Source organism: Jeongeupia naejangsanensis (assembly GCF_016865585.1).
In the GTDB taxonomy this organism is placed as follows: domain Bacteria; phylum Pseudomonadota; class Gammaproteobacteria; order Burkholderiales; family Chitinibacteraceae; genus Jeongeupia; species Jeongeupia naejangsanensis.
The window spans coordinates 1-57671 of sequence record NZ_JAESND010000002.1 but is presented as its reverse complement, the minus strand read 5'-3'; the positions used below and the strand labels follow the sequence as shown (position 1 = coordinate 57671).

The following is a 57671-nucleotide window of genomic DNA, read 5'->3' as shown; positions in this document are numbered from 1 at the left end:
CGCTGGCGATGTCCGGCACAACGTGCTCGGCAACGGCCGCAGCCGTTCTCGCCTTGGCGTCGAGCGTCTGGCTGCGCAGTGCCGAACCCTGCACGCGCTGGCGCTTGACCAGCAGCAGGCCGACGTTGAGCTCGGCCTTGGTACCGCGCAGCAGGCCGATGACGATGATGCTGCCGTCGCGGTTCAGACACTGCTGGTCGCGGCCGAGGTAATCGCCGCCGACGGTTTCGAGGATCAGGTCGGCGCCGCCGGCAGCCTTCACCACGTCGACGAAGTCCTCGTCGTGATAGTGGATCACCCGGTCGGCGCCCAGCGTCGTGCACCACGCCCCCTTCTCGACGCTGCCGACCGTGGTCAGCACCTCGGCACCAAGGCGCTTGCCGAGCTGGATCGCTGCGGCACCGATGCCGCTGGCTCCTGCGTGCACCAGCAGACGCTGCCCCGCACGCAGCCCGCCCAGCTCGACCAGATTGAGCCAGACGGTCATCCAGACTTCGGGCAGGCTGGCCGCTTCGGCCCAACCCAGCGCGGCAGGCTTTGCGATGGCCAGTGCGGCATCGAGCACGCAGTACTCGGCATACGCGCCCCCCGGTACCAGACCGAAGACGGCGTCGCCAAGGGCAAACCCGCTGACGCCCTCGCCCGTTGCCACCACCTCGCCGGCGATTTCCAGCCCGAGCACGGCCGATTCACCGGGTGGTGGCGGATAGTGGCCGGCGGCCTGAATCAGATCGGCGCGGTTGATTCCGGCTGCACGGACACGGACCAGCAACTGGCCGGGGCCGGCCACCGGTCGTGGCAGCTCGCCCCAGACGAGGCGCGGATAGGCATCGGGCAATACGGCTTGCATCGTGTCGGTCATGATCCCGCTCTGCTCAGGTTTCGGAAATCCCCGCCAGCTGCTCCTGCACACTCTGGTGCGGCAGCGCGAGGTATTCCTTCGATTGCATTTCGGTCAGTCGGCTGGCGGTGCGGAAGAACTCGCTCGCCTGCGTGCCTTCGGTATACAGGTCGTCGACGCCGACCGCGGCCGACAGGATCAGCTTGACGCGATGGTCGTAAAGCACGTCGACCAGCCACGTCAGCCGCCGCGCCTGATTCGATGTCGCCGGACCGAGCTTCGGGATGTTGGCGACGATCACCGTGTGGAAACGCCGCGCCAGTTCGAGGTAGTCGGCCTGCGCGCGACCATCGCCGCACAGCACCGCAAAATCGAACCAGACCACGCCGTTGGCATGGCGCAGCGCGGCAATCTTGCGGCCTTCGATCGTCAGCGTTTTCGACAGCGGTGCGCCGACTGCAACGGCATCGAAGATCGCCGCCAGTTCGGCGTCGGCATCGGTACCCGCCGGGCTCAGGTAGGTGCGCGCTTTCGACAGCGTGCGCATCCGGTAGTCGTTGCCCGAGTCGATATTGAGCACGTCGAGTTTTTCTTTGAGCAACGCGATCGTCGGCAGGAAGTTGGCGCGCTGCAGGCCGTTTGGATACAGGCCGTCCGGCGCGTAGTTGCTGGTCGCGATCAGCACCACGCCGCGCGCGAACAGTCCTTCCATCAGCCGGCCGAGGATCATCGCGTCGGCAATGTCCGAGACGTGGAATTCGTCGAAGCACAACACCCGCACCGCTTTGGCCCATTTGGCGGCCACGCCGGCCATCGGATCATCGGTACCGGCCTGCTTTTTCAGTTCGGCATGGACTTCCTGCATGAACTGGTGAAAGTGCAGCCGCTTCTTTCGCTTGTACGGCAGGCTGGCAAAGAACGCATCCATCAGGAAGCTCTTGCCACGGCCGACGCCGCCCCAGAACCACAATCCGCGCGGCAGCGCCGGTTGCGGCAGCAGCGATTTGCCCAGAAAGCGCCCGCGCTTCCGTTTGAACTCGACCAGCTCGTGCCACAGCGTATCGAGCCGGGCAATGGCCGCGGCCTGCGCGCCGTCGGCGATGAAGCCTTCCTGCCCCTTGAGGCTGTCGTACCAGGCTTGCGGGCTCTGTCCTTCCTGCGGCGGGGCGATCACGTGTTGCGACATGCGAAAAACCAGATGACGGCAAAGCGGCAATTATGACCGATCGGAAAGCAAAAAGCGCCGCCCGGAGGCGGCGCTCTTCGCGCAAGCGGATGCTGGACGCATCTCGATCTCGATTACAGGGCTGCTGCTTCTTCAGCCAGGTACTTGGCGACGCCGGCAGCGTCAGCCTTCATGCCCTTCTTGCCCTTGTTCCAGCCAGCCGGGCAGACTTCGCCGTGCTCTTCGGTGAACTGCAGGGCGTCGATCACGCGCAGCATTTCGTCGATGTCGCGACCCAGCGGCAGGTTGTTGACGACCTGGTGCTGAACCACGCCGGCCTTGTCGATCAGGAAGGAACCGCGCAGTGCAACGCCGGCACCAGCCAGTTCGACGTCGTATGCCTGGCAGATTTCGTGCTTGATGTCGGCGACGAGGGTGTAGCCGACCTGGCCGATACCGCCCTTTTCAACCGGGGTGTTGCGCCATGCGCTGTGGGTGAAGGCGCTGTCGATCGACACGCCGATCACTTCAACGTTGCGCTTCTTGAACTCTTCCAGACGGTTGTCGAAGGCGATCAGTTCGGACGGGCAGACGAAGGTGAAGTCCAGCGGGTAGAAGAACACGACGGCGTACTTGCCTTCGGTGGCCTTCTTGAAGTTGAAGTTGTCGTCGATCTGGCCATTGCCGAGCACGGCAGAGGCGTTGAAGTCCGGAGCGTTTTTGCCAACGAGTACGGCCATGGAAGTTCTCCTGAATCGGTTTGAAAAAATCGCGTAAAAGATAGTCGCTGCGGCGAGTTGCTGTCCAATCGGCATTGTTGATGCAACCGATAGGCAGTCTCTATCAACCAGCGAATCACGCCCCAGTATACCTAACGCAGCATGTCACGCGCGTGAAGCACCAGTGCGCTCGGCTCGGCCTGCGTGCTGGCGGCTTGCTGCTGCCCTGTCGCAGCCGCGGTGGCGGTTCCCTGCCGCCAGTCGCGCCCGGCGTCGACGACCAGCCAGCCCAGATTCAATGCCGCGGCCTGCGCCTGCTCGGCACCGTCGCCCCGATCCAGCAGCGCGACAAAACGGGTCCGGCCGGCCGACACCCATTGCAGCAGCGGCAGGTCGGTATCACTGTCACCGAACGCCAGTACCGGCCGGCGGCCGATCGCACGCTCGACGGCCACCGGCTTGGCCGCGCCGGTCAGGACGGTCTCGAATGCAGGGCTGCGTACGATGGTGGCACTGCCCCCCTGCAAGGCCAGCCTGGCCTTCAGCGTGCTGGCAACCACCTGCTCCGGCGGGACGCCGTAGACTCGCTCGGCCCACGGGCGCACGAAGCCGCTGTCGCCACTCGACACGATCCAGACCCTGAAACCGCTGGTGCGCAGATAGGCCATCAACTCGCGCACCTGCGCATAGCCCTGCGCGGCGCTGCGATTGGCCGGCTCGGCCAGCCAGCGCTGCACCCGCGCGGTCAGCGCATCGACGTTGCCGTCGTGCGTTGCTGCGATCAGCGCCTGCGCGTCGGCAGCACTTTTCACCGGCTGGCCGGCCAGAACGGTGCTGAACGGCGCCGTTTTGGCCCACTCCGGCCGCTGCGGTGCCAGCCGTTTGACCTCGTCAACGGCAAACGCCAGTTCGGCGCTGCTGGCATACAGTAGCGGCTCGTCGACATCGAACACCGCAACGCGCGCCTCGGGCGGCAGGTAGTCGGGCGTTTTTTCCTTGCTGATGCGCGCAACGAAACCGGTGATCGCCGTCTTGCTGGCGCCCTCCTGCCACGATGGCAACGGATCGGCATGGGCGGTTGCGGCGACGAACATCAGGATGGCAAGCAGGCGGGACATGGCGGACTCCATGGCGGGGACTCCGTCCAGCTTAGAGCGGCGCATCGCAGGCTGCCGGCTCCATGCGCCGGAACCGGTCAACGCGCACGCCGTTTGAAAACGCGACTTGCGGACAAACCCCGACTACCGCTTGCCGTGCCCCGGCGCTAGGCTCAAAATTCAAACAGTCTTTTGAAACAGTCTTCGCCGCACTACCGGAGCCGACATGACCGCCTACCCCCACCTGCTCGCCCCGCTCGATCTGGGCTTCACCACGCTGAAAAACCGCGTGCTGATGGGCTCGATGCACACCGGGCTCGAAGAAGCACCGGACGGCCCCGAGCGGCTGGCCGCGTTCTATGCCGAACGCGCCCGTGGTGGCGTCGCGCTGATCGTCACCGGCGGTATTGCGCCGAATCCGGCTGGGCGCATCTATCCGGACGCGGCCATGCTCGCCAGCGACGCCGACATCGCCCGTCACCTGCCGGTGACCCAAGCGGTGCACGCGGCCGGCGGCAAGATCGCGCTGCAGATCCTCCACGCGGGCCGCTACGGCTATCACCCGGACGCGGTCAGTGCCTCGGCCATTGCCTCTCCGATCTCGCCGTACACGCCACGCGAACTGAGCCACGACGACATCCTGCAGACCATCGCCGACTTCGCCAACACCGCGAGGCTGGCGCGCGAGGCCGGCTACGACGGCGTCGAGATCATGGGCAGCGAGGGTTATCTGATCAATCAGTTCCTCGTCGAACGCGTCAACCACCGCGGTGATGACTGGGGCGGCACGTTCGAAAACAGGATGCGCCTCGCGGTTGAAGTCACCCGCGCCGTGCGCGCCGCTGTCGGCGCCGACTTCATCGTCATCTTCCGGCTGTCCCTGCTCGATCTGGTGCCGCAGGGCGGCACCTTCGACGAAGCCGTCCGGCTTGCCAAGGCGCTCGAAGCCGCCGGCGTGACGCTGATCAACACCGGCATCGGCTGGCACGAAGCGCGCGTCCCGACCATCGCCCAGGCGGTGCCACGCGGTGGTTTCGGCTGGGTGACCGCCGCGCTGAAGCCGCACGTGAACGTACCGCTGGTCGCAGTCAACCGCATCAACACGCCCGACGTCGCCGAAGCGGTGCTGAATAGCGGCGCCGACATGGTCTCGCTGGCGCGGCCGATGCTTGCCGACGCCGACTTCGTCGCCAAGGCCGCGCGCAACGCCGCCGACGAAATCAATACCTGTATCGCCTGTAACCAGGCTTGCCTCGACCACGCGTTCGAAGGCAAGCCGGCCAGCTGCCTCGTCAACCCGCGCGCCGGGCGCGAGACGGTGTTCGTGATCAAGCCCACAGTTGCGAAGCAGCGCGTCGCCGTTGTCGGTGCCGGCCCGGCCGGCCTGTCTGCCGCGCTGACCGCCGCGCAGTGCGGCCATGCGGTAACGTTGTTCGAAGCGTCCGATGCGATCGGCGGCCAGTTCCGCCTCGCCAGCCACGTGCCGGGCAAGGAAGAATTCCGCGAAACGCTGCGCTACTTCAGCCGCCAGCTCGAACTCGCCAAGGTTGCGATCCGGCTGAATTCGCCGGTCACCGCTGCCGATCTGGCCGGACATTTCGACCACGTGATCGTCGCCACCGGCGTCAAACCGCGCATCCCCGAGATCGCCGGCGTCGATCACCCGAAGGCCGTCGCGTATCCGGACCTGCTGTCGGGCAAGGTCGCACCGCAAGGCCGTGTTGCCATCGTCGGTGCCGGCGGCATCGGCGTCGACACGGCGGTCTTCCTGTCCGAAACCGATCATCGCGGTGACGAGATCGGCGACTACCGCAAGGACTGGGGTATCGACGGAACGCTGACGCAGGCCGGCGGACTGACCCCCGCACACGCCACGCCATCACCACGCGAAATCTGGCTATTGCAACGCCGAAAGGGCCGTCCGGGCAGTGGCCCCGGCAAGACCACCGGCTGGGTGCACCGGCTGGAACTGCAGCACCGTGGTGTCCACCTGCTCGGGGAAGTCGAATACGTACGGATCAACGACGAAGGCCTGACGATCCGCCACGGCGGCAAGGAGGAAACGCTGCCGGCCGATCAGGTCGTGATTTGCGCCGGACAGGAGTCGGTGAACGCGCTGTATGACGAACTGCTCGCCCGTGGTGTCAGCACCTTCCGGATTGGTGGTGCCGAGAAGGCCGGCGAACTCGACGCCAAGCGGGCGATCGAGGACGGCATGAGGGTCGCACTGGCGCTATAGACGACAAAACGGGCCGCAACGCGGCCCGTTCTGGACAATGCAAGGCAAAGGCCGGACCGGTCCCTCAACCGGTCCAACCTGCTACCTTTTTACCCCAGATCCAGCGGGACGAAAATCTGTGCGTCGTCGCGCTGTACCAGCAGTGCAACATGCTTGCCCGCCTTGGCGGCCAGGCTGCGCAGCTGCTCGACCGAATTCACCGGCGTGCCGTTCAGCGCCAGCACCACATCACCGGCCTGGATACCGGCCTTGGCGGCCGGGCCGCTGGCCTGACCGACGACTAGGCCGCTGCCGATGCCGCTTTCGGTTTTTTCCTGCGCCGTCAGCGGTCGGACCGACAGACCGAGCTTGGCCTGTCCCTGATCCTGCGGCGCCTGTGCCACCTTGGCATCCTTGACCGCGTCGATCTTCACCGGCAGGACCTTCTCCTTGCCGTCACGCCAGATCGTCATCGGCACCGTCTCGCCCGGCTTCACGTTCGCCACCAACGGCGGCAGATCGCCCGACGAGGCAATTTGCGTGTCGCCGAATTTGAGCACGATGTCGCCCGGCTTCAGCCCGGCCTTGGCACCCGAGCCGCCCGGATTGACGCCGCTGATCAGCGCACCGTTCGGCGACTTGAGCCCGAACGAATCGGCCAACGACTGATCGACGTTCTGCACCATCACGCCGAGCTGGCCGCGAACGACCTTGCCGTGGGTCAGGATCTGCTGCTCGACCTGCTTGACCACGTCGATCGGAATCGAGAACGACAAGCCCTGGAAACCGCCCGAACGGCTGTAGATCTGCGAATTGATCGCGATCACCTCGCCAGCCGCATTGAACAGCGGCCCGCCCGAGTTGCCCGGATTGATCGCCACGTCGGTCTGGATGAACGGCACGTAGCTTTCGTCCGGCAGGCTGCGCGATTTGGCCGAGACAATGCCGGCGGTCACCGAGTTTTCGAAGCCGTAGGGCGACCCGATCGCCAGCACCCAGTCACCGACACGCGACGCTGCCGGATCACCGAGCTTCACCGTCGGCAGATCCTTGGCATCGATGCGCAGTACGGCGACGTCGGTCGGCTTGTCGACGCCGATCACCTTGGCCTTGAACTCGCGCTTGTCGGTCAGCTTGACCGTGACCTCGCTGGCGCCGTCGACGACGTGTGCATTGGTCAGGATCAGGCCGTCCGAGCCGACAATGAAGCCCGAACCAAGGCCGCGGGTCACTTGCGGCCGCTGCGGCTGCATCGGCACGCCGAAGCGGCGGAAGAACTCATAGAACGGATCGTTCGGATCCAGCGCCGGCGCGCCTTGTTGCACGTCGGCGGTCTTGGTCATGCCGGTGGTACTGATGTTGACCACCGCCGGCCCGTAACGGGTAACGATGTCGTTGAAACTGGGCAAACCTGCCGCTGCAGGTGCAGGCAAAGTTGGGGAAGCCTGTGCGGCCACAAGCGGTGCCGAGGGCGCGGCTGCCGCCACGGGCAAGGCACGGCTGCTGATCGCCCCGACCGCGCCACCAAGCGCCGCCGCGACGACGAGCGCACTCAACTTGGGCCACCAGGTTTTTGCTTGGGTCTGCTGCATTGTGCGTGCTCCGCTGGGTTGGGACAGGCTTACCTTAGCGCAGCACAACTTAAAGAAAACTTAAGGCCGGCAGCGCCCCCGTCCCGACAGGCCGATCGCGATCCGCAATCCCGCCGGATCATGTGCACCGGCATCAAGACCTCCTCCTTCTGCACGATTGCAGCCCCTGCGGGGCAACCGGCCGAGACGGCCGGAATCGGCCCACCTCATCACCCGGTCGGGCGTATGAAACCGGCTGTCGGCTTTGCACCGTGCGCAGCGACGGCACAACGCGTTTTTGCGGTAGAAACGCACGAAATCAAAATCAAGACAGATATGAGACATATTTGGAAAAACAGATAAAATAACCAGCAACAATCAAGAAAGAATTAACAAGCAAAAAAGTAAGCATGATTCTCAATCTCTCGATCCTGATCGGTCTGGCCGTGCTTTGGCTGGGCCTGCTTGGTTTTGCCATTCCGTTCAACGCCGGTGCGATGTCCGCCCCATCGCTGTTCGGACTCCTCGTCTTGCCGCCGCTGGTGTTCGCGCTGGGCATCGTGCTCTGGCGTGCCTGGCGAACCAAGCGTGAAGCAGCCCGGCAAGAAGCCGAGATCGACGCCCAGGCCAAGGCACAGACCGACCGGGTCGCGCAGGCCCGTCAGGCGCATGATGCCGAGCTACTCGAACGGCAGCACTTTGCCGAATGCCGGGCCATCTGGGCGAATGTCGTTGCAGGCGAAATGCCGCCATGGTGCGATACCGCCCCGCCGCAAGCCCTGTGGATGCAGGGTGCGCCGATGACCGACGTCACCGACCGGACCGCTGCCATTGCCGATGCGCTGAGCGAAACGCTGGCCACCGCCATCACGGAGACCCCCGCGCTGGCCTGGTTGCCACTGTACGTCCAGCCAGGCCAGGGGCAGGATGGCCGGGCCTTGCTGGAACAGATCAAGCTCTCGTTCAACGATGCGCTGAAAGAAGCCGGCCACGATGCAGCGACCGGCACGACCTGCAAGTTCCTGCCGGGCAACGGCAGCATCAACGACCGGGTGATCGCACTGTTGCGCAATGACCCGACGCAGCCGGGGCTGCTGCTGCTGGCGTGCGATTCGCCGCTGGCCGAGCAGCCAGACGACGACGAGTTCGAGCCGCTCGACCCGCAGCAGGCCGAAATGCAGCGCTGGCAAGGCAAACCGGGGCAGGCCGTGGTCCTGCAACTGTTCACGCGCGCCGGCCTGACCGCACCAGCCGACGTGGACAACCTGCAATCGGACGGGGCAGATCCGTACCAGCCTTACTGGGAACGCGATCACGGCAAAAAGGATGATGCCTCCGGCTGGGGACGCGTTCCGGCGCAATGGCGCCCCGGCCTGATCGAGCTGGCGCCGATCGCCCGCATCCACCTGAGTCGCGAACTCTACAGCGATGAAGCCCTGCCCAAGGGCAACAAGCTCAGCCAGCAATTGCGTGGCACCGTCGAAGGCGCACTGATCAACGCCGGCTTGCGGCCACTGCCGTTCGACCCCGCCGAGGCCGGTGACGACCAGAGTCATACGCTTGCGTGGCTGGCGCACAACTGCGGCGGTGTCGACGTCGGTGGCCAGCGGCTGGCGGCGGTCGCCACGGTACTCAGCTATTTCGAGTCCGAACTCAATCCGATCAACGATGCCAGCAACGTCGTCACCGAGTTCGGCGATGTAGGCGGCGCCCGCGGTGCCCTGCTCAACGCCATTGCCATCACCCAGGCAGCGCAGCTGCAGCAACCGGTCCTGATCGCCGAATTCGACGGTGACACACAGATCGTCAGCAGCATCGTCAGCCACGCCCTTCCCGAGGAACACACCGCATGAAGAAAGTCATCCGGCTCGGCGATCCGACCAGCCATGGCGGCTCGGTCGTCAGCGCCTCGCCCAACGCCAAGGCCATGGGCAAGGCAATTGCCCGGCTCGGCGATTCGGTCTCCTGCCCCGAAAAGGGGCACGGCAGCGTCACCATTGTCGAAGGCGATCCAAACTGGCTGATCGACGGCAAACCGGTCGCGCTTGAAGGCCACAAGACCAGCTGCGGCGCAGCGCTGATCTCGACCGTCCCCAATGTCGCCAAGGGCTGACCCCCTTCACGGAACCGAACCATCATGGACAACAATCACCACGCCCGGCTCGAACTGCTGCTCGCGCCGATTTCCGCCGACCATCCTGCCGGCGAAGACCTCGGCTACTCGTCGCTGTTCGACACCATCCGCGAAGCGCGGCGCGCCGACGACCCCAGCCTTGATCTGGGCGAATGGGAGTCGAGCCGCAAGAGTGCCGAGTGGGGCAAGGTCCGCCAGCTGTGCGATGACGCACTCGCGACCAAGAGCAAGGACCTGCAACTGGCGGTCTGGCTGGCCGAGGCGCTGACCAAAACCGAGGGCTTCGGCGGCACCGCCTTCAGCCTCGATCTGATTGGCGGACTGCTGTCCAGATTCTGGGACACGCTCTACCCGGAGCTGGATCCGGATGATCTGGACGAACGCGTCGGCAAGCTCGAATGGCTGAACAATCAGCTGGGGCTGGCGCTGCGCCAGGTCGCACTGGTTTCGCCCCAGCACGGCGCTTACGACTGGTACCGCTGGCAGGAGTCACGCGAGGTCGAAAACATCGGCCTGCGCGATCAGGACGCACGGGCCCGGGCGATTGCCGAAGGCAAACTGGCCGGCGACGTGTTCGACAAGGCCGTCAATGCCAGCGGTGCGCCATGGTTTGCGCGCCTGGTCGGTGACATCGAAACCGCGCAAACCGCCTACAGCACCCTCGACAAGCAGCTGGACGAACGTTTCGGCTACAACGCCCCGAGTCTGGCCGGCGTGCGTGACGCATTGGCGGCCATCAGTGACGTTGCCAAACGCCTGCTCGAACAGTGTGGCGGCACCGTCGTCGCGCCGGCAGCGACAGCCGCTGCGGCACCGCCATCCACCGCCGAAATCGCCCCCTTCGTCCCTCCGACCGCGAGTACGCCGATGAACGCGCAACAAGCCGCAGTAAACCACGGCCCGGTTACGACCCGCGCCGACGCCGTGCGCCAGCTGCGCGAAGTCGCCCGCTACTTCCGCACCAACGAACCGCACAGCCCGGTCGCCCTGCTGGCCGAACGTGCCGCCAAGTGGGCGGAAATGCCGCTGGAGGAATGGCTGAAGACGGTGATCAAGGACGATTCGACGCTGGGTCAGTTGAAGGAATTGCTGGATATCCGCCGCGACGACTAAACAGTAACTCCCCACCATGACGGCATTCAAGTACGGATTCTTAATTACCGGCCTTCTGCTGCTGCTTGGGTGCGGCATGCTGCTCGCCCGGCAGCAATATTTTCACGAAACGGCCAGCCGGGCAGAGGGCGTCGTCGTTGATTTGTACGAAACATATTCCGATCGTCGTGATGCGCCTTCGTACAAACCGGTCGTGCGTTACCTCGACAGCGACGGCAACGAATTTGAATTCACAACGACTGTTGCCACTCGCCCCTCTGCCTATGACGTTGGAGAGCGGGTCTCCGTACTGTATCGGCCCGGCCAACCCGACAGCGCAACGTTAGACAATGGCCTTGAACAAGGGACCGGCCTTGCCATTTTGGCTTTTTTCGGTATCGCGTGTTCAGGAATAGGCGGCGTGCTCATCTGGGCAACCGCACGTGAAAAGCAGCGTCAAACCGTTCTTGAACAAAACGGGAAGCGAATTCAGGCAAGTTACCTCCGGACCGATGTACTTAAAGCGAGTGATGCCGATGACGAAGATGCGTTCCGGATCGTGGTCCAATGGCGAGACCCAGCCAGCAAGGAACGCATTCTTTTTTTAAGCCCGCGCCTCCGGAACGATCCAAGTCATCATCTAAAAAACGGGCAATCCATCACCGTTCTGGTTGACCTAAACAAGCTAGACAACTACCAGATTGATCTTCTCTTTCTGACCCAATCCCCATAACCCTCAAAATCACGACCGTCATTCAACACTGAGCCGTTCAGGCTTCGATCAATTGAATAATGCTTCCACCTTGATGTCGATACGAATTTTGACTCGCAGCAAGCACATTCACCTGAATAGTGGCGAAAGAGAATTCTTCGGATTCTTAATGAAAAAATCATCATATCGTATTTTATTTTTCGCGTTACTTTTCATCCTTTCCACCACGTCATTTGGTGACCGTCTCCAAAGCTCCCGGCTCAATAAGGCAGAATATAACGGTAATGATCCCGCGGTACCTTTCACTCTGGAGATTGCGGATTTCAGCTATCCGTTCATGTCCGACGCCGAGCAGGCGACATTGCTGTCAGGCTTGCTGAAAGAAGTCACGATTCGGGCAGACTACGTACCCAATACGATAATCGAAGGGAAGACTCAGAAAACAAGACGCAAATTCAGGCTATTTAGTGGGCTCGGCGGTATCGGTCCGATTCCGGACCCACATATCGAAACCAAAATCGAAAAATTCGAAAAACACCTGGAAACAAAAGCACACTGGAGACGTGATTCGGCCACTGGCCACTATCTGCTGAGTTTTTCCCTGCCCGCGCGACAGGGTGATTTGTTTCCACTTTCATTGCTTACCCTAAGCATTCCCAACCAATCCTTCTGGAGTCAAAAGAGCATTGCGGCGCTGCCTTTGAAGCGTGACTACGGCGATGTGCGGCTAGCGCTGACTCCTTCACTTGAGCAGAAGGTAGGTATTTTTCAGCTCTCCGAACTGCCGTTACCGATGCCGGCCAACGACGTTTCCCGAACCGGCGTAGTCAGCATCAAGGGAAGTTGGCAGCAAAACGGCCTAACTCATTGGCTTCGGCCACAGATGCTGTTTGATCAGGATTCGATATCAAGAATCCTCCATGAGGACGGCATCATGCTCGGAGACCCCGAGCAGACCCTGATCAAGGCCGGAAAAATACCCGGCCTGATTGCAGCCTTGCAATTTCCGACCTGGTTCAGCATGAACCCCAACACGCAAAACAGTCGCATCTTGGCCATGCCGACCACGACCCCACGCTGGCATGGCTTGCACTACATGGGCCGGGGTACCCAGCTGCAATTTGCCGAAGCGGGCGGATTCCAGTTTTTACAACTCGATGCCGAAGGTCCGATCGAACCGGGCACTCGACGTGGCCCAAGCAAAACGGAGCACTGGATTGGCTTCCAGGGAAAGCTGGTGAGCTACCGTGGCGAGTACAATTATTTTGACGATAAAAGCACCCTACCCGACCTGAACTGGGCCATTCTTTTTCTGGATGGTCGGCGCGTCGGTAGCGGTAGGATATTAACGTCACAAAGGAACAAAGCCGGCGAGTATGCAAAGCTGAATGATTGCCCGCAGCCGGAGTGCCAGCGCAATGTTGCCGAAGCCGAGTCACAAATTGCCAAGCGCGACACGGAGCTGCAGAAGGAATTTGAGCACTACCTGTATCTTTACAAGCAGGCCAGCCCGGTGAACTGAGCACATCATGCCGAATCAGTAGTGATCGTCATCCGGTAGCGCAAACCTCCGCTGGCCTTGTTCGTTTGACCGCAGGATCAAAGGCAGCACGACACGGCTATATACAACAGTGACGGGGCCGCAACCCACAGCCCCGCACCGTCCCATGGTCAGCTCAGCTTCACCTTGATCTCGTCAGCCTTCACACTCACGGCAATCTTCTTCACCGGCTTGGCCGCAGCCAGACGGCCCAGCAGTTCGTTGGAGATTTTCGCCAGTACGGTCCGGGTCAGGATCGCGTCGGCATCGCGCGCGCCGCTGTCGACGTCGAAGCAGCGCGAGGTGATCAGTTCGACCAGCTCGGCCGGGAACTCGACCTTGGCGTTATGGTTGGCTTCGATGCGGCGGCGGATCTTGTCGAGCTTGAGCGCGACGATTTTCTGCAACACTTCGTCGCTGACCGGGAAGTACGGCACGATGGTCAGCCGGCCGAGGAAGGCCGGCTTGAACACCTTCTGCAGCGTCGGGCGCAGCACTTCGACCAGATCGTCGGCGCTCGGATCACGGTTTTCGTCGCCGATCGTCACCCCGCCCTCGACTGCGCGCATCACCAGATCGGTACCGGCATTCGACGTCAGCAGGATGATGGTGTTCTTGAAATCGACCTCGCGGCCTTCCGAATCCTCGAGCACACCCTTGTCGAACACCTGGAAGAACAGCTCGAGCACGTCCGGATGGGCCTTTTCGACCTCGTCGAGCAGCACCACCGAGTACGGCTTGCGCCGCACGGCTTCGGTCAGCACGCCACCCTCGCCGTAGCCGACGTAGCCCGGTGGCGAGCCCTTGAGGCCGGAAACGCTGTGTGCTTCCTGGTACTCGGACATATTGATCGTGATCAGGTTGCGCTCGCCGCCGTACAGTGCCTCGGCCAGCGCCAGCGCGGTTTCGGTCTTGCCGACGCCGGACGGGCCGACCAGCATGAACACGCCCTTGGGCTTGCTCGGATCGTCGAGGTTGGCCTTGGCGATCTGCACCCGTTCGGCGATCTGCTCGAGTGCGTGATCCTGACCGATGACGCGCTCGGCCAGCAGGCCGGCGAGTTTCTGCACCTGCTCAAGTTCGTTGCTGACCATGCGCCCCAGCGGAATACCGGTCCAGCCACTGATCACGTCGGCGATGACGTTCTCGTCGACGCATTCGAATGCCAGCGGCAGCGTCTTGTGCAGCTCGCGCAACTCGTTGCGCTTGGCCTGCAGCGGGCTGACCTTCTTGCCCTTGGCCGGCTTGGCCCCGCCGCTGGTTGCGGCAGCCCTGAGTTCATCGATTTCGGCCACCAGCACCTGCTGCGCTTGCCACTTCTGCTGCAGCGTTTCCAGGTCGGCACTCAGCCCTTCGCGCTGCACCTTCAGTTCGGCGATCCTTTCGGCGTGGCCTTCTTCGGTTTCGAGCGCCGCCAGTTCACGGTCGACATTGGCAACCAGCGCTTCGACATCCTCGATCGGGCCGGGCCGACCGGCACGCGAGAGCGCAACGCGGGCGCAGGCGGTATCGAGTACGCTGATGGCCTTGTCCGGCAACTGACGGCCGGCAATGTAGCGGCTCGACAGGATGACCGCCGCGGCCACCGCTTCGTTGAGGATCTGCACCTTGTGGTGTCCCGCCATGGCTTCGGCAATACCCCGCACCATCTGCACGGCGATTTCCGGCGCCGGCTCGTCGACCTTGACGACCTGGAAGCGCCGCGCCAGCGCCGCATCCTTCTCGAAGTACTTCTTGTACTCGGCCCACGTCGTTGCAGCGATGGTGCGCAGCTCGCCGCGCGCCAACGCCGGCTTGAGCAGATTGGCCGCGTCGTTCTGTCCGGCCGCGCCGCCGGCGCCGATCATCGTGTGCGCTTCGTCGATGAACAGGATGATCGGCACCGGGCTGGCCTTCACTTCATCGATCACCTGCCGCAGCCGGTTCTCGAACTCGCCCTTGATGCTGGCACCGGCCTGCAGCAGGCCGAGGTCGAGCGTGCGCAGCGTCACGCCGGCCAGCGCCGGCGGCACTTCGCCGCGGACGATTTTCAGCGCCAGCCCTTCGACAACGGCGGTCTTGCCGACGCCAGGCTCACCGGTCAGGATCGGGTTGTTCTGGCGTCGGCGCATCAGGATATCGGTCATCAGGCGAATTTCGGCATCACGACCGAGCACCGGATCGATTTTGCCTGCGCGTGCCTGCGCGGTCAGGTCGATCGTGTACTTGTCGAGTCCCGGCGAACCACGCTTGCCGGCGGCCGGTACGACGATCGGATCGCTGGCCTCGGGCACCGAATCACTCACCGTGTTGCCGCCCTCCTCGCCGTGGCGGCGCAGCGCCGCGTAGCCTTGGCGCAGCGCCTGACGATCCAGCTTCGCCAGCGGGGTCGCTGCACCGTTGATCGATGCACGCAGCCCTTCATCGTCGAGCAGTGCCAGCAGCAGGTCGAGGCTGGAGATCTCCTGTTCACCATGCTCGGCGCCGGCGATCAGCCACGCCTTTTCCAGCCAGCGCGGCATCCAGCTCGACAGCACCGGATTGCGGGTATTGCCGCGCTTGAACTGTTCAAGCGTGCCGTCGAGTTCGCGTTCGAACTGCGTCAGCGGCACACCACCGGCGCGCAGCGCCGCGGTGAAGGCATTGTCGGTCTGGTCGATCAGCGACAGCAGCACGTGCTCGATCTCGATCTCGAAATGCGTACGGGTCACCGCGCGGTTGGCGGCATCTTCGACCGCCGCGCGCGCCGTCGGCGTCAGCTTGGCAACCAGGGCTTTCAGGGGCGTGGACATGGTGGTTTCTCGTGTAGATATCGTTATGGGTCGGTACGTCTCAGTGCAACAGGGTATAACTCATCTCGTCCGGGTCCGATTTCGGCATGCTGGCAACCAGCCAGGCATTGCCGCCAAGCCGCAACGGCGAAGCCTCGTTCAGGACCGGCTTGGGGGTGTCGCGCTTGTCGAGCACCAGCCGCACGTCGCACGCCAAGCCGTGACCGAGCGCGAACTGCAGCAGTTGCTGCAAGGCGTCGGCGCCGGCGCCGCCCGGTAACAGCGCATCGAAGCGGGCACGACGCAACGGGCCAAGCTTGAGCTCGACCTTGGTCTGCCGGTCCCAGATCCGGCTGCCGGCAAACGCCGACAGACCGAGTTCGCAACCGGATTGCCCGAGTTGCGTCTGCTCGTCTCGCGGCACGTCGATCCACTGGCCGGCAAACTGGCCCAGCTCGGCCCGCACGTCGAAGAAGCCTTCGATCAGGGTCACCAGTGCCTGACTCGACAGTGGCTTCTGGCTCAGCAGGCCGGCGTAGTAAATGAACAGCGTTTCATCGAGGCCGTTCTCGCCGCCGAGCCGATCGCGCAGCCGTGACAACCCCAATCCGGCCAGATCGAGCAGGTTGCGCGAAAAGCCTTCGGTTTCACCGGCCTCGGCCGCCAGCCAGAAGCGGTACTTGCGCCACGCGCCGTAAAACAGCGAAACCGCCCGATGACTGAACAGGTCGAAGAAGCCGTGCAGCGCGGTATCGCGGAAATGCTGGCGCCGTTCGATCAGCAGCTCGGTATAGCTGGTCGGCAGTACGCCGGACGGCCCTGTCAGCCCCATGAAGGCGACGCCGAGTTCGTCCGGTGTGCCGGCTTCGGCATCGTCGTTCGCCGGCTGATAGCGCGTCAGCTCGCTCGGCGGAAACGACAGCGTCGCCAGCGTGCGGAAACGCAGCTTGTCCGGCAGCGGCCCGCGCCGTTTGCCCTGTTTGTGCGCGGCCAGCGACAACAGCCGCACCGCCTGAAAAAAGCCGTATTGCGTCGCGTCGGCGGCGATTTCGCCGCTCAGATCACGATGGCTTCGCCCGCGCGTGCCGGCCATGCCGCCACCTCCTCGTTCTGTTGCACCGTGCGCACGCGCAAGCGGCTGAAACTGTTCGGCGCGCAATACAGCGCAAAAAAGCGCTCGAGCACGCTGGCAAACAGGTAGATGCCGCCGCCGACGTAATAGTCCTCGTCCAGCGTCAGCGTCACCTCGGTGCCACGGACGAAGCCGGAGAAGTCACGCCCGGCGACGCGCGTCACTGCGGCCTGGCTGCTGATCGCGTGCAAGCCCTGAATCTGCCGGTTGGTCACCGGCGAATCGGTCAGGTTGTACAGCGCCAGCATTTCCTGCAGCGTGCTTTTGCCACCGTCGATGATCGACAGGTAGTTGAGCGACAGATGCGAAATCAGCCGCCACTGCAGGCCACGCTTCAGCGGTGCGCGCAGGCTTTGCGTCGGCTTGCGCAACAGCTTGACGCGCTTGACCACCGAATGGCCCGGCAGCGAAAAATCGGTATGCGTGCCGGACTGGCTGCCGCCGAACGGAATCTGCTCGGGCAGGTCACGGTTGCTGCACAGCAGCTCCAGACTCAGCACCTCGGCCGCCGGCCGTACCGGATTGAAATCCAGATCGACCAGATGCAACTCCAGATCGCTGCCCTTGTCGCCGGCCCTTGGCGACGCCTCGCGGCTGGCGTGCCAATAGAAGCGAGGCCCGCCCTTCTCGCCGCCATGGCGGATCGCGTAGAACGGCAGCACCTCTTCGCTGCTTTCGCTGGCACCGGTCTTCTCGACCCGCACCACGCGCGAAATCTGGATCACCTCGTACGCCGTCTGCTTGCGGCTGTCGGCGAGCACCGGGTACGACGCCTTCTGGTGCGTCACACGGATCGGCTCGCCCGGCTGGGTGAACAGGTTGACGATCGGTGTGCAGCCGAGCTTGAAATGGTTCGCTGCCAGATGGTTCAGCAGCCGTGCATGGCGTTCGGTATCCGGGTACTGGCCGATCAGGCACTGGATCACCAGCTTTCCGCCGACCAGCCGCGGCGCCACCTCGCCGAGACGAGTGAAATCGACGAACAGGAACTTGTCCGGGAAGCTGAAGTATTCGGTGAGCAGGCGGTAGCCGACAAAGGAACGCGCGTCGTACTCGAGCACGCCTTCTTCGCGGCCGAAACCGACCGGCTGGATGCAGCCACCCGGCAACTCGCGCGTGCGGGCCGGATCATCGCTGCCGTCACCGACGCGCACGCGCTGGGTTTTCGACAGCAGCAGCTCGTACAGCAGGTGCATCAGCGCCGGTTCGCCGTCGAGGAAGAAGCGCAACGATTGCAGATCGATCGCCGCGATATCCAGATCGCCGTGCGTCTCCAGCTCCAGCGTCAGCACCGCCGCCGCATCGGGCGCCATCCGCCGCAGATGCCCCGAACCGCTGGTCAGCTCGAGCCGCGCACTGGTGAGCGACAGCGGATACAGCTCGACCGGGTAGCAGGAGCGGAACTTGCACACGACGCCGCCCATCGCCGGCGCATGCACCGGCTGCTGCCGCGCCACCGTGTAGCGCTTGGCAATTTCGGGCCGTTGCGGATCGCACTCGAACTGCACGATCGTCGTCGCCGGAATCGGCCGCAGGTAGTGCGGATACAGCACGTCAAGAAAGCTAGCCGCGATCTCCGGGTACTCGTCATCAAGCTTGCGATGGATGCGCGCGGCCAGAAACGCGAACGACTCGACCAGCCGCTCGGTATGCGGGTCCTCGCACTGATCGCCCTCCATTTGCAGCCGGCCGGCGATTTTCGGATAGCGCTGGGCGAACTCGCCCGACAGCTCGCGCAGATAGCCGAGTTCGCGTTCGTAATAGGGAAGCAGGGATTCGAGCATTATTGATTCAACATGATCATGGATACTTAGAAGCCATTCAGCTCAACAAGAAGCCGGTCGTCATGCGGCTCCCATTTACAACCCGTCCTGCTCAAACAACGCTTGGAAAGTGAGCTGATAAAGGCCTCTTTAGTGCCGGCACCTCAAAATCCGGCACGCTTCCCACATCATCCGCGATCTAAAACAATGCCTGAGAGGAGCTAAGTACCTCTCGCGACTGGAATAGATTTTTGTTGTTTAAATAATCTGCCAATCGAAAACATCGCCCCGCTCCAGCCCAAAAAGTCGGGCTCCGGGGTAGAGCAGATGCAGCACGTTGATCCTCGTAATGAACAGATTTGCCGTACCGCTGCAGCGGCTTTCAAACCCGGAGTCCGAAACCGCGGGCCCCGCGTGTAGCGATATATTGCGACAGCGTTTCGTAGGCCAACAGCAGCTCGTGCCACAGCATCCGCCCTCACCCGGCGAAGGCGCGGCTGCCCACACATCGCTTAAGCCGGGAAATCGATTTTTGCAGCGTGGCGTGGCTCGTCGGTCACGAACTTCACCTTGATCTTGCTGGCCGAAACGCCCAGATTGACGAGTTCCTTTTTGGCATTGTTCGCGCGGGCCAATGCTGCGGCCTTGGCGTTGCCGATTTCCTTGCGATTGCAATAGCCGGTGATCACGATGTTCTTGGCGGTCACCGCCTGCGCCAGCAGCAGCTTGACCTGCGCCTGCGCCTGATCGTCGAGTTTGACACTCTGGGTGCTGAATACCAGCAACGATGGATCGACCGCGTTGGCGGCGGCATCCTTCGCGGCAGTGGTCGCCTTGCTCTTGGCGGCATCGGTGGCGTTGGCTGCAGCCGCGTTCGCAGCCGATTTACCCCACGGCCCCACGGCTTCTTTGGCAGGTGGATTTTGCGTGCAAGCGGACAACAGGATGGCGGCGCTCAATACAGCCAGGCGATACATAAAACCTCCGAGAGAAACGGGAAAAACAGGCCCGCCATTGCGGCGGGCCCTTGCAACCGCGATTAAGCGATCGTCTTGTTTGCGGTCAGATCCCAACCCGAGCTGACGTTACCGCCGCCCGATCCGTCCTCACGCTTCTGCTGGGTGTAGGTCCACTTGATCTTGCCGTAGCTGAAGCTGACCTTTTCCTGCGGGAAGCCGCTGTCGTTGGCCGAGCCGGTCGGCTCGACCTTGGAAATCAGCACCTGCTCGAGCTTGACTTCCATGTACTTGACCTTGTCGCCGCCAGCACGGCACAGCTCGATGGTCACTTCCTTGATGTGCTTGCCGGTGCAGCATGCTTCGTAGATCTTCGGGCTGGCCTTGTCGAGGAAGTGCTCGATTTCGTACACGCCGTGATTGACGCGTTCGGCGGTTGCACCACCGGCCGAGCTGGCAGTGGCTTGCGCTGGCTGCTCGATCTTGTGCGCAAACGACTGGATCTCGATCCACTCTTTGTGCTTGTCGTCGGTGCTTTCGCCGGGGATGCCGTCGATTTTCAGGAAGGCGTCGAATGCCATTGAAGATTTCTCCTAGTAGATGGATGTGTATTACTCGGCGATCCGCTCAGCGTGCAGCCTTGGGCAGCTCGGCCACGAGCCGGAGCGAAATCGTGAGTTCGTCGAGCTGGAAGTGCGGGCGCAGGAAAGCGGCGGCGCGATACACGCCCGGCTTGCCCGGTACCTCGACCACGTCCACGCGGGCCTCGCGCAGCGGATACTTCGACTTGGCTTCCTGCGAAGCGGAATCGTCGAGCAACACGTACTGCGCCAGCCAGGTATTGAGGAAGTCCTGCACGTTCTGGCGGGTGGCAAAACTGCCGATCTTGTCGCGCATGATCGACTTCATGTAATGCGCGATCCGCGACACGGCGAAGATGTACGGCAGCTGCGTCGACAGCCGCGCATTGGCGTTGGCCGAATCGGTGTTGTAGGTCTTGGCCTTCTGTACCGATTGGCCGCTGAAGAACGCCGCGTAGTCGGTGTTCTTGCAGTGCACCAGCGAAATGAAGCCCAGATCGGACAGCACTTTTTCGGTCCGGTCGGTAATCGCGACTTCGGTCGGGCACTTGAGCGCCACTTCACCGTCGTCGGTATTGAACGTGTGCGCCGGCAGGCCTTCGACCAGGCCACCGCCTTCGACACCGCGGATCGCAGCCAGCCAGCCGAACTGCGCGAACGCGTCGGTCAGGCGGGCGGCATAGCCGTATACCGCATTGGTCCACAGGTACTTGCTGTGATCGGTGCCGTCGACGTTTTCCTCGAAGTCGAAGTCCTCGACCGGCACTGTGTCGCGGCCGTAGGGCATGCGGCCGAGTACGTGCGGCAGCACCATGCCGACGTAGCGCGAATCTTCCGATTCACGGAACGACTTCCACTTGGCGTATTCGACGGTGTCGAAAATCTTGGCCAGATCGCGCGGCTTGCCGATGTCGGCAAAGCTTTCCAGACCGAACAGGCCCGGGCTGGCTGCGGTGATCAGCGGCGCGTGTGCCGATGCCGACACGTGCGACAGCTCGTCGAGCAGGTAGAAGTCTTCCGGGTGACGGCCGAACTCGTAATCGCCGACAAGACCGGCATACGGTGCGCCACCGAAAGTGCCGTATTCCTCTTCGTAAATCTTCTTGAACAGCGCGCTCTGGTCGAACTCCGGCGATGCCTTGAAATCCTTGACGAGGTCCTTCTTCGAAACGTTCAGCACCTTGATCTTCAGCTGCGTGCTGGTTTCGGATTCGGACGTCAGGTACTTCAGGCCACGCCACGATGCCTCGAGCTTCTGGAAGCTTTCGTGGTGCATGATTTCGTTCAGCTGCTCGGACAGCAGACCGTCGATCTCGGCGATGCGCGCGTCGATGCTGGCGGCAAGGTCCTTCGACAACGTCACGGTGCCAGCCAGCACCTGCTCGACCAGCTCGCCGATCAAGTCGCGCGTATAGCCCTTCTCGTGTTCGTTGGTGGCGATCCGGCTCTGGTCGATGATCGTGTCGAGCAGGTTCGACGATTCGGTGACGGCTGCGCCGCCCTGCGATTGTTGTTCTGTTTGCATGAATGGCTCCGGGATCAAGCGTTCGGGTCTTGCGGGCGGCTCTGGCTGATCTCGCGCAGCTTGTCGGTGTCGCGGACGATGTCGTCGAGCAGGGCTTCGAGCTTGTCGTTGCTGACGAGCTTGTTCTTCAGGTCGGCAAGGCGCTTGCGGGCATCCAGCAGCTTGGCCAGCGGTTCGACCTGCTCGACCACCTTCTGCGGCTCGAAGTCGGCCAGCTCGTTGAAATTGAGTTCGACGCCAAGCTGGCTGCCGTCTTCCGCCAGCTTGTTGTCGACGCGATAGGCCAGGCGCGGCGCCATGCCCTTGAGCACGTCGTCGAAATTGTCGCGATCGATCTGCACGAACTTGCGCTCTTTCAGTTTCGGAAGCGGCACTTTGCTCTGACCCGAATAGTCGCCGAGCACGCCGAGCACGAAGGGCAGCTCCTTGGTTTCGATCGCATCGCCGACTTCGACGTCATAGGTGATCTGCACCCGCGGCGGGCGGACACGTGACAACTTCTTCTGTGTGCTTTCCTTTCCCATACTCTCCACCAGTCCCGGTTAGATTTCACAAAAAATTAATTCAAACATACGTAAATCAAAATTTACAAGTAAGATTTAAAACGATATCTCGTAATTCATCGAGCTTGAGTGCCGGATCGGCCAGCTGACGGCCAAGGATGTAGGCCGCCTCGGCGTAAGCCTGATGCCTGGACCACGGCGCCTCTGCGTCTCCGGCATCCAGCACCGCCAGTGGCGCAGGCGGCAGCCCCCACAGCAGCGCCAGCTGCTTGTCGGTGAAGCGCGACGGCGAAATCGCCAGATAGCGCCGGCCTTGCAGCGTGATCGTCAGATAGTGCGGATCGAGGCCGACATGGCCACGCGTCGCGGCCTGATACAGCGTCAGCCACGTCGCCAGTCCCAGCGTTTCCTCTCCCGGACCATCCGGTAGCGGCAACAGCAGTGCCTGCCGCGGCGCGCTGCTGTCATAGCGGCGTACGAAGTCGCCATGAAAGGCGAACGCCAGTAGCGTGGCCTCCAGTGAAGCGCCGCCAGCTGCGGATAGCCGTCCGGCCAGTTCGCTGGCGGCCGTTTGCCGTAGGTGCCGTTCGAGCACCTGCCCCGCCAGATCCAGATCGGCGCCCGAGCGGCCGTTCAGTGCAAGCTGGGCCTCGAGGAATTGCCGGCAGGCCAGCATTTCCACCGAGTTGTCGACGGCGCTGGACAACTGGTCGCGCAGCCCGGCAAAGAACAGCTCGTTCGCCAGGACCAGCAGCGACAGGTTCTGCGCCCCCTGATCGAACGGCACGATCGCGCCGGCAACCAGTGGATAATGGCGCCCCGCCTCGTCACGGCTGGGTTGCAGCACGCCGAAAAACACCCAGCGCCGATCAGCCGAGACGTAAAAGAATTCGCTGGCCTCGGCAGCCAGATAGCGGTCTTGCCAGTCGGGCTGCTCGCTGGCCCAGCGCAGGCTGGTCGCCAGCAACTGATCGAACTCGATCGCGACCGGGTGCGTCGCATTGACCCGGACGAAATCGGCGCGGCGCGGCAGCTTGCCGAAAATCGCGTATTGGGGCGCAACCACCGGGTTGCGCATGAAAGTAATAGCCATCGTCGTCCTTACTGGGTAATCCGTTCCGGCAGGCTCAGCTTGCGCAGGCTGGAGAGCTGCAGCGGATTCGGGCCGCTGACCATGCGGTAATTGACGCGCACGACTTCGGCATCACCGGCAGCGCCCTTGCGGATGGACCAGCTCAGCGTGCCGCTGTTGTTGTCGCTGCGCTCGACATGCGCCTGCGCCAGCAGCTTGGTCCAGCCCATCCGGCCCTGCTGGTTGGCCACCACGGCGCTGGCGCCATTGAATGCCACGACCTGGATGCGTGCGCCCTGACTGGCGCCCGGATTCGGCCAGCTGAAGCTCTGCCACGGTTGCGGGCCGTTGCGGTAACGCAGCGTCTGGCCATCGATCTCGACGACGATTTCCGACAGTCCCGACGTCGGGACCGGTTGAAGTTCGAACTTCGCATCCGAGCCGTCCTGCGTCAGCGTCGCGCCGGCATCACCGAGCCGCGCCGCACCGGACAGGAAGGCGGGCTGGAAGCGGATGCCGAGATTGGCCCAGGTGCGCGGCACCAGCGTGTCCCCCTTCTTCAGCACCAGACCGTTCAGGTACTTGTCGACGAACTTGTCGAGCGTGCCGTCATTGGGTTTGACGAACTTGGCAATGTCGCCCAGCGGCGCTTCGGCCTGGCTATCGGTGAACGGGTACTTGGACGAGAGCGCCTTCCACTGGCTGTACACCTCCTTGTCCCACGCCTGATTCAGGTCGCGTTCGACCGGCGGCAGCAGCACCGCGTAGGTCTGGATCAGCGGACGCACCAGCAGCGGGCGGACGACTTCGCGCGTTTCGGCATCGGCGGTCCCGAGCATGGTGTTGTCGACGTACTGTAGCGTGTCGGCCAGTTCCGAGCCGCTACCGTTCAGCGTCGCCTGCACCAGTTGCCGTGCACCGCCCCCTTGGTCGTCGGTCGAAGCAATCTGCAGCAGCTTGCCCTTAAGCTTGCCGAGCTGGTCGAGGTAGCCGTTGATCGGCGCCGGCGAGCCTTCGTTCAATCTCGCCACCGCGACGAACTGGCCGCCAACCTCGCCCTTCTGCCCCGGCTGAACCGCCTTAGGTTGATTGCCGCCGTTGATCAGCGACGTAGTTTTTTCCAGCACCGACTGCTTGGCAGTCTCTAGCTTGCTGCTCAGTTCGGACGGGTTGTCCCACGCCGTTTCGAATGCGGCCCGGGCGATGATCAGCTTGACCGGCGACGTTTGCGGATCGGCCAGACGCGTCATGCCTGCTGCGGCCTGATTCAGATCGGCAAAGTCCTTGACCGCGACGCCCTGGAGGAATTTCTTCCACTCGCGGGCGTAATCGGCGCGGTACAGCGCTTCGAGTTCGGCCCGGTTCTTCTCCAGATCGCCATCACGACCAAGGTTGTCCTGCAGCGATGCCGCCAGCACCCAGTCGTCGCTCTTGATCTCGCCGCGGCTGGCCTCGTCGATGGCACCGCGCATGTACTTGTCCCACGCCTCGCGGGTGAACGCACCCGGCACCATATAGCTGCCGGCGACGATCTCGCCATCCTTGCCGTTGAGGATGCGGGCCACCGTCAGCGGCTGGAAGCGGGTGTTGCCGCGTGCCTTCAGCTCGTTGTAGACACGCTCCTTGGCCGACAGGCGGCGGAGCGAGCCGCGCAGCACTTCGCGCGAGCTGCTCACCGTCACGGCGTTGTTGTCGATCGTCGGCAGATCGGGTTCCTTGAGCTGCGAGACATAGAACGCGACGATGCGCTCGGCCAGCGGATTGATGTCCTCGAGCGGGCGATTGCTGCGTTGCTGTTCCAGCCACGGCCGCCAGTAGCGGGGCAACTGGTCGGTCAGGTGCGCTTCATCCATCCGCGCCTTGTCGTGCAGCATCAGATAGGTCTTCAGCGCGTTGTAACCCTGCTCGAGTTTCACCTCACCCTGTACCGGCGCCGCAGCCACACCGGAGGCTGCGGCCGCAGTGGCCTTTTGCAATGGCGTGACGGCACTGAGGTTGATCACCGGCAGACCCGGCTTCTTGATCACCGGCTTCTTGACCGGCGCGCGTGGCGCAGGAACGGGGGTCGGTGCGGGTGCCGCCTTGGGCGCGGCTTCCACCGGCTTCGGTGCTTCGGGCGCCGGGGCAGCGACCTTGATGTTGGTCAGCGCCAGCTCGAGGTTGGACTTTACCGGTGCCAGCATCAGCTTGCTTACACCGTCGAAATACTCTTTCCGCAGCGCCGTTTCGACCTCCGCACCACGGTACAAACCCATGCCGATCTGCCATGGGTGGCCGTCCTTGCGGTACTGCTGCAGCGTTTCGAGCCGCTTCTGCAAAAGGTCGAGCGCCTTGAGCCGGTCATAGATTTGGCCGGTTGCGGCCAGCTTGGCCGCCTGCGCACGCTCTTCGGTCGCAGTGGCAATCAGCTTCTGGTTGCCGATGTACGACCACGTCAGGCCGCCGACAATCACGGCGAGCACCGACAGGCCGGCAACCAGCCCGGCAAGGCGCCAGCGGCTGCCGCTCGGCCGGGTCTGGCGGGTGATCAGGTGCTGGTCGGGAAACACGACATCCCGGAACAGGTCGCGCAGGAAGTAGCTGTACGACGCGGGCGACTGGCGGGTTTCGAAACCGGGTTGCGACAGGTCGAACTGGCCGGCAACGCGGGTGGCTGCGCCGATGCGCGGCACACCTTCCTGCAGGGCGCTCGAGAAGTAGAAACCGCGCAGCAGCGGCTTGGCGTGATACGGGTCGTCCTCATGCAGCAACGTGACGAAGCGGCAGACCGACTCCTTCAGCGCGTGGAATTCGACCGGGAAGGCAAAGTACGCCGGCTTGGCATTCGGACCGCGATGCTGCAGCAGCTTCTCGTCGCCCATCTGCGACAGGCCGCGGTACATCTGTTCGAACTGCTGCCCGACGACGTGGCCGATGTTGAAACCGGCGCCCTGATCGTGGCTGAGCGTCGCGCCCCAGACGCGATTGCGATCCTCTTCGCTCGCGTCCTCGAAGAACGCACCGAAGCCGCCTAGCAGGTCGACCTTGGTGAACACCAGATAGATCGGGACCTGCAGGCCGAAGGTGTCCTCGATCTCGTGGATGCGCTCACGGATCTGGCGCGCATAGATCGCAAAGCCTTCGGACTTGTGCTGCGCCAGCTCGGGCAGACTGATCGCGACGAGGATGCCGTTGACCGGCGCCTTGGAACGGTGCTTTTTCAGCAGCTTGAGAAATTCGAGCCATTCGGTGCGGTCCTCGCTCTGGGTCGCGTAGCGGCCGGCGGTGTCCAGCAAGACACCTTCGGTGGCAAAGAACCAGTCGCAATTGCGCGTACCACCAACCCCCTGAACACCGACTTTGTCGCTGAACGGAAAGGTCAGGCCGGACTGCAGGATCGCCGTGCTCTTCCCCGCCGCCGGATGACCGATGATCATGTACCACGGCAGCTCGTATAGCGCGGCATTCCCGCGTGCCTTGCCGATGCGCGAACTCTTCAGCGTATCGATCGCACCGAGCATGCGCTGGCGCAGCAGATTGACCTCGGCACGCTTGTCGGCGCTCGCGCCCATGACCGCATCGTCGGCCTGGCGCTGCAGCATCTTCTCGATCAGCCCGCCAGCACGATTGGCGACCATCTGGCCGATCAGCAGCGTGACGACCCAGAGCAGCATCACCCCGAAGATCCAGCCAAAGCGCGCCTCTGCCGACACCAGCCCGAAGAATGGCCCGATGAACCAGATCAGCGCGATCAGGATCAGGAAGCCGATGGCCGATGCGACCTTGGCGTTTTTCATCCAGCGTTTCATTGCGTTCACAACCTCGTTGCTTTCATTGCAAATGGCCTATCGCTTCGCACGGGTCAGCGATGCGATCGAACCGGGTACTTCGATATGGCCGTAATCCTTGAAGCTCCAACGCCCGCCCCAGGTCAGTTTCGCGGCCTCCGCTTCTTCGCCGAGCGCGGTATAGGCCTGCATCGCCCACGGATCACGCTCGGAAATCACAATCTTGCCGTTGCGCATAGGCGCCAGATCGACGGCCATGCCGTACTGGTGCTTGCTCTGCCCGCCCTTCGCCTTGGTCACCAGGTTCTCCTGCGACGCTAGCGAATCCTGACGCTCGGGGCTGCGATAGCCTTCGAGCAGGGCGAGCGGGTAACCGCGTGCTTCCATCCGGGCCATCAGCGCCAGCACCCGCTGGACGAAGTCCGGATCAAGCCGGCTCCAGTCGCGGTCGGCACCCGCCAGTGACGGCCGTTCGCTGGTCACGAACATGGATGGCGGCAACGGCGGCGGCGGAACGAGCTTCTCTTCGGTCAGCGCCAGCTGGATGTTGCGCAGCGAGGCGTACTCCTGCGGCCCCAGCTCGCCCAGCACGTGGTAGCCAGCCAGCCTGAGCGTCAGCAGCACCACCATCGAGATCAGCAGCACCGACACCAACAGCAAACGCCCACCCCGCCAGCGTGACGGCGCCTCCGCCGGGACAAGCGCCGGCTCGGGCACCTCGACCACCGGGCGAGGTACCAGGATCGGCTCGGCCTGAACGGCAGCCGGCCGCTGTGCCGCCACGGCAGAGCGGTCCCAATAGAAGAAGCGCCACCCCAGCCACGCCAGCGCCAGCATCAGCAGCGACAGACCGGAGAGCAGTAAGACAACGTTATTCAAATCGACCGCTCGTCAGCAAATGGACGGTTAAAATTAGGAAACTCTTAATAAACAACAACGAAATATCAGCAAATAACAAACTTGATACTTTCTAAGTCATTCAAAATTTCGGGAGAAATGTATAATATTTTTCCCGTCACATCAAAGTCATCTGAACGAGCATGAACATGAAATTTCGCTTTTTTGTAAGGAAAAAGCCCGTTCGCTGCCTGATGGCCGCTTTGGCTGCAATCACACTGGCGAGCTGCGCTTCCGGCCCGAAGGACTACGCCATTCAGGGCGAAGCCGCGCCGGTCATCAACCGGGACACAGGCGGAAAGCCGCTTTCGATCGTCGTCCGGGTCTACCAGCTCAAGGATGCAGCCGAGTTCAACAAGCTGACTTTTGATGCCACTTCAAGCGGAAAATCTGACGCAGAACTTTTAGGCAATGACCTGATTTCGCGCAGCGAACTGGTTCTCGTGCCGGGCAGCAAGCAGGCCATCAAGGACCAGATCAAGCCGGAAACCCGCTTTGTCGGCGTGGTCGGCTACTTCCGCAAACCGGACACGAACCACTGGCGCTTTCTGGTCGACGCCAGCGACGTCCGCAGTGACGGGCTGACTTTCAAGGTGCAGGACTGCTATCTGCAGGTACAGGTGCCCAAGGCGCTACCGCAGCCGGGCGTGCCGGCCGCTTTCAAACCTGACTGCGGCCCGGCACCCAAAGCCGCCGGTCGCCGATAAACGCCCCACCCGATTTGCAAAAAGGAGACGGCGAAGCCGCCCGACTCATGCTCGACGCCAAACGCATCCTCTGGGGGGAAGGCATGTTCCTTCGCCCCCAGCATTTCCAGCAGCAGGCACTGCACCACGCCAACCAGCTGACCCATGCCATCCACAGCCATCAGCGCCATCCCTGGGGACTGCAGTCGCTCGCACTCGACGATGCGGCCCTGCGCGGCGGCCAGCTCCGGGTCGACACGCTGTCGCTGCGCTTCCGTGACGGCACCGCTTTCCGGGCGCCAGCCAGCGAGCCATTGCCCCGCTCGCGCGATCTGGCGGAAATTCCGCAGCTCGGTGTCGAAACTACGCTGTACGCCTGCCTGGCGCAGCTGATGCCCTACGGCGGCAATACCGTGGCTGACGCAGGGAGCAGCAACCGGCCGACGCGATTCCAGAGCCGGCAGCTCGCCAGTGCCGATCTGTACACGCAGGCACTCGAAGCCGATCTGAGCACGCTCGAGCTGGACGTGCGACTGATGGTCGAAGAAGAGAATCGCGACGGTTACGATTCGATTCCGATTGCCCGACTGGCCAAGAACGCGACCGGCCAGTGGCAACGTATCGACGATTACCTGCCGCCGCTGCTGACCGTCAGCGCGGCCGAGCCCGTATCGCGGCTGCTGCGCCGGCTGCTCGACATCCTCGTGGTGAAAAGCCAGGCACTGGCCGGCGCACACCGCGAGCGCGCCAAGAACGTCATGGAGTACGGTACCACCGACATTGCGTCGTTCTGGCTGCTGCACACCGTCAACCGCAACTTCGCCCGCCTCAACCATCTGGCCCGCTGCGAGCCGCTGCATCCCGAGGAACTCTATCTGGCACTCGCCGAGTTCTGCGGCGAACTGCAGACGTTCTCGACGATCTATTCGCTCGGCGATCTGCCGCCGTACCGGCACGAAGCGCTGTCGGAAGTGCTGCCGGTGCTCGACGCGCAAATCCGCGAACTGCTCGAAACCGTGATTTCGGCACGCTATGCGGTCATTCCGCTGAGTCAGCCCAAGCCGTCGTTCCATATCGGCCGGCTCGAAAGTGACCGCCTGATCGACAACGTCGACTTCTATCTGTCGGTCCAGAGCGATCTGCCGGCCGCCCAGGTCATCGAATCGGTCCCGTTCAAGTTCAAGGTCGGCGCGCCCGACGACGTCGAGAAGATTCTCAACTCGGCACTGCGCGGTGTCAGCCTCGCCCATGTCGGCCAGACGCCGTCGGCGATTCCGGTCCGTGTCGGCAACCATTACTTCGCGCTCGAACCGCGCGGCGACATTTTCCAGCGCATGCTGCAATCCCGCTCGGTCTGCATCTACGTCCCGCAGACCCTGGCCGAACTCCGGCTCGAGCTGATCGCGGTCTTCCGCTGACCTCCAAATACAAGGATCCGGCATGAACGCCCCTACCGACATCGCCCACCCGCTCAGCGTCGAGCAGCCCACCGCCCCCGCCCTGCGCGACATGCTCGAGGACGGCACCTACCTGCTGTTCCTGTTGCGCGACGGCAATGCGCCGAACAGCGCAGCCGAATTCAATCGCCGTGTCGATCAGTTCCTCGCCCAGTTCGAACGCCACGCCCGTCAGTTCGGCAAGCCGGGTGATGCGATCGATCAGGCCAAGTACGCGTTTTGCGCGCTGATGGACGAAATCATTCTCTCGTCCGATTTCCCGCTTCGCGAAGAGTGGGAGCGGATGCCGCTGCAACTGCGGCTGTTCGGCGAACACCTTGCCGGCGAAGGTTTCTTCGATCGGCTGGAAATGCTGCGACTCGATCCGGCAAAACACATCGAAGCACTCGAAGTGTTCCAGATCTGCCTGCTGCTCGGCTTCCAGGGCAAATACCTGCTCGAGGGCAGTGAAAAGCTCGGCTATCTCGCGCATCGGCTGGGCCAGGAAATCCAGCAAGTCCGTGGCGGCAAGGCCGAGTTCTCTCCGAACTGGAAGCTGCCGCAACGCTTCCAAGCCTTTGTCCGGCACGAACTGCCGTTGTGGCTCTACTTCGCGGTGCTGGCGATCGTCGCGGTCGGCATTTTCGTGGCCTATCGCGTCCTGCTGGGTCAGCAGGTCGGCACGTTCATCGGCGGATGAGCCGCCACGCCGTCTCGATCCAGCCATCGATCCTGGATCGCCTGCTCGACGACGAACCCGATCGCCCACCCGGTGGAAGCTGGTTGCTGTTCGACATGCCCGATTTCAAGCGGGCATTGGCGCGGGATCTGGAAGCGCTGCTGAACACCCGGACGATCGACTACACCGAAACGTTCGAGGCCTATCCGCTGGCAGCCGAAACGATGGTCGGCTTCGGCATTCCGGACCTGTCCGGCGTCAGCCTGCTGAACCCGGAAGATCGCGAGCTGTTGCGCGAGCGGATACGCAAGGCCATCGAGCGGCACGAACCGCGGCTGGGCCGGGTGCGCATTTCGCTGGAGGCCCCGCGTGAGCTCGAACGCGCGCTGCGTTTTCGCGTCGATGCCGTCCTCAAGGTCCATCCGCACAAGCCGCCCGTCGCATTCGATGCCACGCTGCAGCTGTCGTCGAATGTCTACAAGATCCGCCCGGGCGGGTAGTTCTACAGTGGCTAGCGCGGCCGGCTGTTGAATTCGTCGAGCAGCTTCTGCTCGCGTTGCAACTCAAGCTTGTCCTGCTGCTTGCCGTGGCGAACCTTCAGCGTCTCGTAGGCCTTGAGCTTTTTTTCGCACTCGTTGAATCGGGCCAGCGCAGCCTCGCGCTCGCTGACAAGACGCGCGACCTCGGCCAGTTGCTGCTTGGTTGCATCGTCAAGTTTGCCAAGGAACAGCTGGTAGTCGCGGAACTGCACCACGGTCATGCCGGACTGCGCACTCAGCGTCAGCTTGCGGCGATACTCGTCGCAATAGTGCTGGATCTGGACCAGCCGATCACGCGCCCCCTGTTCGGCGGCCTGCGCGGCCTGCAGCACCTTGACCTCGCGTTCACGCGCGTCGGTCGCGAGCTCAAGTAGGAATTCGAAGCGGAACTTGGCCATACCCTATGATCCGCTCATGCGAACAGACCGGCCAGCTTGGTCCGCGCACCGGCGTAACTTTCCTGCTCGTGGATCCGTTGCTGAAGGAATCCCTCGAATGCCGGATAGCGGCGGATGGCTTCATCGAGCAGCGTGTCGGAACCGGGCACATAGGCGCCGACACTGATCAGATCGCGCGAGCGCTGGTAACGCGAGTACAGATACTTGAAGCGCCGGACCAGCTCGAACTCCTCGGGGGCAACGATGTCATGCATCACGCGCGAGATCGATGCCTCGATGTCGATGGCCGGATAGTGACCGGATTCGGCGAGCTGACGGCTGAGCACGAAGTGGCCGTCCAGAATCGCCCGGGCGTTGTCGGCAATCGGGTCCTGCTGGTCGTCGCCTTCGGACAGCACGGTGTAGAACGCCGTGATCGAGCCACCACCCTCGCGACCGTTACCAGCCCGCTCAACCAGCTGTGGCAAGCGTGCGAACACCGACGGCGGATAGCCCTTGGTCGCCGGCGGCTCGCCAACCGCCAGCGCGATCTCGCGCTGCGCCATCGCGTAACGCGTCAGCGAGTCCATGATCAGCAGCACGTGCTTGCCCTGATTGCGGAAGTACTCGGCGATGCTGGTCGCGTAGGCCGCGCCGTAAAGGCGCAGCAGCGGCGGCGTATCGGCCGGTGCGGCAACAACAACCGAACGCGCCAGGCCCTCGTCACCGAGAATGTTCTCGATGAAGTCCTTGACCTCGCGACCACGCTCGCCGATCAGCCCGACCACGACGACGTCGGCCGTGGTGAATCGCGCCATCATCCCCAGCAGCACCGACTTGCCGACGCCGGAGCCGGCAAACAGGCCAAGCCGCTGGCCGCGACCGACGGTGAGCATGGCGTTGATCGCACGCACGCCCACGTCCATCACGTCGCGTACCGGTTCGCGATCCATCGGGTTGTAGGCACGTGCGAACAACGGCGCATAGGCATCGACCTGCAACTTGCCGCGACCGTCGAGCGGCCGGCCGAGACCGTCCAGAATCCGCCCGAGCAGCCCCCAGCCAACCGGCACCTGTCGGCCCTGGTCCTCGAGCCGGCGCGCCGGTGGCTTAGGGTTGTCATACTCGGGCACCCAGGCGGCAACGTCTTCATGCGGCACCACTTCAGCACCCGGCTCGACGCCATAAATTTCGCTGATCGGCATCAGAAACAGCCGGTCGTCGTTGAAACCGACGACGACGGCCTCGACCGGATGACCGCCGGGCGTCATCACTTCGCACGATGCACCAAGCGGCAGCTTGAGACCGGCGACTTCAAGCACCAGTCCGGAAACGCGCACCAGCTTGCCACGCGGCTTCCACGGCCGGATCCAGCGGACCGCATCGCCGCAATCGGCCAGGTAACGATGAGTAGCCTGCAGCCGTTCAGCCACCGCTACCGGCTCCGTCAGCGGGAGATACCGGTGCGTTCCACTGGAGATCGTCACGCTCTGCGCGATTCAGTACCCGCAACAGGGTATGCCAGCGGCCTGGCAGCGCCAGATCGATCTGCGTCGATGCCGTTTCGATTCGGGCATCACCGGGACTGAGACGGGGATCGGCGATCAATCGCCATGTTTCACCGGACAACTCGATCGCGAGCATCGGTTCGAGCACGCTCAGGTCGTCCGGGTGCAGGTACAGGCGGGACGTTCCCCCGGCCGGAGGAATACCCGACAGCGCCTCGACGATGGCCGGCAGCAGCAGTTTCCGGTCGGCGGCAACCTCCTGCCTGACCAGCTCTCGTGCCAGTACCAGCGCCAGATCGAGTACCGACTCGGCCAGCTCGCGCTCGGCGCCGGCGGTCACGTTCTCCAGTGATTGCAGGACGTTCTTGAGTCGGCCGATCTCGTCCTCGGCTGCCAGACGGCCCGCCTCCAACCCTGCGTCGAAACCTTCGCGCATCGCCTGCTGCTCGATCGCCTCGATTTCCTCGGCGGTGGGCAGACTGACCTCGGCCACCGGCAGAGATTCGTACGCTGGCACCGGATCGTCGACCGGCGGCAGCAAGACCGGCTCGGGTTCAGGCTGCACCTGCACGGGCAACTCGGGCGTTGCGGTCTGTGGCAGGGGCTGCCGCGCGCGGCGCTCCTCGTCGATACCGCCCAGTTCCCAACGCTCCCAGGCAGTGAGTTCTTCGCGCGGAATGACGCGTCGATGCGGGCCGGCCATCGCTTACTCGACCAACCCTTCGTCGCCCTTGCCGGACAGCACGATCTGCCCCTCGTCGGCCAGACGACGGACGATCTTGAGGATTTCCTTCTGCTCGGCTTCGACCTCGGACAACTTCACCGGTCCCTTGGCCTCGAGGTCGTCGCGCAGCATCTCCGCCGCACGTTGCGACATGTTCTTGAAGACCTTGTCCTTGAGCGCCTGGCTCGTCCCCTTGAGCGCGACGATGAGCGAATCGGACTGGATTTCGCGCAGCAGCATCTGGATGCCGCGATCGTCGATATCGAGCAGATTGTCGAAGGTGAACATCTTGTCCTGAATCTTCTGCGCCAGTTCCGGATCGTAGTCGCGGATGCTCGAGATCGCCGAAGCTTCGGTCACGCCGCCCATGAAGTTGAGGATCTCGGCGGCCATGTGGACACCGCCCATCGCGCTCTTCTTGATCTTGTCCGAGCCCGACAGCAGCTGCGTCAGGACGTCGTTCAGCTCGCGCAATGCCGCCGGCTGCACGCCTTCGAGCGTGGCGATGCGCAACAGCACGTCGTTGCGAGTACGTTCGACGAAATGCGCGAGGATTTCGGACGACTGATCCGGCTCCAGATGCACAAGGATGGTCGCCACGATCTGCGGATGTTCGTTGCGGATCAGCTCGGCCACGGCAACCGAATCCATCCACTTCAGCGACTCGATCCCGTTGTTGTCGTTGCCCTGCAGGATGCGATCCAGCAGATTGGCGGCCTTGTCCGAACCCAGCGCCTTGGTCAGCACAGAACGGATGTACTCGTCAGCGGCGCCAAGATTGGCGCGGCTTTCAGTCGAGGTAACGAAGTCGTCCAGCGCGGTATTGACCTCTTCGCGCTGTACGTTTTCCATGTTTGCCATGGCGAAACCGAGCCGCTGCACTTCCTTGGGGCCGAGGTACTTGAAGACCTCGACCGCAGCCTCTTCGCCCAGCGTCATCAGCAGGATCGCTGCCTTGCGCACGCCTTCTTCGTTCACTCAGCCCACCTTGTTCGGATTTGCCGTTTCTTCTTCGCGTGCCATCCATTCGCGCAGGATGGTCGCGACCATACGCGGATCGTTCTTGGCGAGTTCCTTGCCCTGCTGCAGCTTGTCGGCAAAGGCCGAGAGTCGGACATTGTCTTCCTCGGCCTTTTCCTGCCGCTGGGCTGCATGCGCTTCGTCCGCCGCCAGCGGCTCTCCCAGCTCCAGATCGACCGGTGCAGGCACATCGCGTGCGCGCGCCAGATCGCGCATCAGCGGGCGCACGACAAAGAACAGCAGGTAGAGCACCGCCAGCGCGATCAGGCCCAGCTTGAGCAGGTCGGTCATGTTTGCGCGAGCGAAATCGAGCGCCTTTTCCTGCAGCGGTTTCTCGATCAGCGGCTGGGATTCCGCAAACGCCGCGTTCACCAGATTGATCGAATCGCCGCGCTCCTTGTTGAACCCCATCGCTTCGCGCACCAGATCGTTCAACTGCACCATTTCCTGCTGGCTATACGGCACGTAGGTCGCCTGACCACTCTTGTCGCGGCCCGGCTTGTAATTGACCACCACGGCAGCGGACAAGCGCTTGACGTTGCCGACCGGCTGTTTGACATGCTGGATCGTCTTGTCGAGCTCGTAATTGGTCGTGGCGTTCTTGCTGCTGTTGGTATTGCCGGTGCTTGACGCCGCGACATCGGATGCCAGTGGAACGCTGATCGGCGCGACCGCAGCACCTGGCGGCTGGTTCGAGAGCGCACCGGGTACGCCGCCGACCGCTTCGGTGACGTTCCGCCCCAGTTGCTCCGCGCTCTGCTGGCTGCGGATGGCGGCCGCATTCGGCGGGCTGTTGGGCTTGAACGTTTCGCTGGTCTGCTCGACTTCTGCGAAATCGACTTGCGCCGTAACCTCTGCCCGGACGTTTTCCTTGCCGACGATAGAGGCGAGAATGGCCTGAATACGTTCGACATAGTTTTTCTCGATCTGCTGCACATAGACAAGCTGTCGGGCATCGAGATTGGGCTGATTCAGATCCTGCGGACGTGACAACAGGTCGCCATTCTGGTCGACAACCGTGACGTTCTTGGACGGCAGATCCGGAATACTGGCCGACACCAGATTGATCACGCCGGCTACTTGCCCGCTATCGAGCGAACGCCCCGGCTGCAGCGTCAGCAAAACCGATGCGCTCGGTTTCTGCTGATCGCGCAGGAATACCGTCTGCTTCGGAATGGCCAGATGAACACGCGCCTTCTCGACCACCGAAATCGTCTGGATCGACTGCGCCAGCTCGCCTTCGATGGCGCGCTGGTAATTCACCTGTTCGGCAAACTGCGATACGCCGAACTTCTGGTTGTCCATGATCTCGAAGCCGGCATTGCCGGCGCGTGGCAGACCTTGGGCCGCCAGCTTGAGACGCGTATCGTAGATTTTGTCGGCGGGAACGGAGATGGTGCCGCCCGCTTCGAGCTTGTACGGCACGTTCATCTGCTGCAGCGACTGAACGATGGCGCCGCCGTCTTTATCGGGGATATTGGTGTAGAGGATGCGGTAACTGGGGCTGCTGCTGAACAACCAGATGCCGACGGCGGCGGCGATCAGCACTGCGGCACCGATCATCATGCCCAGCTTGCGGGCATTCGGGATGGCGGCAAATCGCTGACGCCACGCTGCGGCCCCCTGCCCCGATCCGAGATTGCCGCTCGTCGCGCCCGCTTCAGCCATAGAAAATCAAACTAGGTAGTTGGAATCGTTAACACGCCATTCTAACTGTTTTCAACCTAGCACAGTAAGCCAGCACCAAAGTGCATCATACCTGCATGTTCATGACTTCCTGGTAGGCGCTCACCAGCTTGTTGCGGACCTGCACCATGGTCTGGAAGCTCAGGCTGGCCTTCTGAAGCGACACCATCACATCCTGCAGATCGGCCTCCGGCGCACCGCTCTGGAACGCAACCTGCTGCGCCTGCGCCGACTGCTGCATCTGACTGACTTGGTCAAGCGACGACTTGAGCAGACCGGCAAAATCGGCGCCGCTCGTTGCATCGGCGGCAGGCGCGCTCTGGCCGGCGGCCTTGGCCGACATGGCCTGCAACTGTCCCAGCAGCTGATCAATCCCCTGCACGCTCATAAACAATGTCCCAATTGCGAATACGTTCAATCAAGCAAGATGCGCGCCAGCCTAGTCAGCCAGTGGCTCGCCAGCCTCGCGATACTGCTGCAACTTGTAACGCAACGTCCGCTCGCTCATGCCCAGACGCTCGGCAGCCAGCTTGCGCACGCCACCAACGGCAGCCAGTGTTTCAAGAATATGCTGCTTTTCCAGTTCACGCATGTCCGCCGGCTTCGCCGCCGGCCCGGGCTCTGCAACGGCGACACCGGCAAGGTTTGCCTTTGGGGCCGGCAAATACAGATGCTCAGCGGCAATTTCATCCCCGGGTGCCAAGATCAGCGCACGCTGGACCACATTGTCGAGCTCGCGAATATTGCCGTCCCACGCATGCGCACGCAGCGCCGCGGCGGCAGCCGCAGAAATTGCCGGCGTACGCCGTTGCTGCCTGCCGGAATGCTTGGCAAACAGCGCGCGTGCCAATGGCAGTATGTCGTCCGGCCGCTCGCGAAGCGCCGGCAAATGCAAGGGAAACACATTGAGGCGATAAAAAAGATCTTCGCGGAACCGCCCGGCAGTCACCTCGACCTGCGGATCCCGATTCGACGTCGCCAGCACCCGAATGTCGACCGGCAACGGCTTCATGCTGCCAACACGCTCAACTTCACGCTCCTGCAACACCCGCAGCAGCTTCGCCTGCAGCGGCAGCGGCATTTCGGTAATTTCGTCCAGCAGCAGGGTTCCACCGTTGGCCTGCTCGAACTTGCCGACGTGCTGCGAATGCGCACCGGTGAATGCCCCTTTCTCGTGCCCGAACAAGGTCGACTCAAGGAGCTGCTCGGGAATGGCTGCACAATTGATCGCAATGAAAGGCTTGGCTACACGCGGACTGTGATTGTGCAGAAAGCGCGCCAACACTTCTTTCCCGGTTCCCGATTCGCCCGTGATCAGCACCGATGCATCCGCCCTGGCCACACGCTCGGCGACGTCAAAAATTCGTCTAACAGCCGGATCCTCGGCAATCACGTCGCCGTCGTCGCTCCCCGGCAGCAGGTATTTGGCCACCTCCTGCAGCAGCAAATCGGGCTCGAACGGCTTGGGCAGATAGTGGCAGGCACCGGCATGCAATGCGGCGACGGCCTTGTCGACCACACCATATGCGGTCATCAGCAACACCGGCAACCACGGATAGCGGGCCTTTACCTCTCGCAGCAGGGTCTCGCCATCCATCGGCTGCATTTGCACGTCCGACAGCACGAGGCCGACGCGCTGCCCCCCGGCCAGCACGGCGAGCGCTTCGCTGCCGTCACCCGCGCTCAGCACGGCATGTCCGCCAAGCACCAGCGTGTCGCACAAAGCCTCGCGCAAAGCATCGTCGTCCTCGACAACCAGGACCGGTAAAGCCACGCCTCGAATCTCCATCACTTGGTTGCCCACAACGCCAATCTGGCGAGCAGGCGTTCCGGGATACGGTTCAGCGGCAAGACTTCGTCGACCCCACCCAGCGCAATCGCTTCTTTGGGCATGCCGAACACCGTTGCGCTCGCTTCGTCCTGAGCAAAATTGTACGCACCCGCATCGCGCATTGCGCGCATACCGGTGCCACCGTCCTTGCCCATACCGGTCAACATGATGCCGAGAGCCTGCTTTCCGACCAACTCGGCGACCGAGCGAAACAACACCTCGACCGACGGCCGATGACGATTGACCGGTTCATCCTGCGACAGTGCACAGCTCAATCTCCCGCCAAGGCGAGCAAGCCGAAGATGGGAGTGCCCCGGCGCCAGATAGACACACCCCGGCGCGAGCACATCGCCATGCTGTGCTTCTTTGACCTGAAGCGTGCACAACCCGTCGAGTCTCCGTGCGAACGACTCGGTAAACATTGCAGGCATGTGCTGCACGATCACGATGGGCGGCAAGTTTGCCGGCAAAGGCACCAACAGCGATTTGAGCGCCTCGGTGCCACCAGTCGATGCACCAACGGCAATCACACGTCCGTCAGCAGCGGCAGGACGCGCGGCACCCAGTGGGGAAACAGTCTGCATCTAAGGAGGAAAAGCTGGAAAAAACGATCTTGCGTCAGGACATGCCGGCGTATCAAGCCGGCGGCGTGTCGAGCAGATAATACGCGACCACATCGTTGCCTGGGTCGCGGAATATCAAGGCGCTACTCAGTGCACGCACCAAGGCCAGCCCCGTTCCCTGCACATGGGCAACATCGGTTGCAGTAACGCCAGCCCGCCAGTCAAACCCGGGACCAGTATCGCAGACATGGATTTTCAGGACGTTTTGCCCACCGCTGCGCAAACCGGTCAATTCGATATCGATACGACCTGATTCGAGCTGCTCCAATCCGCGAGTCCGCGCTGCCAGGTAGCGTTCACGTCCCCCGGGGGCCTGCTTCTGACTCGCGTCCAGCCTAAGAAGGCCATGATCTAGTGCATTCGTAAACAGTTCGGTCAGGATCAGGAAAACGTCGGACTGATGCGGTACCAGCACCCGGATTTCGTTGATGAACGACATCATGAACGGCACGGTATTCAAGTACTTGAGTTCCGCCGCGCCCAGCTGAAGCGCGTATTGCCATGCAGGTTCACCGACCTTTAGCAGAGCGCTCAGCACCGCTGGAGACAGATGCCTTCCTTCTTCGGCCGCAACGCCGCGCAAGCGCGCGCCAAAGTGCCCAAGCACCAAGGAAATGTCGTCGTGATGGGCCGTGTCTACAAGGTGGGCATCGAGTTCCGCCTGCACACCAGCAAGACGCCGCCTTGCAGATACCTTCAACAATTGCTGCAGCCTTGGCAGGCCGAACGAATGGCCATCAGCACTGCGCGCTTCGATCAAGCCGTCCGAATAGGCAACCACGGTACCGGGCGAGTCGAAATAGAAGCGCTCGGTCACCGTTTCGACGTCGTGGGTCTCGGTGATACCCAGGGGCAAGTGACGTGACGCCCAGCGATGGCAGACCTCGCCCGCATCATCCACAACCAGCACGGTCGGCATGCCGCCGTTCCATACCTCGATACAGCCATTGGCCTCATCGATTGCGATCAGCACAACTGCGACAAAGCGGCCGATCGGCAGGACCTGGCGCACTTTCTTGCTCATCTCGACCAGAATGTCCGGAATGGCATAGCCCTTCTCGGTCATGCTGTAAAACGGCTGCGTCAGCGGCAGCACATTCAGTGCCGCAGTGAGCCCGTGACCGATGCCGTCGGCAAGCATCAGATGCAGGACCTGGCCCGGCGTTCTCGCCGCGGCGATCATGTCGCCGGAAAGGCTTTCTGCGGGCGACAGCCAGTACTCGAGCTGGGCATCGGACAGCCGCTCGGCATTGACCATCTGCTCCATTAGATGCTGGACAACGCGCTTCTCTTCTTCTGCACGGGCGTAATAATCGGCCAGCTTGGCCGACTGCTCGCGCACCTTGCGGTTCAGCGCCAACGTACGCTGGAAAGCCTTGAGTTTTGCCTCCAACACACGCAGGTTGACCGGCTTGTTGATGTAGTCGTCAGCCCCTTGCTCGATCGCTTCGGCCAGACGACTCTCTTCACCGATGCCGGTAACAAAAACGATGGGCACCCATGTTTCACCGGCCTCGGCCTTGATCGTCGCCGCAGCCTCGGCACCGGACACGACCGGCATCATCATGTCCATCAATACGAGATCGGGGCGGATCTCACGCCAGATCCGGATGGCTTCACCGCCGTCACGCGCCGGAATCGCCACATGCCCCAGCGCCTCGACAAACCGCGAAATCAGCAGCAGGACGGCTTCGGTATCGTCGACAACGAGGATGCGCACGGAAAGCTCAGCGGATGGTGAAAATCTTGCCGAAACATGCGATTTCAAGCACTTGCCTGACGGTATCGCGGCAATTCACCAGCGCCAGATTCTTGTTCACCGCCCCGATTTTCTCCTTGAGCAGCAACAGCATACCCAGCGCCGAGCTGTCCAAGTAATTGACGTTCTGGAAATCGACCAGGACCTCCTTGACCACCGGATCGGCAATCAGGGTTTCGCACACCTGGCGAAACTCGCGGTGAGCGCTGAAGTCGAACTGTCCTGACAGCACAACCCGCCCCACATCCCCTTCAATCTGTACGGTAGGCGACATTTTTCCCTATCCAACCTTTTCTTAGAAATCAGCCAAGCGAACCCGGCGCGTTAACGTCAAACATTAGAGACGTCATTTAGAACTGGCAACCGCACGATAAATTCTGTGCCTTCCCCCAACACCGATCGCACCGTCACATCGCCACCAAAGCGCTCAGCCAAGCTATGCACAATGGCCAAACCTAGGCCTGTGCCATCCTTGCGGGTCGTATAAAACGGCTCAAACAGCCGCTCAAGATGCTCCGGCGCAACCCCCCGGCCACTATCCCTGACGACCATTGTAGCGAAATCAGAGTCACAGCAAACAGAAAGCTCTACGCAAGAACCAGCATCACTAGCCAGCATCGCATTCTCCAGCAAGTTCAGCACCAGGCCCATCAGCTCTTTCGAATCCGCCAAGACATGCGCGGCCTTGCTGCCATCATTCAGTACAAGCCGCATCTGCCTCGCAGCGAATTGCGGCTCGATCGTATGGACTGCTTCGAGCAGACAGTCACCAAGCGACACCGGCACCATATCCAGCACATTACCGCGAACAAAATGCAACATCCCCTGCGTCAACGCCTCGAGATGACGCAAGCGATCGACTGCCTTGACCGCAAAACGACAGCGGTCCGCCTCCGCCAGCTGCGGTCGTGCCAAATGCCCGGCGTACAGAAGCGCCGTTGCCAGCGGTGTCCGCAACTGATGTGCGAGACCCGCGGCCATTTCCCCCATCGCGGCCAGGCGCTTGTGTTGCGCCAGCGACTGTTCCAGTGCCCAGGTTGCCGTCAAATCCTGAACCAGCAGAATTCTGCGCGACTCTTCCGGCAGGCTGGTGCCGACGAGCCGCAAGCGCAATACCCCTTTCGCCTGCGGATAAAGCCAAAGGTCCGCTTCCCCCTGCTTCAGGTGTTCAGCACTAAAGGCTGCCCAATCCATTCCTTCTGTCAACGGCGCCAACAACTGGCGAGCGGCAACGTTTAGCATGCTCACCATGCCAGCTGCATCGAGCTCGACCACCCCACCAGGCAAACGCTCCATCAGGATGGTCAAGCGGCGCGAGAGCGCAGCCTTTTCGTCGAGCTCTCGTCGCAAATGACCGTTGGCGATCTCCAACTGACCGGTCAGCGACACAACTTGTTGCTGCAGCTCGGCGTAAGTATTGGCCAATTGCTGCGAGGCTTCGGTGAACAGCGAGAAGGCTGCTTCAAGTTCGTGCGGGTCTATGTTGTTTCCAGGTCCGGCCACGTCGCCAATCCTTGTTGCATGAGCATTTTTAAATTATAAATGGGCTGGAAAGTCGCACCCAGCCTTGTTCATCAGCAAACCCTAAGGTTTTGGCACATCCTGCCGATATACTGGCTCAACACTCGAAGTGGTCATATGACCATCCGTCCCAGATCAGGGCAAATACTTACAGCCAACGGCAGAAACATCAGGTAATCAGGAGCCCAGCCCGTGTCCGACCTTCTGAAGAAAATCGACGCCAGAACCAAACTCGCCGGTACGAACAAGCTGGAAATCCTGCTGTTCACGCTGGGCGTAGACGCCCGCACCGGTCGGCGCGAAAATTTCGGCATCAATGTATTCAAGGTGCGCGAAGTCATGCGTACCCCCGAGATCACGCAGGCCCCCGACATGCCCCCTTCGGTGGAAGGCATGGTCAGCCTGCGCGGTTCGCTGGTTCCCGTAATCGACCTGGCCAAGTATGCCGGGATCAAAACCGGCAGCAAACCCGAGATCATGATCGTTTCCGAATATAACGGTCAGACCCAGGGCTTCCTCGTTGAAGCCGTCGATACCATTCTGCGGCTGGACTGGTCGCTGATGCGCGTCCCGCCGGACATGCTCACTGTCCAAATGGGCGGCCTCGTGACGGCCGTGACCGAACTCGACAGCGGCAAGCTCGTCATGATGCTCGATGTCGAAAAGGTCCTGGCCGAAACGACCCAGACCGATCAGGCCATCGACGTCGGCGCCGTGGTTCAGCACCAGAAGTTTGGTGAAATGACGGTGTTCTTCGCGGACGACTCGGTCGTCGCCCGCAAGCAGATCGAAATGACGCTTGATGCCATGGGTGTGCGTCACCAGCAGGCCATCAACGGCAAACGTGCCTGGGACGAGCTGCAGCGCATTGCCAAATCGGCCGAAATCCGCGGCATCCACGTGCGCGAAATGCTGCAGTTGATCCTCACCGATGTGGAAATGCCCGAAATGGACGGCTACATGCTGACCCGGATGATCAAGAGTGATCCGCGCTTTGCCGGCATTCCGATCCTGATGCATTCGTCGCTGTCGGGCAATTCCAACCAGAAGCTCGGCCAGTCGGTCGGCGTCGACGGCTACGTGCCCAAGTTCGAGCCGCACAAGCTGTCCGAACTCGTTGCCCAACACCTCCTGAACGCCTGAGGCGTGACTTTCCAACGGAGCCTGCCGTGAGCCTCACTCCCATGAATCTGCTTGACGACGTCGACGCCCGCACCAAACTTGCCGGCTCGAACAAAATGGAAATCCTGCTGTTCTCGCTGGGTACGCGCGAGACTTTCGGGATCAATGTGTTCAAGGTCCGCGAAGTCTCGCAGACCCCGAAAATCACCAAAACGCCGAACATGCCGTTCGGCGTCGAAGGCGTGATTTCGCTGCGCGGCAACATCATTCCGGTAATTTCGCTGTCGAAGTTCGTTGCAACCCAAGAGCGTCCCGAAGGCGACGCCAATGCGACGATGATCGTCACCGAATTCTCCAAGCACACTCAAGCCTTTCTCGTGCATGAGGTCGATCGCATCATCCGCGTCGACTGGGACAAGGTCCGTGCACCGGAGAACATGCTCGCCGGCAATCAGGCTCTGATCACCGCGATCACCGAACTGCCCGACGGCAAACTCGTTTCGGTGCTCGATGTCGAACAGATCCTCGCCAGCGTCATTGGTGAACCGCCGATTCCGGAACTGCAGCAGGTCGGCCTCGATCACGATCAGTTCCTGTTCTTCGTCGACGATTCGGTCGTGGCCCGCCGCGAAATCGTCGGCGTGCTCGACAAGATCAACGTCAAGTACCACCAAGCCAACAATGGCAAGGAAGCATGGGACAAGCTCAGCGCACTGGCCGGACGTGCCGGCCATGATGGCGAGCCGCTGTCGCAAAAGCTGCGGCTGATTCTCGTCGACGCCGAGATGCCGGAAATGGACGGCTATGTGCTGACCAAGCACATCAAATCGGATCGCCGCTTCGATGGCATTCCGGTCGTCATGCATTCCTCGCTATCATCCAATGCCAATCGCGCCATGGGCGCGAGCGTAGGCGTCGACGCCTACGTTGCTAAATTCGACCCGATCGTGCTGGCCGACACACTGGCGCCGTTGCTGACGGCCTGACCGCCGCAGCCGGCCTGCACCCCTGAGTGAGTACACGCTATATGTCCGATAACAATCTGCGCTTCCTCGTCGTTGATGACTTTTCCACCATGCGTCGCATCGTCCGCAACCTGCTGAAGGAGCTCGGTTTCGGCAACGTCGAGGAGGCAGAAGACGGCCAGATCGCACTGCAGAAGCTCAAGAACGCGCCGTACGACTTCATTGTCACCGACTGGAACATGCCGAACATGACCGGTATCGAGTTGCTCAAGGCCGTGCGTACCGATCCGCAGCTCAAGCATCTGCCGGTCCTGATGGTGACCGCCGAAGCCAAGAAGGAAAACATCATCGAAGCTGCCACCGCCGGCGCCTCGGGCTATATCGTCAAGCCGTTCACCGCGGCCACGCTCGACGAAAAGCTCAAGAAAATTTTTGCCAATCTGAACAAGTAAGTCGCCAAGGCGCCTTCCGAGTACACGCATTCAGGAGTCCGACGTGAGCGACCACGCCAACAACAACGCAGACAATGCCGATCTGGAAGCACTGTTCGACAGCATTGCACAGTCCAACTGGAACAGCGCGCCGACACCGGCCACGACGTCCGAGACCGCCCAAGCGCCTGGCCAAGCTGAAGAAATCCAGGCCGAGCCGGCCAAGGCAATGTTCTCGCATATCGGCCAACTGACCCGCAAACTGCACGATACCTTGCGTGAGCTGGGGCTCGACAAGTCGCTGGAAAAGGCCGCTTCGCAGATTCCTAACGCCCGCGACCGTCTGTCCTATATTGCGACGATGACCGAACAGGCTGCCGACCGGACACTGAACGCACTCGACGCAGCCAAGCCGTTGCAAGACCGGATCGCCGGCGAGGCCCGCAGCCTCAGCGGTGAATGGGATCGCCTGCTGGCCAACAAACTGTCCGTCGACGAGTTCAAAGCGCTCGTGCTGCAAACCCGCCAGCATCTGGGCCAGACCCAGACCGACTCCGAGCAGGTCAGCAGCCAGATGCTCGAAATCATGATGGCGCAGGACTTCCAGGACCTGACCGGTCAGGTCATCAAGAAAGTCCTCGACATGGCCAAGGATATGGAAGCGCAACTGCTGGACTTCCTGGTGATGTTCTCGCAGCAGCACGGCAAGCTCGAAGAGAACGGCTTGCTCAACGGTCCGGTCATCAACAGCGAAGGCCGCACTGACGTCGTCACCAACCAACAGCAAGTCGACGACTTGCTCGAAAGCCTTGGCTTCTGATCATTACCGCCATTTTTCGGGAGAGCCCAAATGCATGATTTCGCCGGCATGGATGACCTGCTTCAGGACTTCATCACCGAATCCTCCGAACTGATTTCGGAAGTCGACAACAAACTGGTCGAGCTGGAAAAGCGTCCGGACGACCGTCATTTGCTGAACGACATTTTTCGTGGTTTCCACACCATCAAGGGTGGTGCAGGCTTCCTGAATGTCGACGCGATGGTGAGCCTGTGCCACCGCACCGAAAACCTGTTCGACAAGCTGCGCAACGGCGAGATGACGCTGTCGCCGGAATACCTCGACGTGATCCTCGCCGCCACCGGCGAAGTCCGCGAGATGTTCGGCGCGCTGGCGCAAGGGCGGATGCCACAGCCGGTTGCGCCCGAACTGCTCGAAACGCTTGATGCAGTCATTCGGGGCGAAATTCCCGGCAAGGCAACCGTTGCGGTCGCGGCCCCTGCTGCGCCAGCCGTTGTACAGCCTTCGGTCAGCGACGGCAGCGAACCCGACTGGCAGCACTTGTATGACGCTCTGCTCGGCAACGAAGTAGCCACCGCAGCACCCCAGCCTCAAGCGGCCCTCGTCATCGCCGAACCGGAAGTCATGCTGAACGAACCTGCACCACGCCTCCCGGCAAAATCCGCCAATCTCAGTGCGGCTGCCGGCACACAGGAAACTACGATCCGGATCGACACCCATCGGCTCGATCAGGTCCTGAACCTGTCAGGCGAAATCGGCCTGACCAAGAACCGGCTGACGACGCTGCGCAGCGACGTCGTGTCCGGCAAGATCGACGGCTCCACGCTGAAAGCACTGGACGAAGCCATCAGCCAGCTCGATCTGCTGGTCGGCGACCTGCAGAACGCGGTGATGAAGACGCGGATGCAGCCGATCGGCCGGCAGTTCCAGAAGTACCCGCGCCTTGCACGCGATCTGGCCCGTCAGCTCGGTAAGGAAGTCGAACTGGTCATCAGTGGTGAGGAAACCGAACTCGACAAGACGATGCTCGAGGACCTCAACGATCCGCTGGTCCACCTCGTACGCAACGCGGTCGATCACGGCGTCGAAACCATCGAGGACCGTCTGGCCGCCGGCAAGCCGGCCAAAGCCATCGTCCAGCTCAGCGCCACCCAGGTCGGCGACCACATCCTGATCGAGATCACCGACGACGGTCACGGCATGCGTCCGGACGTGATCCGCAAGAAGGCCGTCGACAAGGGCCTGATCGACGCAGAAACCGCCAACAGCCTCGACGACAAGCAAAGCCTGCAACTGATCTTCCTGCCGGGCTTCTCGACCAAAGACCAGATCTCCAGCGTCTCCGGTCGCGGCGTCGGCATGGATGTGGTCAAGACCAACATCCAGAAGCTCAACGGTCGTATCGATATCCAGTCGGTCGTGGGCGAAGGCACGCGTTTCTCGATCTCGCTGCCGCTGACACTGGCCATCCTGCCGGTACTGGTGGTGCGCGTCTGCGACCAGGCCTTTGCCGTACCGCTGGCGATGGTTCGCGAGATCATTCCGATCGACAACCGAGCAGTTCAGGAAGTCTCCGGTCGCGCGACCATCGTCGTCCGCGATGAAATCCTGCCGGTCAAATCGCTTGCAGGCCTGCTCGGCTGGCCGGAAACGCAGGTGCCGCGTTTCGGGGTTCTGATGCAAAGCGCCGAACATTCGTTCATTCTGGCAGTCGACAGTTTCATCGGCCGCGACGACGTGGTGATCAAGCCCTTGCAGAACATCCGGCCACTGGGTGTCGCCGGCGCAACACTGTCCGGCGACGGCTCGGTCGTCTTGGTACTGGATATGGAAGACCTGCTGGCGACGCCTGCAGCGGACACTGCTGCGCCCAGCGCAGCCCGCTGGCTCGCGACCGCATGACGGGACGATAAGAATCAGCACTCGCTGATACAATGGCAGCCAACTCGCCAGCACGTGGACATAACTGATGACGCAAGATCACGCATTCATTGGCCGCCAACCGATTCTCAACCGGCAACAGCAGATCATCGGATACGAGCTGCTGTTCCGGTTGGATAAGGACGCGCAAAGCGCCGAATTCACCAGCGACATGCAGGCCAGCACGAACGTGCTGGTCAATACGCTGACCAATATGGGGACCGACTGGCTGGTGGGGGGCAAACTTGCCTTCATCAACGTGGCCGAATCGATGCTCGAAAGCAACTTCCTCGAGCTGCTGCAGCCGCAGCGAGTCGTTCTGGAAGTGGTCGAATCGACCCAGCCCTCCCCCGAGCTGCTGCTGCGCCTGCAGAACCTGCGTGCGCAGGGCTTCGGCATTGCCCTCGATGATTTCGTGCTGACCCAAGAAAGCATCCATTTCGTCGAGCATGCCAATTACATCAAGCTAGATATCCAGATGCTCGGCATGCCGCAAGTACCGGCACTGTCGCAGGAGCTGCGCAAGTTCCCGACGCTACAGGTCGCTGAAAAGGTCGAGACCAAGGCCGAATTCAAGCAGTGCCTTGAAATCGGCTTCGATTGTTTCCAGGGCTACTACTTTGCGCGTCCGGAAACGCTGTCGGCGAAGGTGATTCACCCGAGCTACGCCAACATCCTCAACCTGTTGAACATGTTGCGTAACAACGCGGAAATCCGCGACATCGAGAACGCGCTCAAATGCGACGTTGCGCTGTCGTTCAAGCTGCTGCGCTACATCAACTCAGCGGGCTTTGGCCTGTCGTGCGAAATCCAGTCCTTCCGCCACGCGGTCACCATCCTCGGCTACCAGAAGCTCTATCGCTGGCTGACGCTGCTGCTGGTCACGGCCGCAGCGGAAAGCGGCTCTCCCCCGGCACTGCTGAAAACCGCCGTCACGCGTGGCCGGCTGGTCGAGCTGCTCGGCGGCCATTATCTCGATGGCCAGGAAAAGGACAATCTCTTCATTGTCGGCATGTTCTCGCTCCTCGACGTCCTGCTCGACATGCCGATGGAAAAGGTACTGGAAACGCTGATCCTGCCCGAAAACATCTGCGATGCACTGATCAACCGTAGCGGCGTCTACGGCCCCTTCCTTGAGCTCGCCGAAGCTTGCGAGGATCCGGACATGTCCGAAGTCCCGCGCCTGACCGAACAGCTGCAGATCACTGCCGACGTCCTCAACCGTTCGCACATCAACGCGATGAGCTGGGTCGAGGAACTGGATCTCTGATCTTCATCCGGCAAATTAAAAAAGCCCGTCATTCGACGGGCTTTTTTAATTTGCCGGCGCCCCTACTGGGCATTCCCGAGTGAATCGACCCGCCAGCCTTGGCCACGGCTCTCGATCACGGCGGTGAACTCGGCCTTGCCCTCACCGGCGGTCAATTTGGCGAACGCCGGATAATTGGCCTGGATATCAGCATCAGCCTGCCAGGCAACCGGTGTGTTGATCTTGTAGGTATAGCGGACATGATGGCGACGGAAATCGCTGCGCTCTTCGTCGGCCTTGTCCTCGACGATCTTGTCGACTTCCAGCGAGCCACTGCAGAATCCCGGACCAGCAGGGTCGGCAAGCCCCGTGTAGGCTTCGCGGCCGGCATCGGTCGGTTCGAATTCGACCTTGCCACCATCGGCCTTCACCGCCTTGATCAGCCCCACCTTGACCAGTGCGGCCAGTTGCGCACCGTTCGGTTCGGTCAGCTTGGCAAAATCCTTGTCGACGGGCTCGGCAAAGCGTACCGGCATCGGAATGCAGCTCAGTTCGGCGGTAAACAGCTCGTTGTTGATCGCACTGATGATTTCAGCCTGATCGACCTTCACGGCCGCCTCTTCGCTGTCGCCACCCTTGCCGCAGGCGCTCAATCCTGCGGCCATCAACAGCAGCACACCAGTCTGTTTCAGATAACGCATCGGATCTCCTAGTCAGTGCCACCGTGCCCAACCGGACACTCAAACGGCGTGTTACACAATGTAACCATCATACCCAAGAACACGACGTAAGCGAATTGCGCAGGCGCAACAATTTCGTAAGATATTTCCCGATAAACGTACCGAATCCAATGGGAACGTAAGCTGGAGGCGGAATTCAGGATCGTGACATACCCTGCTGAGACAGGGCGGCAATCAGATCCGATTGCGTCACCATGCCGACGAGACGGCCATCGTCGTCGACGACCGGCAGACGATGCAGCCCCCGGTCGGCCATCAAAGGTACGAGTTCGTGTACCGGTGTTGCCTGCGACACCGTCACGGGATCGCGGCTCATCAGGCTGTCCACCTTCAGCCCGGGATGCCTGTGCTGCGGCAGCGCCAGCTCGTTATCGGCCTCGATGTGCTTTAGGAAATCGACCAGCGCAACAACGCCTGCGATCCGGCCGGTTTCGGGATCGATCACCGGCAAGGCACCGATCCGGTGCCGACGGAGCAGCGCCCATGCCTCGCTCGCCAGCGCGCCGCACGGCAGGGTCACCAGATCGCGCGACATCAGCTGGCTGCAGTCAAGTTCACCCCATTGGCGCGCATATGCGTGACGTTCGGCGCGTGCCACGATATTGCCCAGTTCTTCGGCACTGACGTCGACCATCTCGCCGAGTTCACGCATCGCGGCATCCAGATCAGCCTCGCGCAGGCCGACACGCGCAGTCGGCACCGGGTCACGCGTCCCGTGCGGATTCTCCTGCGCACGGGCCAGCGGGTAACGGCGTCCGCGCACGCTGTTGTTGGCGATCAACGCCACAGCCAGCAGGATCAGCGCATTCACCAGCACCGGCATCCAGACAAAACCGAAACCGAGATGGACCACCGCATCACCACCGAAGACCGCAGTCAGCGCAGTCGCGCCACCGGGCGGATGCAGGCAGCGCGCGTACAGCATGGCCGCAATCGACAGCGCCACCGCCAGCGCCGCAACCAGTTCGAGTGGCAACCATGGCCCCAGCCATCGCAGGCTCGCGACGCCGATCAGCGCTGACACCATCTGCCCGCCCACCAATGCCCACGGTTGCCCGACCGGGCTGCTGGGCATGGCAAAGATGATCACCGAGGCAGCCCCCATCGACGCCACCAACCAAGGCAGCAATGCCGGGCCGAGCAAGGCATGGGTGACCAGGCCGCAGATCAAAATCGCCAGCAAGGCAAAGCCGACGGCGCGCCAGCGCTCGAGGTGGCCGACCGTCGGAGGCGGCGGAACAAAACGGAACAAGCGGCGTGGCCAGCGGGCCGGATCGATCAGGGCTTTCATGCGTTTGCAAGGCGGTGCGAAGCCGCCACGTTCACCATTTTGGTGCGGACCCCGACTTTAGCATCGCGGCCTCAGCGGGTGAAGCTCACGCCGAAGCGCAGGCTCTGGGTATTTTCGTCGTAGGTGCGCAGGCTCTCCCCATAGCCGTTCCAGTACTGCAGGTAGGCATACAGATCCATCCCGGCAAACGCCCGCAATGGGTAGCTCAGGTTCAGCTCGACACCGCCCTTTCCGCCCTTGCCAAGGCGCGCCAGTGTCGAAACCATCCAGCCCTGCGTATCGCCGGCCCGCAAGCGCCAATCGACGTACCCACGGTAGTCGGCAATGTCCGGATTGTCCGACAGGCTGCCCAGATAGGTGTAGATCATCGGCTGGAACAGCAGATTCCAGCCCTGCTGGTCGCCAAACAGGAAGCTCGGCCGGATGAAAAGCTGGTTCAGGCTCCGCGATGCAGCGCCCCCCTGCCCGTTCGATTCGTGCCGGTAGCCAACGGCCACGTCGGTGCGGCTAACGCCGGGAAGCACGAGAACGTTGGCCTGCTCGTAATAGAACTCGGGCTGGTAGCTGGTATCGAAGAAAGGGCTGGAGTCTTCGCCGATATCCCAGAGCGACGTCTGGGTATAGGCAAAACGCAACCCGGCCAGCCAGGGATGGCGCTGAACGTAGTCGTTCTCCGGATCGAAAAACTGGTATTTGAAGCTGAACTGGAAGCGCGCATCGTCAAGCGAGGGATCAACGACAATGTACATGGGCTCGTAGGCCGAGAAGCGCTGCGGCTTGTAGTCGGCCAGCGAGGTATTGCGGATCTGCCGGTCCGCCGCCAATTGCGGTGGCGCCTCGGCCACCACGGGTGAATCGGGCGGGTCTGCCTTCGGGGGCTCGACAACCGGCCGATAACGGACAACCTTGGCCGACGCGGGTGACAACTGCATCGGTGCCTGCTCGCTGGTGCTGCAATCGACGCCACCGGGGCACACCAGTTGCGCCGGCGGAACGAAGACCTCCGGTGTCTCCCCCCGATTGACGAACAGGACCTCGACATCGTCGAAACCGATTCTTGCCGGCAGAAACACCGTCTCGGCGGCATGGAGCGGGGCCAGCATGCCACCAAGGACGGCCAGACCCATCAGCCTCGTTCCCTGCATCTGCGCTCCCCTTTTCCAAGGAACCGCTGCGTGTCAGGCCGGCGCGTGATGCCGGGCTGCTGCCGGTTCTCGTTGATGTTCGTTGCGTTCCCGTTTCAGTATCGGCCGAGTCCACAGCCATTGCGAGACGGCCCTCGGGCTGACCCGCTTTCCCTCCAATGAAAAGGCGGGCCGAAGCCCGCCTGCCATCCCTCAACGCTGCTTGCGTTTCCGGCGCTTGCCTTGCGCATCCTTGAAGCGGTCGTTGACCTTGTCTTCATAGCGTTCGCGGAAGGCGAAATGACTTTCCAGCCACATCACGTTGATGATGCCGAAAGCCAGCGCCGCGGCGAGGCCCAGTATCCAGGCGAAATACCACATATGGGGGCTCCTCAGTAGCTCGTATGGGTTTCTCTACGGATCCGGTCAATGGTGACCGTACCGCGCATCACCCGGTAAACCCAGGTGGTATAGATCGAGATCAGCGGCAGGAACACGAGGACCACGCCCAGCATGATCCCCAGCGTCTTCTGGCTGGACACCGAGTCCCACACCGTCAGACTGGAGTTGAGATCCAGTGACGACGGCAGCACGAAGGGAAACAGCGCCAGGCCGGCCGTCACGATGATGCCGACAATCGCCAGACCACTGGCAAGGAATGCCGGCCAGCGCCAGCGCAAGAGCCCGGCCAGCGCGGCCAGCAAGGCGCCGCCGATACCGGCGATCGGGGCCAGCCAGGCTTGCGGCCACGTGTGGAAGTTCGTCAGCCAAGCTCCCTCGCCCGCCTGCACCGACTTCGACAACGGCGTGATCACGCCGTTGACGTCGCCGATCTGGACCAGATGCAGTCCGGCCATTTGCTTGATCCAGACGCCGCCCAATGCAAACAGCAGCGCCGTGACCAGCCCCCAGACCATCACGGCGGTGCGGGCACGGCGCTGGACATGCGCGTCGGTACGCAGGTGAAGGAAGGTGGCCCCGTGCAGCAACAGCATCGACAACGACACCAGACCGCAAAACAGCGAGAACGGATTGAGCAGTGCGAAGAAACCGGCGCCGTAACTGACGCGCATCGAATCGTCGAACTGGAACGACAGGCCGACGAACAGATTGCCGATCGCTACGCCGCACAGGATGGCCGGCACCAGTCCACCGATGAACAGGCCCCAGTCCCATGTCGTACGCCAGCGCGGATCGGCGACCTTGCTGCGGTAGTCGAAACCGACCGGGCGCAGGAACAGCGCGAACAGCAACAGCATGAAGGCGATGTAGAACACCGAGAAAGCCGCTGCATACACCAGCGGCCATGCAGCGAAGATCGCCCCCCCGGCAGTGATCAGCCACGTCTGGTTGCCTTCCCAAGTCGGGCCGATCGCGTTGATCGCCACCCGGCGCTCCTCGTCGGTCTTGCCGACGAAGGGCAGCAAGGCTGCCGCACCGAGGTCGAAGCCGCCAGTCAGGGCAAAGCCGATCAGCAGCGCGGCGTTCAGCCCCCACCAGACCAGCTTGAGCGTTTCGTAATCAATCATTGTTCATCCCTCAGGCCGATTGCGGCTGTGCGGCTGCGGTTTCGCGGAAGTAACGGCCGGTGTGCAGGCTGGACGGACCGATGCGGATGTACTTGAGCATCAGGTACATCTCGACCGCAAACAGCAGTATGTAGATGCTCATCAGGCCGATGAGGCTGAAATGCAACTGCCCTGCCTCCAGCGCCGACGCCGAAAGTCGCGTCGGCAGGATGCCCGAAATCGTCCACGGCTGACGGCCGTACTCGGCAACGAACCAGCCGCATTCGATCGCGATCCACGGCAGGGGAATCGACCAGACCGCGAGCTTGAGCAGCCAGCGCTGCGGTGCGAGATTGCGGCGCGCGAGGAAGTAGAACGACGCGGCAAAGATGAACAGGAACCACATGCCGAGGCCGACCATCACGCGGAACGACCAGTACAGCGGTGCCACCTGCGGGATCGTATCGTTGGCCGCGGCCTTGATCTGTACCTCGGTCGCGTCGACGACGTTCGGCGTGTACTTCTTCAGCAGCAACCCGAAACCCAGATCCTTCTCGTGCGCGGCGAACTGCGCCTTGACCGGCTCACTCTTGTCGCCGGCCTTCATTTTGGTCAGGGCGTCGTAGGCCAGCATGCCGCTGCGAATGCGCACTTCGTGCTCGACTTTCAGGTCCTTGATGCCGGTGACTTCCTTGTCCAGCGAGCGCGTCGCGATCAGCCCGAGCACATACGGGATCTTCACCTCGTAATGGTTGCGCTCGTTCTCCTGATCCGGAATCGCGAACAGGTTGAACGACGCCGGTGCCGGCTGGGTTTCCCACTCGGCTTCGATCGCGGCCATCTTGACCTTCTGTACTTCGCCGGCGGTGTAGCCGGACTCGTCCCCCAGCACCGCGACCGACAACGTCGACGCAAGGCCGAAGCCGGCGGCGATCGCGAACGAACGCAGCGCAAAGCCGGTATCACGGGCCTTCAGCAGATACCAGGCCGACACGCCGAGTACGAACATCGACGCAGCAACGTAGCCGGCGGCGACGGTATGGACAAACTTGACCTGCGCCACCGGATTGAAGAACACCTCGCCCAGGCTGGCGAGCTCCATCCGCATCGTTTCCGGGTTGAACACCGCCCCGACCGGGTTCTGCATCCAGCCGTTGGCGATCAGAATCCAAAGTGCCGACAGATTGGAGCCCAGCGCCACGAGGAAGGTCACGCACAAATGCTGGCCTTTGGACAATCGGTCCCAGCCGAAGAAGAACAGGCCGACGAAGGTCGACTCGAGGAAGAACGCCATCAGCCCTTCGATGGCCAGTGGCACGCCAAAGATGTCCCCGACATAGTGCGAGTAGTACGCCCAGTTGGTGCCGAACTGGAATTCGAGCGTCATCCCGGTCGTCACGCCCATGGCGAAATTGATGCCGAACAGCTTGCCCCAGAAGCGGGTCATGTCCTTGTAGACCTGCTGGCCGGTCATCACATAGACCGACTCACAAATCACGAGGATCCATGACAGACCCAGTGTCAGCGGCACAAACAGAAAGTGGAACATCGCGGTCAGGCCAAATTGCAGCCGCGAAAGCTCCACCACATCAGCGGCGGGTAGCATTCGTGTTTTCTCCAGGAGCGGTTGAGCGGGATTCGGTGGTGGATGCCGGCTGGCCAAGCAGTTGCTGACTGATTGCGGCATCCGGAACGGTCATTTTTTTGGCGAGCGGTGCCGAGAACCACAGCCGCCACGCGCCGTAGAGCAGCAAGCACTTGATCAGCAGCATGATGGTGATTTCCATCCACAGCGGCAGGCCGGTTCTGCGCTTCATACAGGCTCCTTGCCACCGAGACGAAGCCGATCGGCCATCTCCAGCAGTTTGGTGACGCGCGCGCCCAGCCGCATCAGCTTCTGCAGCGTCTCCGGTGACAGGCGATGGACCTCGTCGAACCAGCCCGTCGTCATTTCGATCAGATCATGCATTTCGCGCATGCGCGCCTGGGCGTGACGTTCATCGTCATCCGCCGCACTTTCGAGCAGCGCGTCGCGCAGCAGTGACAGCGTCGGCTCGATTTCGCGCCGCCGTTTTTCCTCGGCCAGCGTTCGGAAAATGTCCCAGACGTCTTTTGGCGTTTCGAAGTACTCGCGGCGATCGCCGGTCTGGTGCAGCAAACGCACCAGATGCCAGGCCTGCAGCTCCTTCAGCCCCATGCTGACATTGGAGCGCGAGAACCCGAGTGCCTCGCCGATCTCGTCGGCATTGAGCGGTTTCGATGACAGGAACAACAGGGCATAGATCTGCCCGACGGTGCGGTTCACGCCCCAGCGGCTCCCCATTTCCCCGAAATGCAAGACAAAGCGTTCGGTCAGCGGCGACATCATTCCAGCAGTTCCTGTATTTTCAGTATTTCCTGAAATTATAAAACATTCTTGATCTCGGACAAATTCGAAATCCATAGAAATATAGGTGCGCACGAAAAAAAAGCCCTCCGTAGCGGAGGGCTTTGCACATCATGACTACCGGGACTTATTTGCAGACACCAAGGTCCTGCCAAACGCCCCACTGACCGGACTTGCTCGGGTCATCGCCCACCGTCCACCACTTGTTTTTGTAGTTGTGGCCGAGGTAGCTGACGGTCGTACCCGGATTAGCGTACGTCGTACCGGCAACCCAAGCTGCCGCGCAATTCGACGAAGGTGCCGGAGTCGGAACCGGGGTCGGAACCGGAGTCGGAACCGGAGTCGGAACCGGAGTCGGAACCGGAGTCGGAGTCGGAGTCGGAGTCGGGGTCGGGGTCGGGGTCGGCGTCGGCACGGTCGCGCCAGCAACATCGATCGCGTAGGTATACGACTTGCCGTCACGCGAATAGACGCGGTTGGTCGTCGCGTTCTGCTCCGGTACCACGGCGCCACCGCTGTTGAGCACGCCGGCAACGATGTAACGCGATGCGCTGTTGATCGCCTTGGCCAGGTAGTACGGCCAGTTGGCAGCACGGAACATTTCCGCACCGGTCACGCTGTCCCAGCTCATCACGGCACTGATCGACTCGAGGTCGCCGCCGTTGGCGTCGAACAGACGCAGCGTCACCTTGGTATCCGAAGCCAGATCCTGCGAGGCGCGGATCTGTCCCAGTTCCTTGTAGGTCGACACGACGGCCGAGAAGCGGACGTCGGAGCACGAATAGAACGCTTCGGCGCTGTCCGAACGCTGCCAGGTGTTGTAGATGATGTGCGCGCCGGTCTTGTTCTTCGGCAGCGGGCAGGTCAGGTGATAGCGCTTGGTCGCATCCGGCGCGGTATTGCCCAGTTCGCAGAACTTCTCCAGATCGCTCCACTTCAGCGGCTGTGTCTGATCCCAGCCGTCCTTGGTTACATAAAACACCCAGTTCTTCGTGGCATGCGTCGCCGGGGCGTTGTAGATGAACTCGAAATTGCCGTTGGCATCCGGCGCGATCGGCGAACTGACCCAGTCGGTACGGGCAAGGTTCAGACCGGCATAGTTCGACTTGCCGCCGCCGCACAGCTGGCCATCCGGAACAAATGCCTGATGGTTGCCATTAGGTAACTGGTTCACGCCATTCCAGTCATACAGCATCTGCGGGCCCGAAATGGCAACGGCAGCCTGGCAGGCAGCCGATTGCGGGGCTTCGGGACCTTCCTTGAAGCAGTTCAGTACACGGCTGACTGGCACTTCCATCGAGCCATGTGCAAGCGCCAGATTGGGTACCAGCGAAAAAAACGGCAAAAACAACGCACTCCAGTACAGCTTCATCCTCGTCTCCTCCAGACTTTATTCAGGCAACAGGGCAAATCGGGCGATCAGGAAAGCAGATCGGCCCGTTTGCGCGCCATCTTGATTAGCTTTCAAAATCATGAACTTAGACTTTGAAAGCGAGACAATCTAGCACTGGGGAGTAGGAAAATTCAAAGCCGTACGGCACCGGCAAACGGCGACCTGAATGTTTGCGAAGGCCAGCATGCTTGAAAAATCCAAAGCAAAAACCCCCTGCAGCGTAGCTGCAGGGGGTTTGCATTGGGAGTCTGGCGATGACCTACTTTCACACGGGAACCCGCACTATCATCGGCGCTGAGTCGTTTCACGGTCCTGTTCG

Annotated in this window: 51 protein-coding genes (1 of these 51 running past the window's edge); 16 read left to right on the top strand and 35 right to left on the bottom strand. The window is 62.0% G+C overall.

Annotated elements, in window-relative coordinates; translation table 11 throughout:
- The 4 genes from JMJ54_RS05390 to JMJ54_RS05375 form a co-directional block, all read right to left on the bottom strand.
- Positions 1-862, bottom strand: the 5' portion of a protein-coding gene (locus JMJ54_RS05390) for an NAD(P)H-quinone oxidoreductase (protein ID WP_238999913.1). The gene continues 113 nt to the left of window position 1, outside the view; only the first 862 of its 975 coding nucleotides appear in the window; its start codon is at positions 860-862; its stop codon lies beyond the left edge, outside the window.
- 13 nt (positions 863-875) lie between these two features.
- A complete protein-coding gene (gene zapE, locus JMJ54_RS05385) occupies positions 876-2027 on the bottom strand; it encodes a cell division protein ZapE (RefSeq protein ID WP_203536939.1) in 1152 nt (383 codons plus the stop codon).
- Between the two features lie 113 nt (positions 2028-2140).
- Positions 2141-2746 carry a peroxiredoxin gene (locus JMJ54_RS05380; protein ID WP_189458592.1) on the bottom strand — a complete coding sequence of 202 codons (606 nt, stop codon included), beginning with the start codon at positions 2744-2746 and terminating at the stop codon, positions 2141-2143.
- Positions 2747-2877: 131 nt separating this feature from the next.
- Entirely contained in the window at positions 2878-3843 is a 966-nt protein-coding gene (locus tag JMJ54_RS05375) for an HAD family hydrolase (RefSeq protein ID WP_203536938.1), read from the bottom strand.
- Between the two features lie 205 nt (positions 3844-4048).
- Between JMJ54_RS05375 and JMJ54_RS05370 the strand changes: the two genes are divergently transcribed.
- Positions 4049-6061: an NADPH-dependent 2,4-dienoyl-CoA reductase gene (locus tag JMJ54_RS05370; protein WP_203536937.1), complete on the top strand. Its 2013-nt coding sequence runs from the start codon at positions 4049-4051 to the stop codon at positions 6059-6061.
- Positions 6062-6150: 89 nt separating this feature from the next.
- Here the strand turns inward: JMJ54_RS05370 and JMJ54_RS05365 are convergent, their stop codons facing one another.
- The gene (locus JMJ54_RS05365) at positions 6151-7632 is read right to left on the bottom strand and encodes a DegQ family serine endoprotease (RefSeq protein WP_203536936.1); all 1482 of its coding nucleotides are present in this window, start codon (positions 7630-7632) and stop codon (positions 6151-6153) included.
- Positions 7633-8021: 389 nt separating this feature from the next.
- Between JMJ54_RS05365 and JMJ54_RS05360 the strand changes: the two genes are divergently transcribed.
- The 5 genes from JMJ54_RS05360 (at position 8022) to JMJ54_RS05340 (ending at position 13071) form a co-directional block, all read left to right on the top strand.
- Positions 8022-9464: a hypothetical protein gene (locus JMJ54_RS05360; protein WP_203536935.1), complete on the top strand. Its 1443-nt coding sequence runs from the start codon at positions 8022-8024 to the stop codon at positions 9462-9464.
- Positions 9461-9724 carry a PAAR domain-containing protein gene (locus JMJ54_RS05355; protein WP_203536934.1) on the top strand — a complete coding sequence of 88 codons (264 nt, stop codon included), beginning with the start codon at positions 9461-9463 and terminating at the stop codon, positions 9722-9724. Before JMJ54_RS05360 ends, JMJ54_RS05355 begins: the two co-directional genes overlap by 4 nt.
- 24 nt (positions 9725-9748) lie before the next feature.
- Positions 9749-10858: a type VI secretion system protein TssA gene (gene tssA / locus JMJ54_RS05350; RefSeq protein ID WP_203536933.1), complete on the top strand. Its 1110-nt coding sequence runs from the start codon at positions 9749-9751 to the stop codon at positions 10856-10858.
- Between the two features lie 16 nt (positions 10859-10874).
- Entirely contained in the window at positions 10875-11570 is a 696-nt protein-coding gene (locus JMJ54_RS05345) for a DUF3592 domain-containing protein (protein WP_203536932.1), read from the top strand.
- 148 nt (positions 11571-11718) lie between these two features.
- Positions 11719-13071, top strand: a complete 1353-nt coding sequence (locus JMJ54_RS05340; protein WP_203536931.1) for a hypothetical protein — start codon at positions 11719-11721, stop codon at positions 13069-13071.
- A 149-nt stretch (positions 13072-13220) separates the two neighbouring features.
- Here the strand turns inward: JMJ54_RS05340 and tssH are convergent, their stop codons facing one another.
- The 10 genes from tssH to JMJ54_RS05290 form a co-directional block, all read right to left on the bottom strand.
- Entirely contained in the window at positions 13221-15860 is a 2640-nt protein-coding gene (gene tssH, locus JMJ54_RS05335; RefSeq protein WP_203536930.1) for a type VI secretion system ATPase TssH, read from the bottom strand.
- A 40-nt stretch (positions 15861-15900) separates the two neighbouring features.
- Positions 15901-16932, bottom strand: a complete 1032-nt coding sequence (gene tssG, locus JMJ54_RS05330) for a type VI secretion system baseplate subunit TssG (protein WP_203536929.1) — start codon at positions 16930-16932, stop codon at positions 15901-15903.
- Complete coding sequence (gene tssF, locus JMJ54_RS05325; protein ID WP_203536928.1) at positions 16896-18755, bottom strand: type VI secretion system baseplate subunit TssF; 1860 nt, start codon at positions 18753-18755, stop codon at positions 16896-16898. Before tssF ends, tssG begins: the two co-directional genes overlap by 37 nt.
- A 491-nt stretch (positions 18756-19246) precedes the next feature.
- Positions 19247-19807, bottom strand: coding sequence for an OmpA family protein (locus JMJ54_RS05320; RefSeq protein ID WP_203536927.1), 561 nt, complete (start codon positions 19805-19807; stop codon positions 19247-19249).
- Positions 19774-20271 carry an Hcp family type VI secretion system effector gene (locus tag JMJ54_RS05315; RefSeq protein WP_189458741.1) on the bottom strand — a complete coding sequence of 166 codons (498 nt, stop codon included), beginning with the start codon at positions 20269-20271 and terminating at the stop codon, positions 19774-19776. Before JMJ54_RS05315 ends, JMJ54_RS05320 begins: the two co-directional genes overlap by 34 nt.
- 46 nt (positions 20272-20317) lie before the next feature.
- Complete coding sequence (tssC, locus tag JMJ54_RS05310; RefSeq protein WP_203536926.1) at positions 20318-21796, bottom strand: type VI secretion system contractile sheath large subunit; 1479 nt, start codon at positions 21794-21796, stop codon at positions 20318-20320.
- 14 nt (positions 21797-21810) lie between these two features.
- On the bottom strand, positions 21811-22320 hold the full coding sequence (gene tssB / locus JMJ54_RS05305; RefSeq protein WP_203536925.1) for a type VI secretion system contractile sheath small subunit: 510 nt from the start codon (positions 22318-22320) through the stop codon (positions 21811-21813).
- Positions 22321-22375: 55 nt separating this feature from the next.
- Positions 22376-23392: a type VI secretion system-associated protein TagF gene (tagF, locus tag JMJ54_RS05300; RefSeq protein WP_203536924.1), complete on the bottom strand. Its 1017-nt coding sequence runs from the start codon at positions 23390-23392 to the stop codon at positions 22376-22378.
- Between the two features lie 8 nt (positions 23393-23400).
- Entirely contained in the window at positions 23401-27147 is a 3747-nt protein-coding gene (gene tssM / locus JMJ54_RS05295) for a type VI secretion system membrane subunit TssM (protein ID WP_203536923.1), read from the bottom strand.
- 48 nt (positions 27148-27195) lie between these two features.
- Positions 27196-28017, bottom strand: coding sequence for a M15 family metallopeptidase (locus JMJ54_RS05290; protein WP_238999912.1), 822 nt, complete (start codon positions 28015-28017; stop codon positions 27196-27198).
- 167 nt (positions 28018-28184) lie between these two features.
- On the opposite strand from JMJ54_RS05290, the gene tssJ reads away from it, so the two are divergent.
- Genes tssJ through tssE form a run of 4 tightly spaced genes read left to right on the top strand, consistent with a single transcriptional unit; the run spans position 28185 to position 31336 of the window.
- Positions 28185-28742 (top strand): type VI secretion system lipoprotein TssJ, encoded by a 558-nt coding sequence (tssJ, locus tag JMJ54_RS05285; protein WP_203536922.1) that lies wholly within the window; start codon positions 28185-28187, stop codon positions 28740-28742.
- 47 nt (positions 28743-28789) lie between these two features.
- Positions 28790-30139 (top strand): type VI secretion system baseplate subunit TssK, encoded by a 1350-nt coding sequence (tssK, locus tag JMJ54_RS05280; protein ID WP_203536921.1) that lies wholly within the window; start codon positions 28790-28792, stop codon positions 30137-30139.
- A gap of 22 nt (positions 30140-30161) precedes the next feature.
- On the top strand, positions 30162-30857 hold the full coding sequence (gene icmH, locus JMJ54_RS05275) for a type IVB secretion system protein IcmH/DotU (protein WP_203536920.1): 696 nt from the start codon (positions 30162-30164) through the stop codon (positions 30855-30857).
- Positions 30854-31336 carry a type VI secretion system baseplate subunit TssE gene (gene tssE, locus JMJ54_RS05270; RefSeq protein WP_203536919.1) on the top strand — a complete coding sequence of 161 codons (483 nt, stop codon included), beginning with the start codon at positions 30854-30856 and terminating at the stop codon, positions 31334-31336. Before icmH ends, tssE begins: the two co-directional genes overlap by 4 nt.
- Before the next feature lie 11 nt (positions 31337-31347).
- Here the strand turns inward: tssE and fliJ are convergent, their stop codons facing one another.
- The 11 genes from fliJ to JMJ54_RS19510 form a co-directional block, all read right to left on the bottom strand.
- Complete coding sequence (gene fliJ, locus JMJ54_RS05265) at positions 31348-31773, bottom strand: flagellar export protein FliJ (RefSeq protein WP_203536918.1); 426 nt, start codon at positions 31771-31773, stop codon at positions 31348-31350.
- A 14-nt stretch (positions 31774-31787) separates the two neighbouring features.
- Complete coding sequence (gene fliI / locus JMJ54_RS05260) at positions 31788-33185, bottom strand: flagellar protein export ATPase FliI (protein WP_308437977.1); 1398 nt, start codon at positions 33183-33185, stop codon at positions 31788-31790.
- Complete coding sequence (locus tag JMJ54_RS05255; RefSeq protein WP_203536917.1) at positions 33178-33963, bottom strand: flagellar assembly protein FliH; 786 nt, start codon at positions 33961-33963, stop codon at positions 33178-33180. The genes fliI and JMJ54_RS05255 overlap by 8 nt, the downstream gene beginning before the upstream one ends.
- Before the next feature lie 3 nt (positions 33964-33966).
- The gene (gene fliG, locus JMJ54_RS05250) at positions 33967-34923 is read right to left on the bottom strand and encodes a flagellar motor switch protein FliG (protein WP_238999945.1); all 957 of its coding nucleotides are present in this window, start codon (positions 34921-34923) and stop codon (positions 33967-33969) included.
- Between the two features lie 39 nt (positions 34924-34962).
- On the bottom strand, positions 34963-36672 hold the full coding sequence (gene fliF / locus JMJ54_RS05245) for a flagellar basal-body MS-ring/collar protein FliF (RefSeq protein ID WP_203536915.1): 1710 nt from the start codon (positions 36670-36672) through the stop codon (positions 34963-34965).
- 85 nt (positions 36673-36757) lie between these two features.
- Positions 36758-37078: a flagellar hook-basal body complex protein FliE gene (gene fliE, locus JMJ54_RS05240; protein ID WP_203536914.1), complete on the bottom strand. Its 321-nt coding sequence runs from the start codon at positions 37076-37078 to the stop codon at positions 36758-36760.
- A 51-nt stretch (positions 37079-37129) separates the two neighbouring features.
- A complete protein-coding gene (locus JMJ54_RS05235; protein ID WP_238999944.1) occupies positions 37130-38479 on the bottom strand; it encodes a sigma-54-dependent transcriptional regulator in 1350 nt (449 codons plus the stop codon).
- Positions 38479-39105, bottom strand: a complete 627-nt coding sequence (locus JMJ54_RS05230) for a chemotaxis protein CheB (RefSeq protein ID WP_203536913.1) — start codon at positions 39103-39105, stop codon at positions 38479-38481. The genes JMJ54_RS05235 and JMJ54_RS05230 overlap by 1 nt, the downstream gene beginning before the upstream one ends.
- 52 nt (positions 39106-39157) lie before the next feature.
- Entirely contained in the window at positions 39158-40864 is a 1707-nt protein-coding gene (locus JMJ54_RS05225; protein WP_203536912.1) for a fused response regulator/phosphatase, read from the bottom strand.
- A 7-nt stretch (positions 40865-40871) separates the two neighbouring features.
- Entirely contained in the window at positions 40872-41177 is a 306-nt protein-coding gene (locus JMJ54_RS05220; RefSeq protein WP_203536911.1) for an STAS domain-containing protein, read from the bottom strand.
- Between the two features lie 56 nt (positions 41178-41233).
- Entirely contained in the window at positions 41234-42406 is a 1173-nt protein-coding gene (locus JMJ54_RS19510; protein WP_203536910.1) for a sensor histidine kinase, read from the bottom strand.
- Positions 42407-42616: 210 nt separating this feature from the next.
- On the opposite strand from JMJ54_RS19510, the gene JMJ54_RS05210 reads away from it, so the two are divergent.
- The 6 genes from JMJ54_RS05210 (at position 42617) to JMJ54_RS05185 (ending at position 48931) form a co-directional block, all read left to right on the top strand.
- Positions 42617-43567 carry a chemotaxis protein gene (locus tag JMJ54_RS05210; RefSeq protein WP_203536909.1) on the top strand — a complete coding sequence of 317 codons (951 nt, stop codon included), beginning with the start codon at positions 42617-42619 and terminating at the stop codon, positions 43565-43567.
- 41 nt (positions 43568-43608) lie between these two features.
- Positions 43609-44532, top strand: coding sequence for a chemotaxis protein (locus tag JMJ54_RS05205; RefSeq protein WP_203537445.1), 924 nt, complete (start codon positions 43609-43611; stop codon positions 44530-44532).
- A gap of 41 nt (positions 44533-44573) precedes the next feature.
- A complete protein-coding gene (gene cheY, locus JMJ54_RS05200) occupies positions 44574-44963 on the top strand; it encodes a chemotaxis response regulator CheY (protein WP_189458721.1) in 390 nt (129 codons plus the stop codon).
- Positions 44964-45006: 43 nt separating this feature from the next.
- A complete protein-coding gene (gene cheZ / locus JMJ54_RS05195) occupies positions 45007-45762 on the top strand; it encodes a protein phosphatase CheZ (protein WP_203536908.1) in 756 nt (251 codons plus the stop codon).
- Positions 45763-45792: 30 nt separating this feature from the next.
- Positions 45793-47643, top strand: coding sequence for a chemotaxis protein CheA (locus JMJ54_RS05190; RefSeq protein ID WP_203536907.1), 1851 nt, complete (start codon positions 45793-45795; stop codon positions 47641-47643).
- Between the two features lie 67 nt (positions 47644-47710).
- On the top strand, positions 47711-48931 hold the full coding sequence (locus tag JMJ54_RS05185; protein ID WP_203536906.1) for an EAL and HDOD domain-containing protein: 1221 nt from the start codon (positions 47711-47713) through the stop codon (positions 48929-48931).
- A gap of 62 nt (positions 48932-48993) precedes the next feature.
- Here JMJ54_RS05185 and JMJ54_RS05180 read toward each other — a convergent pair whose 3' ends face one another.
- The 9 genes from JMJ54_RS05180 to JMJ54_RS05140 form a co-directional block, all read right to left on the bottom strand.
- Positions 48994-49611: an SEN1982 family lipoprotein gene (locus tag JMJ54_RS05180; RefSeq protein WP_203536905.1), complete on the bottom strand. Its 618-nt coding sequence runs from the start codon at positions 49609-49611 to the stop codon at positions 48994-48996.
- A gap of 175 nt (positions 49612-49786) precedes the next feature.
- Positions 49787-50941 (bottom strand): HPP family protein, encoded by a 1155-nt coding sequence (locus tag JMJ54_RS05175; RefSeq protein WP_203536904.1) that lies wholly within the window; start codon positions 50939-50941, stop codon positions 49787-49789.
- 71 nt (positions 50942-51012) lie between these two features.
- Positions 51013-52086 (bottom strand): phospholipase A, encoded by a 1074-nt coding sequence (locus JMJ54_RS05170; RefSeq protein ID WP_203536903.1) that lies wholly within the window; start codon positions 52084-52086, stop codon positions 51013-51015.
- A gap of 192 nt (positions 52087-52278) precedes the next feature.
- Positions 52279-52446 carry a cytochrome bd-I oxidase subunit CydX gene (gene cydX / locus JMJ54_RS19605; protein WP_203536902.1) on the bottom strand — a complete coding sequence of 56 codons (168 nt, stop codon included), beginning with the start codon at positions 52444-52446 and terminating at the stop codon, positions 52279-52281.
- 11 nt (positions 52447-52457) lie between these two features.
- Positions 52458-53594 carry a cytochrome d ubiquinol oxidase subunit II gene (gene cydB, locus JMJ54_RS05160; RefSeq protein WP_203536901.1) on the bottom strand — a complete coding sequence of 379 codons (1137 nt, stop codon included), beginning with the start codon at positions 53592-53594 and terminating at the stop codon, positions 52458-52460.
- Between the two features lie 10 nt (positions 53595-53604).
- Positions 53605-55179: a cytochrome ubiquinol oxidase subunit I gene (locus JMJ54_RS05155; protein ID WP_203536900.1), complete on the bottom strand. Its 1575-nt coding sequence runs from the start codon at positions 55177-55179 to the stop codon at positions 53605-53607.
- Positions 55163-55390 (bottom strand): cytochrome oxidase putative small subunit CydP, encoded by a 228-nt coding sequence (gene cydP / locus JMJ54_RS05150; RefSeq protein WP_203536899.1) that lies wholly within the window; start codon positions 55388-55390, stop codon positions 55163-55165. Before cydP ends, JMJ54_RS05155 begins: the two co-directional genes overlap by 17 nt.
- The gene (locus tag JMJ54_RS05145) at positions 55387-56034 is read right to left on the bottom strand and encodes a GbsR/MarR family transcriptional regulator (RefSeq protein WP_308437975.1); all 648 of its coding nucleotides are present in this window, start codon (positions 56032-56034) and stop codon (positions 55387-55389) included. The genes cydP and JMJ54_RS05145 overlap by 4 nt, the downstream gene beginning before the upstream one ends.
- Before the next feature lie 52 nt (positions 56035-56086).
- Positions 56087-57331, bottom strand: coding sequence for a lytic polysaccharide monooxygenase (locus tag JMJ54_RS05140; RefSeq protein WP_203536898.1), 1245 nt, complete (start codon positions 57329-57331; stop codon positions 56087-56089).
- Positions 57332-57671: the final 340 nt, after the last annotated feature.

Bases quoted from the DNA above. Each gene is read 5' to 3' on its own strand.
- zapE (WP_203536939.1), bottom strand. From the start codon at position 2,027: ATGTCGCAACACGTGATCGCCCCGCCGCAGGAAGGACAGAGCCCGCAA.
- JMJ54_RS05380 (WP_189458592.1), bottom strand. From the start codon at position 2,746: ATGGCCGTACTCGTTGGCAAAAACGCTCCGGACTTCAACGCCTCTGCC.
- JMJ54_RS05375 (WP_203536938.1), bottom strand. From the start codon at position 3,843: ATGTCCCGCCTGCTTGCCATCCTGATGTTCGTCGCCGCAACCGCCCAT.
- JMJ54_RS05370 (WP_203536937.1), top strand. From the start codon at position 4,049: ATGACCGCCTACCCCCACCTGCTCGCCCCGCTCGATCTGGGCTTCACC.
- JMJ54_RS05365 (WP_203536936.1), bottom strand. From the start codon at position 7,632: ATGCAGCAGACCCAAGCAAAAACCTGGTGGCCCAAGTTGAGTGCGCTC.
- JMJ54_RS05360 (WP_203536935.1), top strand. From the start codon at position 8,022: ATGATTCTCAATCTCTCGATCCTGATCGGTCTGGCCGTGCTTTGGCTG.
- JMJ54_RS05355 (WP_203536934.1), top strand. From the start codon at position 9,461: ATGAAGAAAGTCATCCGGCTCGGCGATCCGACCAGCCATGGCGGCTCG.
- tssA (WP_203536933.1), top strand. From the start codon at position 9,749: ATGGACAACAATCACCACGCCCGGCTCGAACTGCTGCTCGCGCCGATT.
- JMJ54_RS05345 (WP_203536932.1), top strand. From the start codon at position 10,875: ATGACGGCATTCAAGTACGGATTCTTAATTACCGGCCTTCTGCTGCTG.
- JMJ54_RS05340 (WP_203536931.1), top strand. From the start codon at position 11,719: ATGAAAAAATCATCATATCGTATTTTATTTTTCGCGTTACTTTTCATC.
- tssH (WP_203536930.1), bottom strand. From the start codon at position 15,860: ATGTCCACGCCCCTGAAAGCCCTGGTTGCCAAGCTGACGCCGACGGCG.
- tssG (WP_203536929.1), bottom strand. From the start codon at position 16,932: ATGGCCGGCACGCGCGGGCGAAGCCATCGTGATCTGAGCGGCGAAATC.
- tssF (WP_203536928.1), bottom strand. From the start codon at position 18,755: ATGCTCGAATCCCTGCTTCCCTATTACGAACGCGAACTCGGCTATCTG.
- JMJ54_RS05315 (WP_189458741.1), bottom strand. From the start codon at position 20,271: ATGGCATTCGACGCCTTCCTGAAAATCGACGGCATCCCCGGCGAAAGC.
- tssC (WP_203536926.1), bottom strand. From the start codon at position 21,796: ATGCAAACAGAACAACAATCGCAGGGCGGCGCAGCCGTCACCGAATCG.
- tssB (WP_203536925.1), bottom strand. From the start codon at position 22,320: ATGGGAAAGGAAAGCACACAGAAGAAGTTGTCACGTGTCCGCCCGCCG.
- tagF (WP_203536924.1), bottom strand. From the start codon at position 23,392: ATGGCTATTACTTTCATGCGCAACCCGGTGGTTGCGCCCCAATACGCG.
- tssM (WP_203536923.1), bottom strand. From the start codon at position 27,147: ATGAAAAACGCCAAGGTCGCATCGGCCATCGGCTTCCTGATCCTGATC.
- tssJ (WP_203536922.1), top strand. From the start codon at position 28,185: ATGAAATTTCGCTTTTTTGTAAGGAAAAAGCCCGTTCGCTGCCTGATG.
- tssK (WP_203536921.1), top strand. From the start codon at position 28,790: ATGCTCGACGCCAAACGCATCCTCTGGGGGGAAGGCATGTTCCTTCGC.
- icmH (WP_203536920.1), top strand. From the start codon at position 30,162: ATGAACGCCCCTACCGACATCGCCCACCCGCTCAGCGTCGAGCAGCCC.
- tssE (WP_203536919.1), top strand. From the start codon at position 30,854: ATGAGCCGCCACGCCGTCTCGATCCAGCCATCGATCCTGGATCGCCTG.
- fliJ (WP_203536918.1), bottom strand. From the start codon at position 31,773: ATGGCCAAGTTCCGCTTCGAATTCCTACTTGAGCTCGCGACCGACGCG.
- JMJ54_RS05255 (WP_203536917.1), bottom strand. From the start codon at position 33,963: ATGGCCGGCCCGCATCGACGCGTCATTCCGCGCGAAGAACTCACTGCC.
- fliG (WP_238999945.1), bottom strand. From the start codon at position 34,923: ATGACGCTGGGCGAAGAGGCTGCGGTCGAGGTCTTCAAGTACCTCGGC.
- fliF (WP_203536915.1), bottom strand. From the start codon at position 36,672: ATGGCTGAAGCGGGCGCGACGAGCGGCAATCTCGGATCGGGGCAGGGG.
- fliE (WP_203536914.1), bottom strand. From the start codon at position 37,078: ATGAGCGTGCAGGGGATTGATCAGCTGCTGGGACAGTTGCAGGCCATG.
- JMJ54_RS05235 (WP_238999944.1), bottom strand. From the start codon at position 38,479: ATGGAGATTCGAGGCGTGGCTTTACCGGTCCTGGTTGTCGAGGACGAC.
- JMJ54_RS05230 (WP_203536913.1), bottom strand. From the start codon at position 39,105: ATGCAGACTGTTTCCCCACTGGGTGCCGCGCGTCCTGCCGCTGCTGAC.
- JMJ54_RS05220 (WP_203536911.1), bottom strand. From the start codon at position 41,177: ATGTCGCCTACCGTACAGATTGAAGGGGATGTGGGGCGGGTTGTGCTG.
- JMJ54_RS05205 (WP_203537445.1), top strand. From the start codon at position 43,609: ATGAATCTGCTTGACGACGTCGACGCCCGCACCAAACTTGCCGGCTCG.
- cheY (WP_189458721.1), top strand. From the start codon at position 44,574: ATGTCCGATAACAATCTGCGCTTCCTCGTCGTTGATGACTTTTCCACC.
- JMJ54_RS05190 (WP_203536907.1), top strand. From the start codon at position 45,793: ATGCATGATTTCGCCGGCATGGATGACCTGCTTCAGGACTTCATCACC.
- JMJ54_RS05185 (WP_203536906.1), top strand. From the start codon at position 47,711: ATGACGCAAGATCACGCATTCATTGGCCGCCAACCGATTCTCAACCGG.
- JMJ54_RS05180 (WP_203536905.1), bottom strand. From the start codon at position 49,611: ATGCGTTATCTGAAACAGACTGGTGTGCTGCTGTTGATGGCCGCAGGA.
- JMJ54_RS05175 (WP_203536904.1), bottom strand. From the start codon at position 50,941: ATGAAAGCCCTGATCGATCCGGCCCGCTGGCCACGCCGCTTGTTCCGT.
- JMJ54_RS05170 (WP_203536903.1), bottom strand. From the start codon at position 52,086: ATGCAGGGAACGAGGCTGATGGGTCTGGCCGTCCTTGGTGGCATGCTG.
- cydX (WP_203536902.1), bottom strand. From the start codon at position 52,446: ATGTGGTATTTCGCCTGGATACTGGGCCTCGCCGCGGCGCTGGCTTTC.
- cydB (WP_203536901.1), bottom strand. From the start codon at position 53,594: ATGATTGATTACGAAACGCTCAAGCTGGTCTGGTGGGGGCTGAACGCC.
- JMJ54_RS05155 (WP_203536900.1), bottom strand. From the start codon at position 55,179: ATGCTACCCGCCGCTGATGTGGTGGAGCTTTCGCGGCTGCAATTTGGC.
- cydP (WP_203536899.1), bottom strand. From the start codon at position 55,390: ATGAAGCGCAGAACCGGCCTGCCGCTGTGGATGGAAATCACCATCATG.
- JMJ54_RS05140 (WP_203536898.1), bottom strand. From the start codon at position 57,331: ATGAAGCTGTACTGGAGTGCGTTGTTTTTGCCGTTTTTTTCGCTGGTA.